This window comes from Pseudomonas sp. A-RE-19 (assembly GCF_019956555.1).
Classification (GTDB): Bacteria; Pseudomonadota; Gammaproteobacteria; order Pseudomonadales; family Pseudomonadaceae; genus Aquipseudomonas.
Window position 1 is genome coordinate 1 of the sequence record NZ_JAHBDQ010000013.1, and the last position, 57,671, is coordinate 57,671.

The 57,671-nt window shown below is 60.7% G+C and carries 49 protein-coding genes, 1 tRNA gene and 1 pseudogene (1 of these 51 running past the window's edge); 41 read left to right on the forward strand and 10 right to left on the reverse strand.

Features of this window, described 5'->3' with window-relative positions; genetic code table 11:
* From KGB14_RS10510 to KGB14_RS10530, 5 genes are all read left to right on the forward strand, one after another.
* Positions 1-7,019 (forward strand): Ig-like domain-containing protein (locus KGB14_RS10510; RefSeq protein WP_411740781.1); only part of this gene is annotated, 7,019 nt, incomplete at its 5' end.
* 42 nt (positions 7,020-7,061) lie between these two features.
* Positions 7,062-8,576, forward strand: a complete 1,515-nt coding sequence (locus KGB14_RS10515; protein WP_223486319.1) for a TolC family protein — start codon at positions 7,062-7,064, stop codon at positions 8,574-8,576.
* Positions 8,560-9,165 carry an adenylyl-sulfate kinase gene (gene cysC / locus KGB14_RS10520; protein WP_223486321.1) on the forward strand — a complete coding sequence of 202 codons (606 nt, stop codon included), beginning with the start codon at positions 8,560-8,562 and terminating at the stop codon, positions 9,163-9,165. The genes KGB14_RS10515 and cysC overlap by 17 nt, the downstream gene beginning before the upstream one ends.
* On the forward strand, positions 9,162-9,947 hold the full coding sequence (locus KGB14_RS10525; protein ID WP_223486478.1) for an aspartyl/asparaginyl beta-hydroxylase domain-containing protein: 786 nt from the start codon (positions 9,162-9,164) through the stop codon (positions 9,945-9,947). The genes cysC and KGB14_RS10525 overlap by 4 nt, the downstream gene beginning before the upstream one ends.
* Complete coding sequence (locus tag KGB14_RS10530; protein WP_223486323.1) at positions 9,935-10,912, forward strand: sulfotransferase; 978 nt, start codon at positions 9,935-9,937, stop codon at positions 10,910-10,912. The genes KGB14_RS10525 and KGB14_RS10530 overlap by 13 nt, the downstream gene beginning before the upstream one ends.
* A 44-nt stretch (positions 10,913-10,956) precedes the next feature.
* Here KGB14_RS10530 and KGB14_RS10535 read toward each other — a convergent pair whose 3' ends face one another.
* Complete coding sequence (locus KGB14_RS10535) at positions 10,957-11,715, reverse strand: slipin family protein (protein ID WP_223486325.1); 759 nt, start codon at positions 11,713-11,715, stop codon at positions 10,957-10,959.
* Between the two features lie 2 nt (positions 11,716-11,717).
* On the reverse strand, positions 11,718-12,251 hold the full coding sequence (locus KGB14_RS10540; protein WP_223486327.1) for an NfeD family protein: 534 nt from the start codon (positions 12,249-12,251) through the stop codon (positions 11,718-11,720).
* Between the two features lie 213 nt (positions 12,252-12,464).
* Between KGB14_RS10540 and KGB14_RS10545 the strand changes: the two genes are divergently transcribed.
* The 14 genes from KGB14_RS10545 to pgaD all read left to right on the forward strand — a co-directional run bounded on the left by KGB14_RS10545 (position 12,465) and on the right by pgaD (position 28,088).
* Positions 12,465-12,932: an aminoacyl-tRNA deacylase gene (locus tag KGB14_RS10545; RefSeq protein WP_223486329.1), complete on the forward strand. Its 468-nt coding sequence runs from the start codon at positions 12,465-12,467 to the stop codon at positions 12,930-12,932.
* A gap of 106 nt (positions 12,933-13,038) precedes the next feature.
* The gene (locus KGB14_RS10550) at positions 13,039-13,284 is read left to right on the forward strand and encodes a DUF2789 domain-containing protein (protein WP_223486331.1); all 246 of its coding nucleotides are present in this window, start codon (positions 13,039-13,041) and stop codon (positions 13,282-13,284) included.
* 90 nt (positions 13,285-13,374) lie between these two features.
* Entirely contained in the window at positions 13,375-13,620 is a 246-nt protein-coding gene (locus KGB14_RS10555) for a type II toxin-antitoxin system Phd/YefM family antitoxin (protein ID WP_223486333.1), read from the forward strand.
* Between the two features lie 127 nt (positions 13,621-13,747).
* Positions 13,748-14,176: a MarR family winged helix-turn-helix transcriptional regulator gene (locus tag KGB14_RS10560; RefSeq protein WP_223486480.1), complete on the forward strand. Its 429-nt coding sequence runs from the start codon at positions 13,748-13,750 to the stop codon at positions 14,174-14,176.
* A complete protein-coding gene (locus KGB14_RS10565) occupies positions 14,173-16,245 on the forward strand; it encodes an FUSC family protein (RefSeq protein ID WP_223486335.1) in 2,073 nt (690 codons plus the stop codon). The genes KGB14_RS10560 and KGB14_RS10565 overlap by 4 nt, the downstream gene beginning before the upstream one ends.
* Positions 16,242-16,451 carry a DUF1656 domain-containing protein gene (locus tag KGB14_RS10570; protein ID WP_030128598.1) on the forward strand — a complete coding sequence of 70 codons (210 nt, stop codon included), beginning with the start codon at positions 16,242-16,244 and terminating at the stop codon, positions 16,449-16,451. The genes KGB14_RS10565 and KGB14_RS10570 overlap by 4 nt, the downstream gene beginning before the upstream one ends.
* Positions 16,448-17,335 (forward strand): HlyD family secretion protein, encoded by an 888-nt coding sequence (locus tag KGB14_RS10575; RefSeq protein ID WP_223486337.1) that lies wholly within the window; start codon positions 16,448-16,450, stop codon positions 17,333-17,335. Before KGB14_RS10570 ends, KGB14_RS10575 begins: the two co-directional genes overlap by 4 nt.
* On the forward strand, positions 17,332-18,780 hold the full coding sequence (locus KGB14_RS10580; RefSeq protein ID WP_223486339.1) for an efflux transporter outer membrane subunit: 1,449 nt from the start codon (positions 17,332-17,334) through the stop codon (positions 18,778-18,780). Before KGB14_RS10575 ends, KGB14_RS10580 begins: the two co-directional genes overlap by 4 nt.
* 81 nt (positions 18,781-18,861) lie before the next feature.
* Positions 18,862-19,497 carry an NADH:ubiquinone oxidoreductase subunit N gene (locus KGB14_RS10585; protein ID WP_223486341.1) on the forward strand — a complete coding sequence of 212 codons (636 nt, stop codon included), beginning with the start codon at positions 18,862-18,864 and terminating at the stop codon, positions 19,495-19,497.
* Between the two features lie 286 nt (positions 19,498-19,783).
* A complete protein-coding gene (locus KGB14_RS10590) occupies positions 19,784-21,295 on the forward strand; it encodes a YdgA family protein (RefSeq protein WP_223486343.1) in 1,512 nt (503 codons plus the stop codon).
* 418 nt (positions 21,296-21,713) lie between these two features.
* Complete coding sequence (gene pgaA / locus KGB14_RS10595) at positions 21,714-24,194, forward strand: poly-beta-1,6 N-acetyl-D-glucosamine export porin PgaA (RefSeq protein ID WP_223486345.1); 2,481 nt, start codon at positions 21,714-21,716, stop codon at positions 24,192-24,194.
* A 12-nt stretch (positions 24,195-24,206) separates the two neighbouring features.
* Positions 24,207-26,204 (forward strand): poly-beta-1,6-N-acetyl-D-glucosamine N-deacetylase PgaB, encoded by a 1,998-nt coding sequence (pgaB, locus tag KGB14_RS10600; protein ID WP_223486347.1) that lies wholly within the window; start codon positions 24,207-24,209, stop codon positions 26,202-26,204.
* A gap of 1 nt (position 26,205) precedes the next feature.
* Complete coding sequence (pgaC, locus tag KGB14_RS10605) at positions 26,206-27,564, forward strand: poly-beta-1,6-N-acetyl-D-glucosamine synthase (RefSeq protein ID WP_223486349.1); 1,359 nt, start codon at positions 26,206-26,208, stop codon at positions 27,562-27,564.
* A complete protein-coding gene (gene pgaD, locus KGB14_RS10610; protein WP_223486351.1) occupies positions 27,561-28,088 on the forward strand; it encodes a poly-beta-1,6-N-acetyl-D-glucosamine biosynthesis protein PgaD in 528 nt (175 codons plus the stop codon). The genes pgaC and pgaD overlap by 4 nt, the downstream gene beginning before the upstream one ends.
* Before the next feature lie 207 nt (positions 28,089-28,295).
* Here the strand turns inward: pgaD and KGB14_RS10615 are convergent, their stop codons facing one another.
* Entirely contained in the window at positions 28,296-29,825 is a 1,530-nt protein-coding gene (locus tag KGB14_RS10615; protein WP_223486352.1) for an apoptosis inducing factor family protein, read from the reverse strand.
* Between the two features lie 140 nt (positions 29,826-29,965).
* Here KGB14_RS10615 and KGB14_RS10620 point away from each other — a divergent pair, with 140 nt between their 5' ends.
* The 3 genes and pseudogenes from KGB14_RS10620 to KGB14_RS10630 form a co-directional block, all read left to right on the forward strand.
* Positions 29,966-30,556 (forward strand): YbhB/YbcL family Raf kinase inhibitor-like protein, encoded by a 591-nt coding sequence (locus KGB14_RS10620; RefSeq protein WP_223486354.1) that lies wholly within the window; start codon positions 29,966-29,968, stop codon positions 30,554-30,556.
* A 147-nt stretch (positions 30,557-30,703) separates the two neighbouring features.
* Positions 30,704-30,973 carry a hypothetical protein gene (locus tag KGB14_RS10625; protein WP_223486482.1) on the forward strand — a complete coding sequence of 90 codons (270 nt, stop codon included), beginning with the start codon at positions 30,704-30,706 and terminating at the stop codon, positions 30,971-30,973.
* Between the two features lie 257 nt (positions 30,974-31,230).
* Positions 31,231-31,350 (forward strand): annotated as a pseudogene (locus KGB14_RS10630) (IS5/IS1182 family transposase); the annotation flags it as partial.
* Between the two features lie 15 nt (positions 31,351-31,365).
* On the opposite strand, the gene KGB14_RS10635 reads toward KGB14_RS10630, so the two are convergent.
* Together KGB14_RS10635 and KGB14_RS10640 are read right to left on the reverse strand one after the other, a co-directional pair.
* The gene (locus KGB14_RS10635; RefSeq protein WP_223486356.1) at positions 31,366-31,983 is read right to left on the reverse strand and encodes a nitroreductase family protein; all 618 of its coding nucleotides are present in this window, start codon (positions 31,981-31,983) and stop codon (positions 31,366-31,368) included.
* On the reverse strand, positions 31,980-32,915 hold the full coding sequence (locus tag KGB14_RS10640) for an EamA family transporter (protein ID WP_223486358.1): 936 nt from the start codon (positions 32,913-32,915) through the stop codon (positions 31,980-31,982). Before KGB14_RS10640 ends, KGB14_RS10635 begins: the two co-directional genes overlap by 4 nt.
* Before the next feature lie 80 nt (positions 32,916-32,995).
* Here KGB14_RS10640 and KGB14_RS10645 point away from each other — a divergent pair, with 80 nt between their 5' ends.
* Both KGB14_RS10645 and KGB14_RS10650 read left to right on the forward strand, forming a co-directional pair.
* Entirely contained in the window at positions 32,996-33,508 is a 513-nt protein-coding gene (locus tag KGB14_RS10645) for a MarR family winged helix-turn-helix transcriptional regulator (protein WP_223486360.1), read from the forward strand.
* A gap of 222 nt (positions 33,509-33,730) precedes the next feature.
* The gene (locus tag KGB14_RS10650; RefSeq protein WP_223486362.1) at positions 33,731-33,952 is read left to right on the forward strand and encodes a hypothetical protein; all 222 of its coding nucleotides are present in this window, start codon (positions 33,731-33,733) and stop codon (positions 33,950-33,952) included.
* A 79-nt stretch (positions 33,953-34,031) separates the two neighbouring features.
* Here KGB14_RS10650 and KGB14_RS10655 read toward each other — a convergent pair.
* Positions 34,032-34,108, reverse strand: a tRNA-Arg gene (locus tag KGB14_RS10655).
* 349 nt (positions 34,109-34,457) lie between these two features.
* Between KGB14_RS10655 and gabD the strand changes: the two genes are divergently transcribed.
* From gabD to KGB14_RS10670, 3 genes are all read left to right on the forward strand, one after another.
* Positions 34,458-35,900, forward strand: a complete 1,443-nt coding sequence (gene gabD / locus KGB14_RS10660) for an NADP-dependent succinate-semialdehyde dehydrogenase (protein WP_223486364.1) — start codon at positions 34,458-34,460, stop codon at positions 35,898-35,900.
* Between the two features lie 193 nt (positions 35,901-36,093).
* Positions 36,094-37,371: a 4-aminobutyrate--2-oxoglutarate transaminase gene (gene gabT, locus KGB14_RS10665; protein ID WP_223486366.1), complete on the forward strand. Its 1,278-nt coding sequence runs from the start codon at positions 36,094-36,096 to the stop codon at positions 37,369-37,371.
* Between the two features lie 135 nt (positions 37,372-37,506).
* On the forward strand, positions 37,507-38,721 hold the full coding sequence (locus tag KGB14_RS10670) for a response regulator (protein ID WP_223486368.1): 1,215 nt from the start codon (positions 37,507-37,509) through the stop codon (positions 38,719-38,721).
* Between the two features lie 135 nt (positions 38,722-38,856).
* On the opposite strand, the gene KGB14_RS10675 is transcribed toward KGB14_RS10670, so the two are convergent.
* Positions 38,857-39,846: a GGDEF domain-containing protein gene (locus tag KGB14_RS10675; protein ID WP_223486369.1), complete on the reverse strand. Its 990-nt coding sequence runs from the start codon at positions 39,844-39,846 to the stop codon at positions 38,857-38,859.
* Positions 39,847-40,131: 285 nt separating this feature from the next.
* A complete protein-coding gene (gene desA / locus KGB14_RS10680; RefSeq protein ID WP_223486370.1) occupies positions 40,132-41,316 on the reverse strand; it encodes a delta-9 fatty acid desaturase DesA in 1,185 nt (394 codons plus the stop codon).
* 147 nt (positions 41,317-41,463) lie between these two features.
* Between desA and dibA the strand changes: the two genes are divergently transcribed.
* The 9 genes from dibA (at position 41,464) to KGB14_RS10725 (ending at position 52,287) form a co-directional block, all read left to right on the forward strand.
* Entirely contained in the window at positions 41,464-43,383 is a 1,920-nt protein-coding gene (dibA, locus tag KGB14_RS10685) for a phosphodiesterase DibA (protein WP_223486371.1), read from the forward strand.
* 280 nt (positions 43,384-43,663) lie between these two features.
* Positions 43,664-43,846: a sulfur starvation response protein OscA gene (gene oscA, locus KGB14_RS10690; protein WP_052962923.1), complete on the forward strand. Its 183-nt coding sequence runs from the start codon at positions 43,664-43,666 to the stop codon at positions 43,844-43,846.
* A gap of 146 nt (positions 43,847-43,992) precedes the next feature.
* On the forward strand, positions 43,993-45,006 hold the full coding sequence (locus KGB14_RS10695; RefSeq protein WP_223486372.1) for a sulfate ABC transporter substrate-binding protein: 1,014 nt from the start codon (positions 43,993-43,995) through the stop codon (positions 45,004-45,006).
* Positions 45,007-45,244: 238 nt separating this feature from the next.
* Positions 45,245-46,063, forward strand: coding sequence for a sulfate ABC transporter permease subunit CysT (gene cysT / locus KGB14_RS10700; RefSeq protein ID WP_033058556.1), 819 nt, complete (start codon positions 45,245-45,247; stop codon positions 46,061-46,063).
* Positions 46,064-46,076: 13 nt separating this feature from the next.
* Complete coding sequence (cysW, locus tag KGB14_RS10705; protein WP_052962920.1) at positions 46,077-46,946, forward strand: sulfate ABC transporter permease subunit CysW; 870 nt, start codon at positions 46,077-46,079, stop codon at positions 46,944-46,946.
* 3 nt (positions 46,947-46,949) lie between these two features.
* Complete coding sequence (locus KGB14_RS10710; RefSeq protein WP_123357244.1) at positions 46,950-47,939, forward strand: sulfate/molybdate ABC transporter ATP-binding protein; 990 nt, start codon at positions 46,950-46,952, stop codon at positions 47,937-47,939.
* A gap of 268 nt (positions 47,940-48,207) precedes the next feature.
* On the forward strand, positions 48,208-49,578 hold the full coding sequence (locus tag KGB14_RS10715; protein ID WP_223486373.1) for a cytochrome C: 1,371 nt from the start codon (positions 48,208-48,210) through the stop codon (positions 49,576-49,578).
* A complete protein-coding gene (locus KGB14_RS10720; protein WP_223486374.1) occupies positions 49,568-50,080 on the forward strand; it encodes a sorbitol dehydrogenase in 513 nt (170 codons plus the stop codon). Before KGB14_RS10715 ends, KGB14_RS10720 begins: the two co-directional genes overlap by 11 nt.
* Complete coding sequence (locus KGB14_RS10725) at positions 50,077-52,287, forward strand: GMC family oxidoreductase (RefSeq protein WP_223486375.1); 2,211 nt, start codon at positions 50,077-50,079, stop codon at positions 52,285-52,287. The genes KGB14_RS10720 and KGB14_RS10725 overlap by 4 nt, the downstream gene beginning before the upstream one ends.
* Positions 52,288-52,329: 42 nt before the next feature.
* Here the strand turns inward: KGB14_RS10725 and KGB14_RS10730 are convergent, their stop codons facing one another.
* Complete coding sequence (locus tag KGB14_RS10730) at positions 52,330-52,854, reverse strand: DUF962 domain-containing protein (protein WP_223486376.1); 525 nt, start codon at positions 52,852-52,854, stop codon at positions 52,330-52,332.
* Between the two features lie 84 nt (positions 52,855-52,938).
* Here KGB14_RS10730 and KGB14_RS10735 point away from each other — a divergent pair, with 84 nt between their 5' ends.
* Both KGB14_RS10735 and KGB14_RS10740 read left to right on the forward strand, forming a co-directional pair.
* On the forward strand, positions 52,939-53,625 hold the full coding sequence (locus KGB14_RS10735) for a Crp/Fnr family transcriptional regulator (protein WP_223486377.1): 687 nt from the start codon (positions 52,939-52,941) through the stop codon (positions 53,623-53,625).
* A gap of 118 nt (positions 53,626-53,743) precedes the next feature.
* Positions 53,744-54,109 carry a response regulator gene (locus KGB14_RS10740; protein WP_007899645.1) on the forward strand — a complete coding sequence of 122 codons (366 nt, stop codon included), beginning with the start codon at positions 53,744-53,746 and terminating at the stop codon, positions 54,107-54,109.
* Positions 54,110-54,260: 151 nt separating this feature from the next.
* Here the strand turns inward: KGB14_RS10740 and KGB14_RS10745 are convergent, their stop codons facing one another.
* Positions 54,261-55,265, reverse strand: a complete 1,005-nt coding sequence (locus KGB14_RS10745) for an AraC family transcriptional regulator (protein ID WP_223486378.1) — start codon at positions 55,263-55,265, stop codon at positions 54,261-54,263.
* Between the two features lie 100 nt (positions 55,266-55,365).
* Here KGB14_RS10745 and KGB14_RS10750 point away from each other — a divergent pair, with 100 nt between their 5' ends.
* The 3 genes from KGB14_RS10750 to KGB14_RS10760 form a co-directional block, all read left to right on the forward strand.
* Positions 55,366-56,439, forward strand: coding sequence for a fatty acid desaturase (locus KGB14_RS10750; protein ID WP_223486379.1), 1,074 nt, complete (start codon positions 55,366-55,368; stop codon positions 56,437-56,439).
* A 479-nt stretch (positions 56,440-56,918) separates the two neighbouring features.
* Complete coding sequence (locus KGB14_RS10755; RefSeq protein ID WP_030131588.1) at positions 56,919-57,500, forward strand: alpha/beta hydrolase; 582 nt, start codon at positions 56,919-56,921, stop codon at positions 57,498-57,500.
* 74 nt (positions 57,501-57,574) lie between these two features.
* Positions 57,575-57,671, forward strand: the 5' portion of a protein-coding gene (locus KGB14_RS10760) for a sigma 54-interacting transcriptional regulator (protein WP_223486380.1). It continues 836 nt past the right edge of the window; 97 of the gene's 933 nt are visible here — the first part of the coding sequence; it begins with the start codon at positions 57,575-57,577; its stop codon lies off the right edge, out of view.

The window sequence follows — 57,671 nt, forward strand, 5'->3', positions numbered from 1 at the left end:
GCGGTGGTGGTGGCGGCGGCTTGGGCGGCCAGGGCGGCGGGCATGGCGGTTCGGCAGGGCCGGGTACCGGCACCTTGGGCGGCCAGGCGGGCGGCGGCGGTGTCGGTGGTTACGGTGGCGGTTATGACGCCGTCCACATGGGCGGTCGCGGCGGTACCACCACTGGCGGTGCTGGCGGCATAGGCGTTGCCTATTACAGCAATGGCGGTAACGGTGCGACGGCCACCAATGGCACGATTTCCATTGGCGGTGGTGGCGGCGGGGCCGGTTGGGACAAGGTGGGTGGCGCTGGCGGCAACGCGGTGGGCGGGATCTACAACGCCAGCAGCGGCACCATAACCATCGTCGGCACGTCGACCATCAGCAACAACATTGGCGCCGGCGGTGGCGGCGGCGGTGGTGGTGGCTATGGCAGCAATGCCAGCAATGGCGGCGTGGGCGGCCGGGGCGTCGGTGCGATCTGGAACAAAGGCACGCTGTTGATCACGGCAGCCAACTTCGCGGCCCTGGCCGGTAATGCCGCGGGCAGTGGTGCCGGTGGTCCTGCGCTGGGCGGGGGTACGACCGGCACTTCGCCGACCTCCGTCGCGACAATCTATAACGATGGCGGTGTGCTCAATACCGCGTATTCGCCGCCGCCGACCGCGACCATTGTGGTCGCCGACACCACACTGAGCATCGGCGAAACGTCCTTGGTGACCATCACCTTCTCCGAGGTCGTGACCGGTTTCACCAATGCGGACCTGACCATCGCCAACGGCACCTTGACGGCGGTAACCAGCGGCGATGGCGGCATCACCTGGACGGCAACGTTCACGCCAACTGCCAGTATTTCCGATACGAGCAACGTCATCACTCTGGACAACACCGGGGTGATAAACCTTCTGGGCACCGCCGGCGTCGGTACCACCAACTCCAATAACTACACCGTCGATACGGCACGACCAACCGCCAGCATTGTGTTTACCGACACGGCCCTCAAGGTCGGCGAAACGTCGCTGGTGACCATCACCTTCAACGAAGCGGTCAGCGGACTCACCAATGCCGACCTGACCATTGCCAACGGCACCTTGACCTCGGTGAGCAGCAGCGATGGCGGCATCACCTGGACGGGGACCTTCACCCCGACCGCCAGCATCACCGATGCGACCAACCTGATCACCCTGGACAACACCGGGGTCAGCGATCTGGCGGGCAATGCCGGCAGCGGCACCACCGATTCCAACAACTACGCCATTGACACAGTCCGCCCCACCGCGACCATTGTCCTGGCAGATGCTGCCCTGACAGCGGGCGAAACCTCACTGGTGACCATCACCTTCTCCGAGGCGGTGAGCGGTTTCACCAACGCCGACCTGACCATCGCCAACGGCACGTTGACCTCGGTGAGCAGCAGCGATGGCGGCATCACCTGGACCGCGACGTTCACGCCCTCCGCGAGCGTCAACGACTCGACCAACCTGATCACTCTGAATAACACCGGGGTCAGCGACCTGGCGGGTAACCTCGGCAGCGGCATTACTGATTCCAACAACTATGTCATCGATACACTCCGTCCGACCGCGACCATCGTGGTGGCGGACAATGCGCTGAAAATCGGTGAAACCTCACTGGTGACCATCACTTTCTCCGAAGCGGTAAGCGGTTTCACCAATGCCGACCTGACGATTGCCAACGGTACGTTGACTTCAGTGAGCAGCAGTGACGGTGGCATCACCTGGACGGCGACCTTTACTCCGACCGCCAGCATTTCCGACACGACCAACCTGATCACCCTGGACAATACCGGGGTCAGCGATCTGGTGGGCAACGCCGGCAGCGGCACCACCGATTCCAACAACTACGCCATCGACACCGTGCGCCCGACGGCCACCATTGTGGTGGCGGACACGGCGCTGAGAATCGGCGAAACCTCTCTGGTCACGATCACCTTCTCCGAAGCAGTGAGCGGTTTCACCAACGCCGACCTGACCATCACCAACGGCACATTGACCTCGGTCAGCAGCAGCGACGGCGGCGTCACCTGGACCGCCACCTTCACCCCTTCCGCGAGTATCAACGACACCACCAACCTGATCACCCTGGACAACACGGGCGTGGCCGACCTGGCGGGCAACGCCGGCAGCGGCACCACCGATTCCAACAACTACGCCATCGACACGCTACGCCCAACGGCCACCATCGTACTGGCCGATACGGCATTGACGGCGGGCGAAACCTCGCTGGTGACCATCACCTTCTCCGAGGCGGTGACCGGTTTCACCAACGCTGACCTGAGCGTCGCCAACGGCACCTTGACCTCGGTGAGCAGCAGTGACGGCGGCATCACCTGGACCGCAACGTTCACGCCGACAGCAGGCATCGTCAGCGCGACCAACGTCATCAGCCTGGCCAACACCGGCGTGGCCGATCTGGCGGGCAATACCGGCAGCGGGATCAGTTCTTCGGGCAACTACGCCATCGACACCGCCCCGCCGACCGCGACGATTGTCGTGGCCGACAACGCTTTGAAAATCGGTGAAACGTCACTGGTGACCATCACCTTCAACCAGGCCGTGAGCGGTTTCACCAACGCCGACCTGACCATTGCCAACGGCACGTTGACGTCGGTCAGCAGCAGTGACGGCGGCATCACCTGGACCGCCACCTTCACCCCGACGGCGAGCATCACCGACACGACCAACCTGATCACCCTGGACAACACCGGCGTGCAGGCTTCCGCCACTGGTAACGTGGGCAGCGGCACCACCGATTCCAACAACTATGCCATCGACACCGTGCGCCCGACGGCCACCATTGTGGTGGCGGACACGGCGCTGAGAATCGGCGAAACCTCTCTGGTCACGATCACCTTCTCCGAAGCAGTGAGCGGTTTCACCAACGCCGACCTGACCATCAACAACGGCACCTTGACCTCGGTGAGCAGCAGCGACGGCGGGATCACCTGGACCGCGACGTTCACACCTTCCGCGAGCATTTCCGACACCACCAACCTGATCACCCTGGACAACACGGGCGTGGCCGACCTGGCGGGCAACGCCGGCAGCGGCACCACCGATTCCAACAACTACGCCATTGATACGCTACGCCCAACGGCCACCATCGTACTGGCCGATACGGCATTGACGGCGGGCGAAACCTCGCTGGTGACCATCACCTTCTCCGAGGCGGTGACCGGTTTCACCAACGCCGACCTGAGCGTCGCCAACGGCACCTTGACCTCGGTGAGCAGCAGTGACGGCGGCATCACCTGGACCGCAACGTTCACGCCGACAGCAGGCATCGTCAGCGCGACCAACGTCATCAGCCTGGCCAACACCGGCGTGGCCGATGTGGCGGGCAATACCGGCAGCGGGATCAGTTCTTCGGGCAACTACGCCATCGACACCGCCCCGCCGACCGCGACGATTGTCGTGGCCGACAACGCTTTGAAAATCGGTGAAACGTCACTGGTGACCATCACCTTCAACCAGGCCGTGAGCGGTTTCACCAACGCCGACCTGACCATTGCCAACGGCACGTTGACCTCGGTGAGCAGCAGTGACGGCGGCATCACCTGGACCGCCACCTTCACCCCGACGGCCAGCATCACCGACACGACCAACCTGATCACCCTGGACAACACCGGCGTGCAGGCTTCCGCCACTGGTAACGTGGGCAGCGGCACCACCGATTCCAACAACTATGCCATCGACACCGTGCGCCCGACGGCCACCATTGTGGTGGCGGACACGGCGCTGAGAATCGGCGAAACCTCTCTGGTGACCATCACCTTCAGTGAAGCGGTGAGCGGTTTCACCAACGCGGATCTGACCATTACCAATGGCACCTTGACCTCTGTCAGCAGCAGCGACGGCGGCATCACCTGGACCGCGACCTTCACGCCCTCCGCGAGCATCACCGACGCGACCAACCTGATCACCCTGGATAACACGGGCGTGGCCGACCTGGCGGGCAATGCCGGCAGTGGCACCACCGATTCCAACAACTATGCCATTGACACAGTCCGGCCCACCGCGACCATTGTCCTGGCAGACGCGACCCTGAGTGCGGGCGAAACCTCGCTGGTGACCATCACCTTCTCCGAGGCGGTGAGCGGTTTCACCAACGCCGACCTGAGCGTCGCCAACGGCACCTTGACCTCGGTGAGCAGCAGCGACGGCGGCATCACCTGGACCGCGACCTTCACGCCAACCGTCGGCGTGAATGACTCGAGCAACATCATTACCCTGGCCAATACCGGTGTGACCGATGTGGCCGGCAACGCCGGCAGCGGCACCACCAACTCCGGCAACTACACCATCGATACGGTGTTGCCGACGGCCACTATCGTCGTCGCCGATAACGCATTGAGCGTCGGTGAAACGTCGCTGGTGACCATCACCTTCAGCGAAGCCGTCAGCGGTTTCTCCAATGCCGACCTGACCATTGCCAACGGCACGTTGACCTCGGTCAGCAGCAGTGACGGCGGCATCACCTGGACCGCCACCTTCACTCCGACTGCCAGCATCACTGACACGACCAATCTGATCACCCTGGACAACAGCGGTGTGCAAAACGGCTCGGGCAACGCCGGTAGCGGCACCACCGATTCCAACAACTACGCCATCGACACCCAGCGCCCGACAGCCACTATCGTGGTCGCTGATGCGGCGCTGGCGGTGGGCCAAACATCGGTGGTGACCATCACGTTCTCCGAGGCGGTGACCGGTTTTACTACAGCCGACCTGACGGTGGGCAACGGTACCCTGAGCAATCTGAGCACCAGCGATAACATCACCTATACCGCAACCCTGACACCGACGGCGAGCGTCACCGATTCGACCAACCTGATTACCCTGGACAACACCGGAGTGATCGATGGAGCCGGCAACACGGGCGCCGGTACCACCGATTCCAATAACTACGCCATCGACAGCCAACGTCCGACCGCCACCATCGTGTTGAACGACACGACCCTGAAACCGGGGGAAACCGCGCTGGTGACCATCACCTTCAGCGAGGCGGTAACGGGTTTCGACAACAGTGACTTGAGTATCGCCAACGGCACGTTAAGCGCGGTGAGCAGCAGCGACGGCGGCATCACCTGGACCGCGACCTTCACCCCGACTATCGGGATTACCGACGCCACTAACATCATCACCCTGGCCAATACCGGTGTGACTGATGTGGCCGGCAATGCCGGGGCGGGCACCACCAACTCGGCCAACTATGTGGTGGAAACCGAGGTGCCGACGGCCACCATCGTGGTGGCCGACAACGCCCTCAAGGTCGGTGAAACCTCGTTGGTCACCATCACGTTCAGTTCGGCGGTCAGCGGTTTTGACAACGCCGACCTGACGGTAGCCAACGGCACTCTCAGCAGCGTTTCATCCAGCGATGGCGGCGTGACCTGGACCGCGACCTTCACCCCTGCGGTCAGCGTGACGGACACCACCAACCTGATCAGCCTGGACAACAGCGGTGTGACCAACGCGTCGGGCAACAGCGGTGTCGGTGTGACCGACTCCAACAACTACGCGATCGACACCGTTCGCCCGACCGCGACCATTGTGGTGGCGGACAATAAGCTGGGCATTGGCGAAACCACCACGGTGACCATTACCTTCAGCGAAGCGGTGACCGGTTTCGACCTGTCGGACCTCAGCGTCGCCAATGGTGTGCTGTCCGCCCTGGCCAGCAGCGACGGTGGTGTGACCTGGACCGCCACGCTCACGCCGACCGCGAGCCTTAACGATGCGACCAACCTGATCCTGCTCGACACCGGCAATGTGCTCGACGTTGCGGGCAATGCCGGCAGCAGCATCGCCATTTCCAATAACTACGCACTTGATGCGACCCGCCCGACCGCCACCATCGTGGTTGCCAACCCGAACCTGGGCATCGGCCAGACGACGCTGGTGACGTTCACCTTCAACGAGGCGGTCAGCGACTTCGATTTGTCGGACCTGAGCGTCACCAATGGCGAGCTGACCAACCTGGCCAGCAGCGATGGTGGCAAAACCTGGACCGCGACCTTCACGCCAACGACGGGCATCACCGACCCGAGCAACTTCATTGCGCTGGACACCAGTAATGTGACGGACCTGGCGGGCAACACAGGCGCCAGCGTCGCCGTATCCAACAACTACGTCATCGATGGCGAACGACCAACCGCCACGGTGGTGGTTGCCAACCCGAACCTGGGCGTGGGTCAGACCTCATTGGTGACCTTCACGTTCAACGAAGCGGTGAGTGGTTTCGACCTGTCCGACATCAGCGTGGCGAACGGCACGCTGTCCAGTCTGAGCAGCAGCGACGGCGGTAAAACCTGGACCGCGACCCTGACGCCGAACGCCAATGTCAGCAGTGGCAACAATGCGATCAGCCTGAGCGTCACCGGTGTCAGCGATTCGGCGGGCAACGCGGGCAGTGGTGTCAGCCTATCGAACAGCTATGCGATCAATACGGTCGTCGCACCGTCATCGCCGATTGTCGTGGTGCCGCCGGATCCGGAATTCCGGACCACGGACCCTGTCACCGTGCCCGATCTGCCCAACGTGCCATTGCAACCGATCATCTTCACTCCGCCCACTGGCGATCTCGGCTCGCCACTGACCTTTACCCCGCTGTTTGAACAACGGGTGATCGGCAACGGGATTCGGCCTCTGGGCGACATTTTCATGAACCATGGGGCGCTGACGCCCAGCTTTATTGCGCAGGTATTTGGCAGCAGTGAAAACGGTGGCGATGGCTCAGGCCACGGCTTCCTCGGTTTTGGCGGGGGCGATGGCGGGGTCTTCAGCACCAGCACGCTGACGAATCTGTTCAATCAAGACACCAGCAGCGAGGGGAATTCGCTGAGCACCTTCGGCAGTCATTCGATCAAGACCGGGGATGCGTCCCAAGGGCTGCGCGGTGTGTTTGGCGCACCGAGTCTTGGCCAGCAATTACAACAATTCAAAGACACCGAGCAGCGGCAGGTGGAAAGCCTGGCCGCGGCTTTGCGCCAGGTCGGCATCAACGAAATGCAGGCCTGAAAAAACCTTTAAAGCAGTGCGGCACCCGGGGGCAATCCAAGGATGAAAAGAAGACAGAAGTTGTTCGGCGCCAGCCTGCTGGCGCTGGCGATCAGCGGATGTGCAGTCACCAGTGAACCGATCGAACGCAGCGTCAGCCAACAGCGCGCCAGAAGCGATCTGCAAAACATGTACAAGGGGCAGGAGCCCCTCAGTGGCCCGTTGACGCTGCACCAGGCGATGGCCCGCGCGGTGAAATACAACCTTGAAGGCCGGCTCAAGATCATGGAAGAGGCCCTGGCCAAGCGCCAACTCGACCTCGCCAGTTTCGACATGCTGCCGCGCATGGCGCTCGATGCCGGATACGTGGGGCGTAACAACGTCAACGCCTCCAGTAGCCAGAGTGTGCGCACCGGCACCCAGTCTCTGGAACCGTCGACCTCCCAGGACCGCGACCGTGACGTGGCGGACCTGACCATGGTCTGGAACGTGCTCGATTTTGGTGTCAGTTACATCAGCGCCAAGCAGCAGGGCGATCAGCGGCTGATCGTTCAGGAGCGTCGGCGCAAGGTGATCAACACCATCGTTCAGGACGTACGCTCGGCCTATTGGCGAGCCATGGCCGCCGAACGTTTGCTCAAACAGATCGACAGCCTCATGGCCCGGGTCGAAGCCGCGCGGGGCAATAGCCAGAGCATGAGCGAGCAGCGTATTGGCGATCCGATTCAGTCGTTGGGTTATCAACGCTCACTGATCGAAGCGACCCGTCAACTGGAAGAACAGCGCCGGGCGTTGTCGCTGGCGAAAACCGAACTGGCCACCCTGATCAATCTGCCGATGGGCACCGACCTGAAACTGGCGACCCAGGACGATTACGTCATCCCTGAGCTCAAAATCGACCTCGCCAGCCTGGAACAGGAAGCCCTGACCAGCCGGCCAGAGTTGCGTGAGCAGGATTACCAGACCCGCATCAGCGCCGCCGAAACCCGAAAAGCCATGCTGCGCCTGCTGCCGGGGCTGGAGTTTTCCGCTGGCGGGCATTACGACAGCAACTCGTTTTTGGTGGAGCAGGGTTGGGCTGACTATGGTGTGAAGGTCACCTGGAACCTGTTCAACGTGATTTCCGCACCGGCCGCGATCGACGTGGCCAAGGCCGGCGAAGAAGTCGCCACGGCGCGCCGACAGGCGATGTCGATTGCGGTACTGGCGCAGCTCTACGTGGCCAACGCTAACTATCGCGAGGCGATGCGGCAGTTCAAGACCAATCAGCAATTGTCGAACATCGACGGGCAAATCGTCGGCCAACTGCGCAACCGCTATCAGGCGGCTGGATTGGGCGAACTGGACCTGATCCAGGGCGAACTGAACACGTTGCAGGCTGATCTGCGTCGCGACCTGTCCTACGCCGATCTGCGCAATGCTTACGGGCAAATCTTCGCCAGCGCCGGTCTCGATCCGCTGCCGGACGAAGTGCAATCGACCGAAGTCCAGTCCATCGCCACGGCCCTGGCCAATCGCGAAGAGGCGTGGGCGGCGGGCGACATCTCAGTGCCGGTGACCCATGCCCCGGCCCGATAACCTGCTGGCGCCGACGGCCAGCATCAGCCGCGCCCAACGCGAGGCCCGCAACGGCCATCGCGGCACGGCGATTCTGCTGACCGGTCTACCGGCCGCGGGCAAGTCGACCTTGGCCCAGGCACTGCACGCCGAGTTGTTCGAGCACGGTGTGCAGAGTGTGGTGCTCGATGGTGATGGACTGCGGGTGGGGCTCAATCGCGATCTGGGGTTTACCGACAGCGATCGCCTGGAAAACATCCGCCGCGCCAGCGAACTCGCGGCGCTGTTGGTCGAGAACGGGCAGATTGTCATCCTCGCGATGATCGCGCCCTTGGTGGAGTTGCGCGAATTGTTCGCCCGGCGGTTGGGCGAGGATTACCGCGAAGTCTGGTGCAGCGCCTCGTTGGCGGTATGTGAACAGCGTGATCCCAAAGGTCATTACGCCCGGGCGCGACGGGGTGAGTTGGCGGGGTTTACCGGTGTCTCCGCGCCTTACGAACCACCGCCGTGTGCCTCGCTGGTGCTCGACACGGGCGCGCAGTCGGTCGAGGCCTGTCTCGACCGTTTGCTGACCTGGCTCGGCGAATGCGCGGTACTGCCGAAACGATGAGTCGGCCGGCCTTCTCCCGGTTGCCGGCGGCGGTGGATTTACCGTTGCTGCTGCAGGCGCTGGCGGCCATTGGCGAGGACGACTGGCACGGTCACTTCAATAGCGCTTACTACGCGGGCGACTGGAGTGGCGTGGCGCTGATTTCCGCGGCCGATGCCTTGACTGAACTGGCGCCCGGTCGCGGTGAGCCTCTTTTGCGTGCGCCCTGGCTGCGAGATGTTCGATGGCAGCAAGGGCTGCGGGATCTGTCGCTGGAAATCGTCTGCGCGCGTCTGCTGCGGCTCGGTCCGGGCGGACGCATCCACGAACATCGCGACTATGACCTGGGTGAACCGGACGCTGATTTGCGCCTGCATATCCCGCTGCTCAGCCCACCCCAAGTGGACTTTCTGCTGGACGGCCAGCGCATGCCGCTGGCTGCTGGCGAATGCTGGTTTCTCGACCTGTCGCGGCCCCATCGCGTGGACAACCGCGATACCCGGGCACGGATTCATCTGGTGCTCGACTGCCGGCCCGGTGCCTGGCTCGAGCAGGCGATTATCGACGGACTGGCAACCACACCGTTGCCGAAACCCGGTCAGGACACTTTTGCGCAGTTCCAGGCGTTGGTGGCCAGCGATCCGCAGCTGTGCAAGTCCTTGCAGGGTGTGCAGGACAACGAAGCCTTTATCGCCCGTACCCTGGAGCTGGCCGCCGAGCGCGGACTTGCGTTCACCCGCGAAGACCTGCGCGCAGCGATGCGCGACGGTCGTCGCCAATGGAATGAGCAATGGAGCGCCTGAACCTCGAAGGCTGGTTGCCGATCCGCGTGTGGCAAGAGGCCGGGCAGTGGCAAGTCGACTGGTGCTGGTTTGGTGACACGCGACTGCATCAGCCGTTTTTTCGTGATGCGGTGGACGATGCGCTACGGCTGCCGTTCAATCAGGCGTTTCGCCGGAAAACCTCATTGTCGGTCCTCACCGACTGGCAGATTTGCAGCCCCGGGCTGATGCCGAGCGCCTTTATCTTTCACGCCTCCCGCTGCGGCTCGACCCTGATCAGCCAGATGCTGGCACAACTCGACAACCACATCGTCATCAGCGAGCCACCGCCGCTGGATGCGTTGCTGCGCAGTGATTTACCCGCCGTCGAGCGCCATGACGCCATCAAAGGGTTGCTGTCTGCCTACGGGCAACGTCGGCTCGGCGTGGAGCAACGACTGGTGATCAAACTCGATGCCTGGAACATCGGTGAACTGCCGTTATTGCACGAGTGTTTTCCTGAAACGCCGTGGTTGTTTCTTTATCGCGATCCGCTGGAAATCGCTGTCTCGCATCTGCGTCGTCCGGGCATGCACATGGTGCCGGGGATGATTGGGGCGAGCGTGTTGGATGACGAGTTTGCGTTCAGTAGCCGTGAGGATTTCATCGCGCGACGATTGGGGCGGTTGCTGGCGTCAGGATTGGCGCAATGCCAGGCACTTGGCGGCCTGGCGGTGAATTACAGCGAACTGCCGCAGGCCATGGCAGGGCGGTTGGCCGCGTTCTTTGCGTTGGATATCGAGCAGCGCAGGCAGGTGTTTGCAGCGGTGGGGCAACATGCCAAGCAGCCGTCGCAGGTGTTTATCGACGATAGCGATGACAAACGTCGTGAAGCCACGATGCTGCTTCGTGATCGGGTGGAACACTGGGCGCGGGAGCCTTATGAGGCATTGGAAAAAGATCGCAGCCTTCGGCAGCGCCTACAGGTATACCCCGAGCTTTTGTAGGCGCTGCCGAAGGCTGCGATCTTTTGGGCCGGCAGATTAATGCCTCAGGGTTTTGACGACAAATCCGCCATCCCCTTGAGCAATTCGATCGGCAGCGGAAAGACGATGGTCGAACTCTTGTCCCCGGCAATCGAACTCAGCGTCTGCATGTAACGTAACTGCATGGCCCCTGGCTGGCGGCCGAGCATTTCGGCCGCCTGCATGAGTTTCTCCGAGGCCTGCAATTCGCCTTCGGCGTGGATCACCTTGGCCCGACGTTCCCGTTCGGCCTCGGCCTGTTTGGCGATGGCGCGAATCATCGATTCGTTGAGGTCCACGTGCTTGATCTCGACGGTGGCCACCTTGATGCCCCAGGCATCGGTTTGAGCATCGAGCACTTGCTGGACGTCGACGTTCAGCCGCTCCCGTTCGGCCAGCAATTCATCGAGTTCATGTTTACCGAGCACCGCCCGCAACGTGGTCTGGGCCAGTTGGCTGGTGGCCATGAGAAAGTCTTCGACCTGAATGATCGCCTTTTGCGGATCGAGCACGCGGAAATACAGCACCGCATTGACCTTGACCGAGACGTTGTCGCGGGTGATCACGTCTTGCGGCGGTATGTCGAGCACCACGGTCCGCAGGTCGACACGAACCATTTGTTGAACCGCCGGAATCAGCAGGATCAGGCCTGGCCCCTTGACCTGCCAGAAGCGTCCGAGCTGGAACACCACGCCGCGTTCGTATTCGCGCAGGATGCGGAAGGTCGACCCCGCCAGTGCAATCATCAATAACAGCAGCGCGGCAAAACCCAGTTGCAGGCCCATGACTATTCTCCACCCGGCGCCGCGTCAGCCGCGGCCACTTTCAGCAGTAGACCCTTGCGTGCCACCACCCGGACCTGCTGTCCCGGTTGCAGCGGCGTCGCGCTCATTACTTGCCATTGTTCGCCTTGCAGGTGCACCCAGCCGATATAAGCATTACCAGCCTGCAACGACGTTATCGGTGTCACGCTGCCCAGCAATTCGGCATCGCCGCTGAAGTTGCGGCGCGGTCGGGTTTTCAAGGCGCGGATCAGCAGGAAAATCAGCAGCAGTGCGCTGAGCAGCCCCAAGCCGATGATCAAGGGAACAGGCACTTGGGTATTGGTCAGAATTACCGCGCCGATTACGAACATCACAATCCCGCCCAAACCGACCACGCCGAAATTGGGCAAGGCCGCCTCGGCGATCATAAATGCGATGCCAAAGGTGATCAGCCAGATCCCGATGGGGTCGGGAACCAGCACTACAACGGTGTCCGCTGCGAAAACCGGCCCGCTCAGGGCCAACAGCAAGGCAATTGCACAGCAACGAATGTTCACTTGACCCTCCGGGAGAGTCGTCCGTCCGCGAGCCGTTCATGGCCCTGTATACAAGTCTAGTTGAGGCTGCAGCTGTATGAATTTTGACCCGTTGTCGACAGCGTCCGACGGGCGGATTTCCAGCCGCTCCCCGCCAGTGGGCCTAGACTTTTAAGGGAGACAAAAAAGCTAACCATCGTCCGCGATTCATTGCTGCGGATACCGAGGTGCATCATGCGTATGGCAAAAACCGTGCAGAACAGCCTGGAAAAGGCGCACTGCGAATATGACATCGTTTCCCACCCGCACTCGGCCAGTAGCCTTGAAACGGCTCGGCTGGCGGGCATCCCTGCCGAACGGGTCGCCAAATCGGTCATCCTTGACGACCATCACGGTCACTATTTAATGGCCGTGCTGCCTGCCAGCCGTCACCTGGACCTGAGCAAAGTTCGTGGCAGCAATGAATGGCAAGTCACCCGGGAGAGCAACCTGCCGCACCTGTTCGACGACTGCGAACGCGGCGCCGTGCCTGCACTGGGCGAATCCTACGGGCTGGACATGGTCATCGACCCACTGCTGACCCGGCAGCAAGACATCTACCTCGAAGCCGGCAACCACAACAACCTGGTACACATGAGCGTGCCGGAATTCTTGAAAATGGTGCCGCATGCCGAGGTGTGTGAGTTGAGTCTGTCGGCATAGCATCGACATAACCGCCGTCATCGCGGGCAAACCTCGCCCCTGTAGGAGCGAGGCTTGCCCGCGAATGGCCGCGACACTGTCGCCCAATCAAACAAAGGAACCCGACATGGAATCCCCTACCCACAGTCTCTCGTCCTTGTTCAAACAACTCGGCCTGCCCGATGACGCCGAAAGCATTGATAAATTCATCGCGACCCATTCACCGCTCAAACCCGAACTGCACCTGGCGGACGCGTTCTTCTGGAGCGAGAGCCAGGCAGAGCTGCTGCGTGAGGAGATTCTGGATGATGCGGATTGGGCGGAGGTGGTGGATCAGCTGGATGTAATGCTGAGGAAGGGGCGGGGGGTGTAAACGAAAAACCTCGTCACAGGTTTCTTCTGGGTCTTATTAACTTGGTTGAAGTAGCTTCCATGGCGACAAATCCAAAGATGAGACTGACCCATGCAGTATGTTTTGGCCGAAAGAATCATCAGCATCTCCGAGGTTGCTAAAAACGTCGGTGCTGTCTTGCGGGATACACAAGCCGCGCCAGTCGCGGTAGTGGATAACAATCGAATCAGGGCGTATCTGGTTTCGGCGGATCTCTATGAAGCGATGCTGGACCGCCTGGATGATGTCGATCTTGCAACTCTCATACGCGCTCGCAATCAGGAAACTGGCGAACCAATCAGTCTTGAGGACCTGTGAAAACACATTTGCCAGCCTGCGAATTGTTTCAAAACTTGACCAACTTTCCCCTCCAATGCCATATTGATAGTTAGCAAACTAACAGTATGTGCATTCCCCCATGCCAAAAAACCTCGCCGCTCTCCAGATGAACATCAGCAGCTCCATGGTGGTGGCCGCCAGGCATTGGCGCAAGATCTGCCAGACCACGCTGGTCAACTATGGAATCTCCGAAGCCTGCGCCGTTCCGTTGTTGATGATCGGGCGTTTGGGCGAGGGTGTGCGGCAGGTGACGGTCGCGCAAGCGGCGGGGATGGAGAGTCCGTCTCTGGTGCGTTTGCTGGATCAGCTGTGCCATGCCGGTTACGTCTGCCGCACCGAAGACGTCCATGACCGCCGCGCCAAGTGTCTGAGCCTGACCGAGACCGGTCGCGAGCTGGTGCAGGCGGTCGAAGTCGAATTGGTGCGTTTGCGCCATGAAGTGCTCGAAGGGATCGCCCCGAGTGATCTGGAAGCGGCACTGCGGGTACTGAGAGCTTTCGAAGCGGCCAATCATCCAGCGGTGGCGCACCCTTGAGCGGATTTTTCACCGGCGTCCCCCCGGCGCGGGACTGGTTCTATGGTGTGCGCACGTTCGCGGCATCGATGATCGCGTTGTACATCGCCATGCTAATGCAAATGCCCCGTCCGTATTGGGCGATGGCGACGGTGTACATCGTTTCCAGCCCGTTCGTAGGCCCCACCAGCGCCAAGGCGTTGTACCGCGCCGTTGGCACTTTGCTCGGCGCGGCGGCAGCGGTTTTTTTCGTGCCGATGTTTGTGCAGAGCCCTTATGTGCTGGTGGTGGTCATCGCACTGTGGACCGGGATTCTGCTGTTCCTGTCCTTGCACTTGCGCACCGCCAACAGCTACGCCTTGATGCTCGCCGGTTACACCTTGCCGCTGATCGCCCTGCCGGTGGTGGATAATCCGCTGGCGGTGTGGGATGTGGCCGAGGCGCGCACCGAAGAGATCTTTCTCGGTATCGCCTGTGCGGCAGTGGTCGGCGCGATGTTCTGGCCACGGCGGCTGGCGCCGGTGTTCAACGATTCGGTGAACAAATGGTTTGCCGATGCCTCGACCTACAGCCTGCGCTTCCTCAGCCGTAACGTGCTGCCGGAGGAAGTCAGCGCCCTGCGTTCATCGATGGTGGCGAACTTCAACAGCCTGGAATTGATGATCGGCCAGTTGCCCCACGAGGGCGCGCGACCGCAGACGGTGCGTAATACCAAGGAACTGCGCGGGCGAATGATCCATCTGTTGCCGGTGATCGACGCCCTCGACGACGCGCTTTACGCCCTCGAGCGACGCACGCCCGAGCTTGTGGATAAGTTCGCGCCACTGCTGACCGCGACCACCGAATGGCTCGACCACAAAGATGCTGATCTCGACCGCTGGCAGGCCCTGAAAAACCAGCTCGAAGCGCTGCAACCGAGTGCCGAGGCGCTGGATGATCGCAAGCAGTTGTTGTTCTCCAACGCCCTGTATCGGCTCGGCGAATGGATCGATCTGTGGCAAGACTGCCGCAGCCTGCAATACGCCATTCAGTGCGAGAGCCAGGAGAGTTGGCGTGCGGTGTATCGGCACTGGCGCCTCGGTCGGTTGTCGCCGTTTCTCGACCGTGGGTTGATGCTCTACTCGGCCGCGTCCACGGTCTCCGCCATTATTGTCGCCTCGGTGCTGTGGATTCTGCTCGGCTGGACCGACGGCGGCAGCGCGGTGATTTTGGCGGCGGTGGCGTGCAGTTTTTTCGCTTCGATGGACGACCCGGCGCCGCAAATCTACCGGTTCTTTTTCTGGACCGCGATGTCGGTGCTGTTCGCCAGCCTTTATCTGTTTCTGATCCTGCCGAACCTGCATGACTTTCCGATGCTGGTGCTGGCATTCGCCATCCCGTTCATCTGCGTCGGCACCCTGACGGTGCAGCCGCGTTTCTACCTGGGCATGTTGCTGACCATCGTCAACACGTCGTCCTTCATCAGCATTCAGGGGGCCTACGACGCGGATTTCCTCAGCTTCGCCAACTCCAATCTGGCCGGGCCCATGGGCTTGCTGTTCGCGTTCATCTGGACCCTGATCGCCCGGCCATTCGGCGCGGAACTGGCGGCCAAGCGCCTGACCCGTTTCAGCTGGCGTGACATCGTCAGCCTGACCGAGCCAGCCACGCTGGCCGAACACCGGCAGTTGGGCGTGCAGATCCTCGATCGCCTGATGCAGCACTTGCCGCGGCTGGCCATGACCGGCCAGGACACCGGGATCGCCCTGCGGGAAGTACGCGTGGCGTTGAATCTGCTCGACCTTCTGGCCTATACGCCGCGTGTGGCGGGCGTGCCGCAAGTGCTGCTGCAGCAAGTGGTGGACGAAGTCGGCGAGTACTTCAAGGCGTGCCTCAAGGCGGGCGAACGCTTGCCAGCCCCGAGCCCGTTGCTGATGACCCTCGACCGCACCCGTCGCGCCCTCGACCCCGAGTGTGATGAGGGCGCCCGTCTGCATTTGCTGCACGCCCTGAGCGGCTTGCGCCTGGCCTTGCTGCCGGGTGTGGAATTCGTCGGCGCGGGCGAGCTTGAAGAACCGCTTCCCCATGGCATCGATGGAGCGCCTTTATGATCGGTGATCTGGATATCAGCGGGGTGTTCCTGCCCACGCTGCTGGTGCTGATGGGCATTACCTACGTGTTGTACCTGTTGGTGCACGGGTTGCTGACGCGCCTGCACTTTTACCGTCTGGTCTGGCACCGGGCATTGTTCAACGTGGGTCTCTACGCCTTGCTCCTCGGCGCCGTGGACTCACTCAGTCGATACCTGATGACATGAAAAAACCTTTTTTGACTCTCGGCCGCGTGGTCCTGACGCTGTTGATCGTGACCTTCGCCGTTGTCGTGGTCTGGCGCATGGTCATGTATTACATGTTCGCGCCCTGGACCCGGGACGGCCACATCCGCGCCGACATTGTGCAGATCGCCCCGGACGTATCGGGGCTGATTCAGCAAGTGGAAGTGCGCGACAACCAATGGGTGAAACGCGGCCAGGTGCTGTTCAGCATCGATCAGGACCGTTTCAAACTGGCCCTGCGTCAGGCCAAAGCCGCTGTCGCCGATCGCCAGGAAACCCTCGCCCAGGCTCAACGCGAGGCCAAGCGTAACCGTGGCCTCGGCAATCTGGTCCCGGCCGAACAACTGGAGGAAAGCCAGTCCCGTGTGGCCCGCGCCGAAGTGGCGTTGATGGAAGCGCAGGTGACGGTGGACAGCGCCCAGCTCAACCTCGACCGCTCGCTGATCCGCAGCCCGGTGGATGGTTACGTCAACGACCGTGCGCCGCGTTCCCAGGAGTTCGTTACTGCCGGGCGGCCGGTGTTGTCGGTGGTGGACAGTAATTCCTTCCACATCGATGGTTATTTCGAAGAGACCAAGCTGGATGGCATTCATGTCGGCCAAGGCGTCGATATTCGGGTTGTCGGCGACCGCGCTCGGCTGCGCGGGCACGTGGAAAGTATTGTCGCCGGCATCGAAGACCGCGATCGCAGCAGCGGCAGCAACCTGTTGCCCAACGTCAATCCGGCGTTCAGCTGGGTGCGGCTGGCCCAGCGGATCCCGGTACGAATCGCCTTCGACGACGTGCCGGCGGACTTCCGCATGATTGCCGGCCGTACGGCCACGGTGTCGATCATCGACGATCAAACCCGGGAGCCGGCGCAATGAGCAGGGCCTCGGGTTTGGCGGTGGCCGGGTTAGGGCTGCTGCTGTCGGCCTGTCAGGTGGTCGGGCCGGATTATCATTTGCCGGACGAGGCCGCCGTGCACCGTGACGACTTTCAGGGCGACCTGGCGGTGAACGGCAAGAATGTCGTCTCGGCACCGGTGCCCAGCGATTGGTGGCGGCTGTATCAGGACCCGCGACTGGACCAATTGGTGCAGCAGGCCATGGCTTCCAACACCGATTTGCGGGTGGCGGCGGCGAATCTTTCGCGGGCTCGCGCTCAAGTCGACGAAGCGCAGGCGGCGGGTGGTTGGAGCGGCGGCGTGAAAGCTGGCGCCCAGCGTTTGCAGGAGTCCGGCGAAGCGTTCTTGCTGGCGGATAAAGTGCCGGTGGCCAACGTCGGTGATATCGGCATCACCACGTCCTATCAGTTCGACCTGTTCGGCACCTTGCAGCGGGGCATCGAAGCGGCCAAAGCCAATGCCGATGCGACTCAGGCGGCAGCGGACACCGCGCGCATCACCTTGGTGGCCGATGTGGTGCGGGCTTATACCCAGGTCTGTGCGGCCAACGAAGAGCGGGAGATTGCTCAGCATTCCCTCGACCTGCAAGCCCAGAGCACCACGCTGACCCAGCGCCTGCGCGATGCCGGGCGCGGCGATGAGACCCAGGTCACCCGTTCACAAACCCAATTCAAATCCTTGCGCGCCGAATTGCCACGCTATGAAGCGGCGCGTCAGGCCGGGTTGTTCCGCTTGTCGATGCTGCTGGCCAAACCGGTCGAGCAATTGCCGGCGGGCACCTCTGACTGCGCCGAGCTGCCGAAGATTGCGCAATTGTTGCCGGTGGGTGACGGCGCCACGCTGCTCAAGCGTCGACCCGACGTGCGGCAGGCCGAGCGCAGATTGGCGGCCGCAACCGCCGGCATCGGCATTGCAACCGGCGAGTTGTACCCGGACATCAGCATCGGCGCGACCGTTGGCACGGTCGGAATTCTGGAAAACCTCGGCAAACCGGCGACCAATCGTTGGGGCTTCGGCCCGCTGCTGAGCTGGACTGTGCCGTCCAACGGCTCCCGCGCGCGAATCCGTGAGGCCGAAGCCGCGACCCAGGGCGCGCTGGCGCATTTCGATGGGGTGGTGCTCAACGCCATCCGCGAGACTCAGACTGGCCTGGCGCAGTATTCCGCGCAGCTTCAGCGTCGCGATGCGTTGGCTGACGCCGAGCAATCGGCGCAACTGGCGGCAGACCAGACCCACCGCTTCTTCCAGGCCGGCCGGGCGTCGTTTCTGGCCGACCTGCAAGCCACCCGCACCTACACCGACGTCCGGGCGCAACTGGCCTCGGCCAACACCCAAGTCGCCATGAACCAGATCGATTTGTTCCTTGCTTTGGGTGGCGGCTGGGAAAGCGGACGAACGCAAGGGTCACAACCCGGCAAACCCTGAGGCCGTTGCTATGCTTTGATTTAATGGGTACGCGCGGCGAACCCATCGATCAAGGCTTGCGTTGGTCATGGGGATCTAATAATGAAAAACCCTTATGCTCCCGGCTTCTGGTGCGCCATTGCAGCATTGGTTTTGCTGTCGGCCACCTATTTCTACGGCGTCATGCTGGCCCACCAGCTCGACAAGGCGCTGATATTCCTCGACAGCGCGGCGGCATTGATCGCCGTGATGGCCATCGTGGTGGTCGCCTGGGCCTCGCTGCAGGGCCAGCGCATCAAGAAAAGACAACTCGAACAAGGCAAAACGTTGGTGCTGATCTGGGACACCAAGGTGGCGTTGCGTCGCGTCGAAACGGTGTTCGACCGATATTTCTGGGGCAGTTACTGGCAACCGGGGCGCACGTTCCAGGAAGTCATGGGCGAACTCACTGGCACGCCGCTGGAAAAAAGCCTCGAAACCTTGAAAAAACAATGCCTGGCGCTGGACAAGCAAATCGCCGACGAGGGGTGGCACTGGCTCAACAATGCCCGAGAGCTGTCCGATGTCGCCACCGCCATGGCCCGTGAGCGCTATCAACTGGACTTCTGCGACCCGCGTTCGGAAGTGACCGGCGGGGCGGTGATCAATCGGGATTTTGAAGTGCTGGTGTATACGTGGACTGCGCGGCTGAAAAGCTTTGATCATCAGCTTGATGAGATCGAGGTCCAGTATTCCTGATCCGGTGTTGGCGGGACTGACGCCATCGCGAGCAGGCTCGCTCCCACATTTGAAATGCATTCCCCTGTGGGAGCGAGCCTGCTCGCGATGGCGATCGGATGATCACCGAAACTCTCGACCCTTGCTGGCAGCCTCCCATAGACACTCTTTCACCTTTAATCCATGGGCCGCCCTGTGGCGCAAATGCTAATCTCCCTCCCACTTTCAGCGCAGTCGTGACCGCAACCCGTCATGGGTTCAGGGAAGACGACCACACTTTCAACAACGGACATTGATCGGGTTCTTCATGAATAAATCAGCAGGCGTGCTTCTAGGAATTGTTGTGGCCATCGGTGCAATCAGTGCCGGCGGTGCGTGGTACACCGGCAGCAAACTCGGTGGAGTGCTGGATAGCTCGATCGCCGATGCCAACAAAGAGCTGCAAGCCGCGCTGGCAGGTTCCAATGGCACAGCGTCGCTGGAGCTGGTCTCGCTGGAGCGCCATGTGTTCAGCAGTACCGCGCACTACCGCCTCAAGGGCGAGGGCGAGATGTTTGGTGAAGCGCCGATGGAGATGCTGTTCGTCGACCACATCGAACACGGCCCGTTGCCATTCTCGCGTCTGGTGTCGCTGAAGTGGTTGCCGGTCCTGGCCACCAGTCACTACGAGCTGGAGAAGACCCCGCTGACCGAGAAGTGGTTCGCTGCGGCCAAGGACAATTCCCCGGTCAAAGGCGTGGTCAACATCGGCTACGACAACTCCACCAAGGGCACCCTCGAATTTCTGCCGCTGCAAGCTGCACTGGACGACAAATCCAGCCTGACGTTTTCCGGGTTGAAACTCGACGTGGCCGCCAGCGCCCAGGCGCAAAAGGTCAAGGCCGACGGCTACATGGACAGCCTGAAGCTGACCACCGTAGCCGAAGATCAGACCCCGGTTCAGGTCGAGCTCAACGGCTTGACCCTGGCCAGTAATCTGACCAAAAGCACGTACGGCTATTACGTCGGCGACAACACCCTCGAGCTGACTGACAGCAAAACCACCTTTGGCCCCAAGCAATCGGTACTCGGTTTCAAGAATTTTGAAATGAAGAACCAGACCGAGGAATCAGGCACCAACGCTTCGGGGCGTGCCGATTACAAGGTCGGTGAAGTGTCGTTGAACGGCAAGGTTGTCGGTTCTGCGCGGATGGCCATGAGCCTGAAAAACCTCGACATCCCGTCAACGATGTCGCTGATGCAGATCTACCAGACCAAACTGCAACCGTACGAGAGGGCCGCCACTGAAGCCGCTGCCGCCGGTCTACCGGCGCCAGAGCTGAACCTGACCCCGGCCGAAGAGGCACAGATCAAGACTGGCCTTGAGAAGCTGCTGGCCGCCGGCCCGCAGGTGGCCCTGGAAAACCTCTCGTTCAACACCAGCAACGGTGAAAGCCGCGCCAACCTGGTGCTGGACCTGACCAAGCCGTCATCCATGGACCTGCCGCCGGACCAGTTGGTCAAGCAGTTGATCGCGCTGTTGGACCTCAATGTATCGGTGTCCAAGCCAATGCTGGTTGACGTACTTACCGTACAGTCGCAAATCGACGGTCAGACCGACGCCAAGCTCATCGCCGATCAGGCGAGTGCAACCGCCGACATGTTCGGCAGCATGGCGGTCGGTACGCAACTGGCGAAACTGGACGGTAACAACGTCGTCACCAAACTGCACTACGCCAACAATCAGGTGGAATTCAACGGCCAGAAAATGACCGTCGAGGAATTTGTCGGCTTCGTGATGAGCAAGCTCGGCGGCACTGGCAACATCACCGTCCAGTAAATCGCAGGTTTCAGCGCAACGCCCGGCCTCTGCAACACGCAGACGCCGGGCGTTTTGCTGTCTGGGGTTTCGAAAGGCGGTGAGGGGGAGAAGACCCTGATGCCTGGTTAAGACACGAGCACCGCAGCCCTTGTGGGAGCGAGCCTGCTCGCGATAGCAGTGGGTCAGCCAACATTGATGCTGAATGTACCGTCGCTATCGCGAGCAGGCTCGCTCCCACAAGGACTGCGCTTGACTGACTGGCATCGGAGAAGACCCGAGCATCACGAATCTGAATAATTATTGTGTTCTGAATAGTCGACTACGCTTGCATGCAAGACTGTATCGATAAAGCTTGGCTGGGTCTCTCGACCTGGCTTTACGTTACGAATGGGCAAGGGACATTGCGACCCGGCTGACCATGTAAGGATGCTGACGAATGCCGCGTATTGCTGGTCCTTTTATTCATCGTGGTTTGCGCCCCTTGTTTCGCGTAGCACTGTGCGGCCAGTTGCTGTGGCCGATGTTCGCGTTCGCCGACACCCCCTACGACCAGATGGTTCGCGATGCACGAGCCGGCAACTACACGCCTGCGCTGACCGTGTTGCGCCAGGTGCCGGTCAACCAGGCCACCACCGGGCAGATCAGTGATCATTTACAGATCGCCAGCTGGGCCGGCCTGGACGCCGAAGTGGTTCAGGTCTATGAAACCCAGGGACACAATCGGGCGTTGCCGGTTCAGGCCCTGACCGCCACCGCGCGCGCCTATCGCAACCTCAAGCGCTGGGACTCGGCGACTCAGGTGTACAACAAGGCCCTGGCCCTTGAGCCGCAAAATCCCGACCTTCAGTTAGGCCTGGCAATGACCCAGGCCGACGCCGGTAAACCTGACGAGGCGGTTGCCCGCGCCAGGGCGCTGGTGGCGGCGAAACCGGATGATCCTTCCCGCCGTCTGGCGCTGGCCTACGCTTTGACCCGTGCCGGTGCCACCTACGACGCACTGTTTGAATACGACCAGGCGTTCATTCGCGCTGGCAGTAAACCCGAAGTCGCTCGCGAATACGTGATTGCCCTGCAACGCGCCCGTTTGCCGGAGCCGGCCTTGCGCCTGGCTCGCCAGCGGCCGGGGTTGCTGGATCCGGTCACGCTGCGACGCCTCGAAGGTGACCTGGCCGCAGAACGCGTGCGTCTGGCTGAACTGGCTACCCGCAGCGAAAAAGAACGGTATGTGATCGCCGATCGGGCGTTGGCCGATTACGACCAGTTGCTGGCGACCTGGACGCCGGATCCTGCGGCCCACGATGACGTCATCCGCTGGCGAATCGACCGCATGGGCGCCCTCAAGGCCCGTGCGCGCACGGCCGATGTGATCACTGAATACCAGAAGCTGATCGCCGAAGGTGTGAAGGTTCCGACTTACGCCCTGCGTTGGGTAGCGTCGTCCTATCTGGACCAACGTCAGCCGGAAATCGCCACCGATTTGTATCGCCAGGTACTGGTGGCGCCGGATGCCGATGTTGGCGACCGTCTGGAGGACAGCACCGCGCTCTATTACGCCTTGCTCGAAAGCGACAAAGCTGATGAAGCACGTCAGGTCGCCGAAGACGCGGCCAAGACCCAGAAACCGCGAATCGAGCTCAAGGGCTTGCCGACGGGCAATCCCAACGATGAATGGATGGACGCGCAGCAACTCGCCGCCCAGGCCGGCACCTATGGCGCCGATTTGCCGTCGGGTGAGCAGGGTTTGCAGACGCTGGTGGATCAGGCCCCGGGCAATCTCGGCCTGCGTCTGGCCCAGGCCGATCTGTACCTGGCCCGGGACTGGCCACGGCGCGCCGAGAATCAGCTCAAGGAAGTCGAGAGCATGGCCCCACGAGACATCGGGCTGGAAATTGCTCAAGGCCACACCGCCATGGATCTGCAGGAATGGCGGCAGATGGATGCGCTGACCGACGATGTGGTCGCGCGTTTTCCCGACAGCCGTCAGGTGCAACGTTTACAGCGTCAGCGTGAAGTCCATGACATGGCCGAGTTGCGGGTGCAAGCCTACGGCGGCAAGACTTATGGCGGTGGCAACGACAACGTCGGGGCGGTCAACGGCAGTCGCGATTTCGGCATCGAAACCACGTTGTACAGCCCGCCCATCGATGAAGACTGGCGCGTGTTCGCCGGTGCCGGCTACGCCACTGGCGACTTCCAGGAAGGCACTGGCCACCATCGTTTCCAGCGCGTCGGCCTCGAACGCCGGACTCGCGACATGAGCCTGGAAGCGGAAATCTCCAACCATTCCTACGGCTTCGGTGACAAACAGGGCGCGCGCCTGGCGATTGCCCGAGACATCGACGATCACTGGCAGTACGGCGGCAGCCTCGAATACCTGTCGGCGCAAACGCCGTTGCGGGCCTTGAACAGCGACATCACCGCCAACGGCGGCAGTGGTTTCATCCGTTGGCGCGCCAATGAGAGCCGTGAGTGGAAACTGTCGGTCAGCCCCTCGCACTTCAGCGACGGCAACAACCGTGTCGAAGCCTTGCTCACCGGTCGCGAGGGTGTTTATCGCGCGCCGGGGCTGCAGGTCGACCTCGGCCTGGAGGTCGGCACCAGCCATAACTCCAACTCCAGCGACGTACCGTACTTCAACCCCAAATCCGACTTCAGCGTGCTGCCAACGGTGAACGTCAACCACGTGCTCTATCACCGCTACGAAACCTCCTGGAGCCAGCAGTTCCTGGCCGGTGCGGGCACCTATAGCCAGCGTGATCACGGCACCGGCGGCGTCGGCCTGCTGGGTTACGGCCAGCGCTACAGCTGGAACGACGTATTCGAGGTGGGCGGCCTGCTGAGCGTGATCAACCGGCCTTATGACGGCGACCGCGAAACCGATCTGCGCCTGCTCGTCGACCTCACTTACCGCTTCTAGAAGAGTTTGAAGATGCCTTTTATTTCGCGATTCATCCTTCTGCTCGGAGTGCTGCTGATCAGCGCCTGCGCCCAGCAAGCCCCAGCCTTCGCGCCGCCGTCCGAACGCCCGGTGCCGGCCAATGAAAAGCCGTGGCCAAAAAATCATGTACTCGGGATCGCTTACCACGATGTCGAAGATCGTGACCCCGATCAGGCGGTGGTGGCTGTGCGCACCGAGCGCATGATCGAGCAACTGGCGTGGCTACGGGAGAACAACTACAAGCCGGTCACGGTCGACCAGATCATGGCGGCTCGCAAGGGTGGCCCGGAGCTGCCGCCCCGGGCGATTCTGCTGAGTTTCGACGACGGTTATTCGAGCTTCTACACCCGTGTGTTGCCAGTGCTGCGTGCCTATAACTGGCACGCCTTGCTGGCGCCGGTCGGGGTGTGGATCGATACACCGCTGAACCAGCCTGTGGACTTCGCCGGTACACCGCGCAAGCGTTCGGACTTCCTGACCTGGGAGCAGATCCGCGAGATTTCACGATCCGGCCTGGTGGAAATCGCTGCCCACACCGATGCCAGCCACAAAGGCGTGCTGGCCAACCCGCAAGGCAACCTGCAACCGGCGGCTGCAACGCGGCGCTATGACGCCGCTACCGGCCGCTATGAAACCGAAGCCCAATTTCAGGCCCGGATGCGTGCCGACGTGACGGCCATTTCGGAGAAGATCCGCAAGGTCACCGGTTACAAGCCGCGGGTCTGGGTCTGGCCGTACGGCACTGCGGATGGCACCTCGCTGCACGTGATCAACGAACAGGGTTATCAGATGGCCCTGACCCTGGACGACGGCCTCGATGCCCTCGACAATCTGATGAGCAGCCCGCGCTTTTTGGTGGCCTCGGACCCGGATGGCGAACACTTCGCCAACAGCATCGTCTCGGTGCAGTCCGAGTCGCCGATGCGCGTGGTGCATGTGGATCTGGACAACGTTTACGACCCGGACCCGGCCCAACAGGAAATCAACCTCGGCAGACTGGTCCAGCGCATGGCCGACATGGGCGCCAACACGGTGTTCCTGCAAGCCTTCGCCGACCCTGCGGGCGATGGCCTGGTGCATTCGCTGTACTTCCCCAACCGTCACCTGCCGATGCGTGCCGATATTTTCGACCGCGTGGCCTGGCAGTTGCGCACTCGGGCTCATGTCAAAGTCTATGCCTGGATGCCGGTGCTGAGTTTTGCCCTGGATTCGAAGCTGCCACGCGTCACTCGCTGGGACCCGAAAACCGGCACCACGTCGATCGATCCGGACCAGTACAAGCGTTTGTCGCCATTCGATCCGGAGGTGCGGCGCATCATCGGTGAAATCTACGAAGACGTGGCACGCCTGACCTCGGTCGACGGCATCCTCTATCACGATGACGCGGTGTTGTCGGACTTCGAAGACGCCGGCCCCGAAGCCCTGAAGGTCTATGCCGCCAACGGTCTGTCCGGTTCGATTGCCGCCCTGCGCGACGATCCGGCCACCCTGCAACGCTGGACACGGTTCAAGAGCCGCTACCTGATCGATTTCACACACGAGCTGACCGCCAAGGTCCGCGCCATTCGCGGCCCGCAAGTGCAGACGGCGCGCAATATTTTCGCCGAGCCGATGCTCAACCCCGAGAGCGAAGCCTGGTTCGCGCAGAACCTCGACGACTTCCTGGGCGCCTACGACTGGACGGCGCCGATGGCCATGCCGTTGATGGAAAAACAGAGCCACAAACAATCCGGCCCCTGGCTCGAATCGTTGGTGGCGACGGTCAAATCGCGCCCCGGCGCACTCAATCGCACGGTGTTCGAATTGCAGGCACGCGACTGGACGAAAAATAAAGACGCCGACATCGACGGCGGGCAGTTGGCCGACTGGATGGGCCGCCTCAAGCGTCAGGGCGCCACCAGTTTCGGCTACTACCCGGACGACTTTCTCGAAAACCAGCCGGACCTGAAAACCGTGCGGCCCGCGCTCTCCAACAAGTGGAATCCATAACATGCTGGACAGACTTTTGGCCCTGCTGGTTCTGGCGATCGTCCTTGGGGTTCCCCTCGGGCTGATCTTTTTGCTCACCGGGCAATTCCTGATGGACTTCGTGTTCTTCTATCCGTTGTTCATGTCAGGACTGTGGATTGCCGGCGGCCTGTATTTCTGGCTGCACTGGGAGCGGCACTGGCCGTGGAAGGACGACACCTTGCCGCCGCCGCTGGCCGGCGAGCCGCTGATCTCGATCCTGATCCCTTGCTACAACGAAGGCGACAACGCGGCCGATACCATCCACGCGGCGCTGGCCCAGCATTACCCGAACATCGAAGTCATCGCGATCAACGACGGCTCCAAGGACAACACCGCCGCGGTGCTCGACGCACTGGCGGCGCAAGACCCGCGTCTGCGGGTGCTGCACCTGGCGGAAAACCAGGGCAAGGCTGTGGCCCTGCGCATGGGCGCCATCGCGGCGCGTAGCGAGTATCTGGTGTGCATCGACGGTGACGCGCTGCTGGCGCCGAACACGGCGGCGTATCTGGTGGCGCCGATGCTCGACAATGCGCGACTGGGCGCGGTGACCGGTAACCCGCGAATCCGCACCCGTTCGACTCTGATCGGCCGCGTGCAGGTCGGTGAGTTCTCGTCGATCATCGGCCTGATCAAGCGCACCCAACGGGTATTCGGGCGGATCTTTACCGTTTCCGGAGTGATCGTCGCGTTCCGTCGCACAGCGCTGAACAGGGTCGGCTACTGGAGCCCGGACATGATCACCGAAGACATCGACATCAGTTGGAAGCTGCAACTGGATCACTGGAGCATTTTCTACGAGCCCCGCGCGTTGTGCTGGATTCTGATGCCGGAAACCCTCGGCGGCCTGTGGAAGCAACGTCTGCGCTGGGCCCAGGGCGGTGCGGAGGTGCTGTTCAAGAACATCCGTGGTATCTGGCAATACCGCCATCGTTACCTCTGGCCGCTGCTGTTCGAATACTGCCTGTCCACCGGTTGGGCCTTCACGTTCCTGCTGTCGGTGATCTTCTGGGGCGTTGGCAAATTCGTCGACATGCCGCCAGCCATTGCTGTTGATCACCTCATGCCACCGGCGTTTACCGGGCTGTTGCTGGCGGTGGTCTGCCTGATGCAATTCGCGGTCAGCATCATGATCGACCGCCGTTACGAAAAGGGACTCGGGAGGACCATGTTCTGGGTGGTCTGGTATCCGCTGGTGTTCTGGTTCGTCAGCCTGCTCACCACCCTGGTCAGCTTCCCTAAAGTGCTGTTCGGCCAACATCAGAAGCGCGCGCGCTGGGTCAGTCCGGACCGGGGCATCAAGCCGCTGAATGATGATGAAGAGGAGGAGGTCATCAAATGAAAATCATCAGAACCCGGCAGCGGCCCTTTCTGGTCGTGATCGATGTTTTCTTCACTGTGCTCGCCTGGGTCGGGCTGCTGTATTTGCTGGCGCAGGGTTTGTGGCCGTTGTTCGATACCCATGACGGCCCACGCATCAATACGTCATTTTTCGACGCCCTCGGCACGTTGCAGATTTACCTGTGGGTGGCGTTGTTGAACGCGGTGATCCTGATCACGTGGGCGCGTTATCAACAGCGCAAGAGCAAGAGTTTCGCACAGCGCCGTTTGCCGGCGCCGGTGGTGGATGATCAGGGGCTCAGCAAAAGCTTCAAGCTGAGCGGCGACCGGCTGGCGAAACTGCGCACGCCGGGCTCGATGACCATTCATAACGATCAGGATGGCGATGTCAGTCATGTCGTTACGCACTTCACTCCGGTCGACCCGGCCCAACTGCCGCCGCCTCTGGCACCGCTGGAGCATCCGCTGGTGATCCGCCTGCCGGCCGAAGATGACGACAACCGAGAGCCGCTGAGCCACGTCTGAGACTGCTGCGTTCCTGTTGTTTCATCCGTTCGGTGGGCATTGCATTACCCGCTCTTTGTCCGTTCGGCGAACACCGTATGGCCTGCTCTTCGTAGGAGCTGCCGCAGGCTGCGATCTTTTGATTTTCAGCGGTTTTGAAAATGCCCAAGATCAAAAGATCGCAGCCTGCGGCAGCTCCTACGGGGAATGCGGGGCATTGGAGATCGGTCAGCCCACATCCCGAATCAGGCGCCATGCCTCGTCCACCGACAGCGGTTGTTTCATCCGTTCGGCGAGCATTGCCATCGCCCGTTCCTGATCGCAGGCAACGGCCGCCGCGACCACACCGTTTTTGCCGAACAGGCCGATAAACGGTGGATGATTGGGGTCGCCCTTGAACTCGACCTCGTCCCAGGCCTCAGCGTGTCCGAGGTAGTCATAGTTTTTGCCGAAGTGCCAGGTCCAGAAATACGGTACATCGAGGTAGTGCTCGTCGCCGCCGAGCATATTGGTCGCCGCAATTCGCGCCTGCTGCTGGGCCAGGCGCCAGTGTTCGATCCGTTGGGGCTGGCCGTTGAGCGGGAAGGTCGCGATGTCGCCGACGGCCCAGAGCCCGTCGGTTACGCACATTCCGCCGTCGACCTTCAGCGACTGATCTTTTTCCTTTGGCAAATCGGCAAACGGGGCCGTTGCCGGGGTGACGCCAATGCCGACCAACACCAGATCCGCCGCAAAGCGCTGACCATTATCCAGCAGCACCGCTTCTACCTTGCCTGCGCCTTCGATCTGCGCGGCCTCGCCATCGGTGTGAAACCGCACACCGTTGGCCTCGTGCCGGGCACGAATCGCCTTGCCGACGGCATCACCGAATTGCGCTTCGAAAGGGATGGCATGGTGGGCCAGGACGGTGACCTCCAGGCCGTACTGACGCAGGGATGAAGCGGACTCCAGGGCAATGAAACTGTCGCCGATGATCACTGCGCGTTGACCGGGTTTCGACGCTGAAAGAATCTGCTGCGCCTGCGCTTTCGAACGCAATACAAAGACCTGCGGCAGGTCAGCGCCGGGCAGCGACAGACGCTTGGGTGTGCCGCCCGTGGCGATCACTGCACCGTCATAGCTCAGCGATTGACCATCAGCCAGGCGCACGGTCCGGTTCGATGCATCCAGGCTCGTCACTTCGCCGTTTATTCGTTCAATGCGTTGTTCACGATAAAAACTTTCATCACGCAGCGGTGGGACTTCGTCCAGCGGCATCTCCCCGGCAATCACGAATTTGCTCAATACCGTACGGTCGTAACCGGACTCGGCTTCACGATCGATCAGCAGCACCCGGCCGCCGAAGCCTTTCTCCCGCAGCGCCGCAGCGCAGGCGGTACCTGCGGCGCCGGCACCGATGATCACAAAGGTTCGCTTATCGTCCGCCGGTGGCGTGCTGGCGGTGGGCATCGGCTGGTTGTCGACCCAGACCTCATCGTCGCGAATTTCAAGGGGATAGCGTCGCAGGCTGTCCAGGGACGGCGGCTCGCACAACGCGCCGTCTTCGAGTCGATACGCTGCCTTGTGCCACGGGCAGATCAGCCGTCCGTGACACAACGCCCCTTTGGCCAGCGGTGCCCCGGCGTGAGGACATCTGCCCTGATAGGCGCGCAATTGATCGCCGACCCGCAGCAAGACGATTTTTGTGCCTTCGATCCGAACTTCAAGGCCACGGTCTTGGGGCACATCGGCAAAACGGGCGACGCGATGCAGTGCCATGATCGATCTCCAGGCAAGTGTTTCACTTAGGAGTTTGGCGCTTATTCCGAGGTTCAGCCAATTCCTGCTGCCACCGCACGAACGGTCCGGCTATAGTTTGCGAGCCGACGACGGCCCCACCCCGCACAAGGTGCTCCGGTATGACCCGATTGACCTCATTGAACCCTTGGCTGGCGGCCGTTGCAGTCGCCTTTTGCGTGCAGTTTCCGGCACAGGCCCAGGCACAGGCCCAAACCCAAGCCCAAGCCCAGGAACATTTCACCCTCAACATTCCCGGTGTTTCGGACAATCGTCTGTTCACGTCCATCGCGGCCAGCGATGCCGCCGGTTGCGGCGGCAAAAACCAGTCCCCGGCCCTGAGCTGGAACGCCGGCCCTCCCGGCACCCTCAGCTACGCCATCGTCATGTACGACCCGGATGGCCAGAAAGGCCTGGGCGTCGATCACTGGATTCACTACGGCATCAAAGCCGCGACGCGTCAGATCCCGGCCGGTGTCGGCGCCAAATCCGCCTTCGAAGGCGTAGGCGGCACTAACGTCAAAGGCACCACCACCTACATTGGCCCTTGCCCGCCCATCGGTGACAGCCCCCATCACTACATCATCCAGATCTACGCCCTGGACCTGGCGCCCGATGCCTTGCCTGCCGGCCTGACCCGCGCGCAGCTGATGGAACAGATCAAAGGCCATGTGCTGAAAAACAGCAGCGTGGTGCGGCGTTATCACCGCTGAAGATTTTTTCTGGTGCTTTAACCCGAACCTGCCGGGCTGTCCGTCTCAGAGGATGAATGAGTCAAATTCCTCCTGAGGTCAGCCCCCATGTCCCTCTGCAGGCCCGACTCAAGACAGAAGAAATGAGGTGAATGGCCGTTGGCAAATTTGGCATCGACACCCGAAAGCGCGCACTATCGGCCTATAGCCGATGCGTTGGAGGATGCCGTGGCCCAAAAAATCGACCGCATCGCCCAAATGCTCAACTGCCCGGTGAAGGGGGAGGAATTGCGGCGAGCAGTGACTGAGAGTCGTAAGGAGTTTCTGCTGGCGAAGCAGGCAGAAGAAGCGCTTGAAGAAGACGTTCTTGATGATGAGCTGATCGAGGACGAAGAAGACGATGATGAGTACGACGAGTTTGATTGGACTACCGAATGAAAAAACCGCTTCGGCGGTTTTTTTGTACTCACAAAAAAGCCCCAGACCCTAAGATCTGAGGCGTTTCTACATAGGGCGCACCAGGCAGGATTCGAACCCACGACCCCTGCCTTCAGGAGTCCTGAAAGTCGACGTTTAGAATCAATACGTTAGCGCGGACCAGCTGTGAGGGAAATAGGGGACAGACCACGTTTTCTAAAGCAGAGATTCAACGTCGAGATCGCTGTGTCAATAACAACGGTGAAGCACCGCAGGGGGTGGTGAAGCGCTCCTTTGCTTGGCTGGAGAAGTGCAGGCGATTGTGGAAAAACTGCGAGCGTAGACTCAACACCAGTTTGCAGTTCATCCATTTGGCCTTTCTCGTTCTACTGCTCAAGATCGCAAACAGGCTCTTAGGCGAATGCCAGCACCTCATGCAAAGGCCGACGCACTTTTTGCGGCCAGTTGCCGGCGGCCGGGTAGCCAGCGGTGACCAGCATGACCGGCAGTTCATTGGCCCCTAGGTCGAACTCTCGCGTCACGCCCTCGGCATCGAAGCCGCTCATGGCCCCGCTGGCCAGGCCCATGCCTTGAGCCGCCAACATCAGCGTCATGGCGGTGAGGGAGGCCGAACGCAGCGCCTCGTCGCGTTGCAGCTGCGGATTGCCCGCGTGGGATTCGCTGGCCATGGCCGCCCAGCCCTGGAGGGTGGCGGGCGGCAGAATGCCGGCGTCGACCGAGGGCTGCAGCATCTGCGGCAGCGTCTCGTGGGCCGCCAGGGTGCCACAGATGATAAAGGTCACGGGGGCGTCCAGCACTTGGCGCTGCTGGTAGGCCACGGCATGCAAGCGGGCCTTGGCTGCGTCCGAGCGCACCGCGACAAATTTCCAGTTCTGCAGGTTGTAGGCCGAGGGCGCGCGGGTGGCCAGCTGCACCAACTCGCGGATGACCGACTCGGGCAGATCGCGACCGGCCTGATAACGGGTGGTGGAAACTCGCGACTCGATAAGGTCCTTGATGGCAGTGTTCATAGCATTCTCCGTTGCACAGGGTTTTCTAGAGTGGATAAATCAGTGGGCGTTTGGCTGGCCGGCGAGCCTGAGGTCGATGCCCATTGCACCACCAGGATGCTGCCCAGCACTGTGATCAGCCCCAGCAGCGCCAGGCCGGTGATGCTCTGTTCCAGCAGCGCCCAACCCAGTAGTACGGCCACCAGCGGGCTGAGCAAGCCCAGTGATGACACCGCCACCGGCGCCAACCGGGCAATCCCGCGAAACCACAGCACATAGGCCAGCAGCGCGCCGAACAGCGACAGGTAGGCGTAACCCAACCACTGGCTGAGGCTTAGGCTCGGCAGCGGTGGATCGACCAGCCAGGCCAGCGGCAGCAGCAACAGGCCGCCCACCAGCAGCTGCCAGCCGGTAAAGGCCAGCAGCGGTATCGCCAGCTGCCAGCGCCGTGTCAGGTAGGTGCCGACCGCCATGCAGGCGGTGCCGATAAAGGCCGCGGTTATGCCGATCGGGTCCCAAGAGGCGCCCGGCGCCAGCAGCAGCGCGGCCATCCCGACTATCCCCAGCACGCTGGCGCCGGCCGCCAGATAAGACGGGCATTGGCGGTCCAGTGTCCATACCAGGCCCATCACCAGCAGCGGTTGGATGGCCCCGACCACGGCAGCCAGGCCGCCGGGCAAGCGGTAGGCGGCGACAAACAGCAGGGCTTGGAAGAAGCCGATATTCAGCGCCGCCAGTATCATCAGGCGCAGCCATTCGGCGCGTTTGGGCAGATGCCGGCTGTACAGCACCAGCAACAGACCGGCCGGCAACGCGCGCAGCAAGGCGGCGGTAAAGGGGCGATTCACTGGCAAGAGTTCGGTGGTGACTATATAGGTCGAGCCCCAGATGGCCGGGGCCAGCGCCGTGCTTAGGATGTCCAGCCAGGAACTGCGGGTGCTTAACTTGTTCATGTATTTATCTCGCATTCAAGATAAAATGAAGGCTAATAGTATTTTATCTTTGATTCAAGATAAATCTTGAGGGGTAGAACATGACAACCGAACGACAGGCCGATGCGGTCGACATAATTCTTCGACAGTGGCGCCGCGAGCGTCCGGATCTGGACGTTAGCCCCATGGGCACCATTGGCCGGGTCAAGCGCTGCTCGGTGCTGCTGCAGCGTGAACTGGCTAAGCTCTTCAGCACTTTCGGCCTGAACGCCTGGGAGTTCGATGTGCTGGCCACCCTGCGTCGAGCCGGCGCGCCTCACTGCCTGGCGCCGACCGCGCTGTTCTCGTCCTTGATGATCACCTCCGGCACCATGACCCGGCAGATGCAGCAGCTGGAGGCCGCCGGCTGGGTCAGCCGCACGCCCAACCCCAGTGACGCGCGCAGCCTGCTAGTGCAATTGACCCCGGCCGGGCTGGCGCTGATCGACCGCGCGGTGACCGCCCATGTCGCCAACGAGGCGCGGATTCTGGCGCCTATAGCGGCGGCACAGCTGGCGCAGTTGGATGAGCGGCTATCGGAACTGTTGGCGGTCTTGGAACCGGCGGCCGAGTGATTTCTAAAAACCTGTTTATGACCTGCTGCGCGTCGGCGATACCGTGTTAAAAACAGCCTTAGAATGCTCATTTACAGCCCGTAAAATGCGCTTCTTCGGCTGCTTTTGCCTTGTCTCCTCTAGCTCGCGAGATCAGATTCTTAGCGCGGTGACGCGGCCGACGGCATGTGGTCGGCTGGTAGAAATAGGGACAGAAATAGGGGACAGACCACAATTATTTTTATGGGTAAAAACGTGGGCTGTCCCCTGTTTTCTCTGTTTTCTCCAAATGCTCAATTGCCGGTGAAGGGGGAGGAATTGCGGCGAGCAGTGACTGAGAGTCGTAAGGAGTTTCTTCTGGCGAAGCAGGCAGAAGAAGCGCTTGAGGAAGACGTTCTTGATGATGAAGTGTTTGAGGACGAAGAGGATGATGATTACGACGAGTTTGACTGGACGACAGAATGAAAAAACCGCTTTGGCGGTTTTTTTGTATCCACAAAAAAGCCCCAGACCCAACGGCCTGAGGCTTTCTCGTTTCTACATATGGTGCACCAGGCGGGATTCGAACCCACGACCCCTGCCTTCGGAGGGCAGTACTCTATCCAGCTGAGCTACTGGTGCGATGCGGGCGCCATGATACTCATATGCGTTGCGGGCGTCCATGCTGCTGAATCGTCTGCGTTTTTCAAAAGCGTAACCTGCGTTTGCTACGCTGATCAGAAAAAATAGGCTAATGCGCCGTTTTCGTTCTTTTTTTCGAACAGCCTATTGTCCTTTACCCCCTTTGATCCTAGGATTCGTTTGAGATTTCAAACGCTCTTGTCTGGGTGCTGAACCGCACGAGTTCGTTCCGTGCGCTATTTATGTGCTTCAGCCCGGTGAATGATTTCCCTGACGGCAGCCTATAAGGCGCCTTTCTACAATCATAATTCGCTCCGCGCGTGCCGCGGTGCTGTTAAGGAAAGCCGACATGCAGCTTAAAGACACCCAGTTGTTCCGCCAGCAAGCCTTTATCGATGGCGCTTGGGTCGATGCGGACAACGGTCAGACGATCAAGGTCAATAACCCGGCCACGGGCGAAATTCTGGGCACTGTGCCGAAAATGGGCGCTGCCGAAACCCGCCGTGCGATCGAAGCCGCTAATAAAGCGCTGCCGGCCTGGCGTGCACTGACCGCCAAGGATCGTGCGAACAAGCTGCGTCGCTGGTTCGAGCTGATCATCGAGAACCAGGACGACCTGGCTCGCCTGATGACTCTGGAGCAGGGCAAGCCATTGGCTGAAGCCAAGGGCGAGATCGTTTACGCCGCTTCCTTTATCGAGTGGTTCGCCGAAGAAGCCAAGCGCGTTTACGGTGACGTGATTCCGGGCCACCAGCCAGACAAGCGCCTGATCGTGATCAAGCAGCCTATCGGCGTGACCGCAGCGATCACCCCGTGGAACTTCCCGGCCGCGATGATCACCCGTAAAGCCGGCCCGGCCCTGGCCGCTGGTTGCACCATGGTGCTCAAGCCTGCTTCGCAGACTCCGTTCTCGGCTTTCGCCCTGGCTGAACTGGCCCAGCGTGCCGGTATTCCGAACGGTGTGTTCAGTGTTGTGTCCGGCAGCGCCGGGGACATCGGCAGCGAGCTGACCAGCAACCCGATCGTGCGCAAACTGTCCTTCACCGGCTCGACTGAAATCGGTCGTCAGCTGATGGCCGAATGCGCCAAGGACATCAAGAAAGTCTCGCTGGAACTGGGCGGCAACGCGCCGTTCATCGTGTTCGACGACGCGGACCTGGATAAGGCCGTCGAAGGCGCGATCATTTCCAAGTACCGCAACAACGGCCAGACCTGCGTCTGTGCCAACCGCCTGTACATTCAGGATTCGGTCTACGACGCGTTCGCCGAGAAACTGAAAGTGGCCGTGGCCAAGCTCAAGATCGGTAACGGTCTGGAAGACGGCACCACTACTGGCCCGCTGATCGACGAAAAAGCCGTGGCCAAGGTTCAAGAGCACATTGCTGACGCCGTGAGCAAAGGCGCAACCGTGCTGTCCGGTGGCAAGGTGATGGAAGGTAACTTCTTCGAGCCGACCATCCTGACCAACGTGCCGAATAACGCTGCCGTGGCCAAGGAAGAAACCTTCGGCCCATTGGCGCCGCTGTTCCGCTTCAAAGATGAAGCCGATGTGATCGCGATGTCCAACGACACCGAGTTCGGTCTGGCCTCGTACTTCTATGCTCGCGATCTGGGCCGTGTGTTCCGTGTGGCTGAAGCCCTGGAATACGGCATGGTTGGCGTCAACACCGGGTTGATCTCCAATGAAGTCGCGCCGTTCGGCGGCATCAAGGCATCGGGCCTGGGCCGTGAAGGCTCCAAGTACGGCATCGAGGATTACCTGGAAATCAAATACCTCTGTCTGGGTATCTAAGCTCGGAAAACATAAGCAGGCATTGCTTCAAGCGTAAAGGGCACGAGAGCGCTGTCCCTTTGCGCCGCTTCAAACGGAATTTTCTCTGTGGCCGGGAAAGCTGTGGCAGTCGATCATCGCATGCTGCCGTAGTTGCCTCCCCGCCGCATTTTCCTTGAACCACGCCGCCCGATGAGCGGTGAATGAGGACACCATGAGCAAGACTAACGCATCCCTGATGAAACGCCGCGAAGCCGCTGTACCGCGCGGTGTTGGCCAGATTCACCCGATCTTCGCCGACCACGCGAAGAACGCCACCGTGACCGACGTTGAAGGTCGCGAGTTCATCGACTTCGCCGGTGGTATCGCCGTGCTGAACACCGGTCACCTGCACCCGAAAGTCATCGCGGCCGTGACTGCGCAGCTGAACAAACTGACCCACACCTGCTTCCAGGTCCTGGCCTACGAGCCGTACGTGGAACTGTGCGAAAAAATCAACGCCAAGGTGCCAGGTGATTTCGCCAAGAAAACCCTGCTGGTGACCACGGGTTCCGAAGCCGTGGAAAACGCCGTGAAAATCGCCCGCGCCGCCACTGGCCGTGCCGGCGTGATCGCGTTCACCGGCGCTTACCACGGTCGCACCATGATGACCCTGGGCCTGACCGGTAAAGTCGTGCCTTACTCGGCCGGCATGGGCCTGATGCCAGGTGGCATCTTCCGCGCGCTGTACCCGAACGAGTTGCACGGTGTGAGCATCGACGATTCGATCGCCAGCATCGAGCGCATTTTCAAGAACGACGCCGAGCCGCGCGACATCGCCGCCATCATCATCGAGCCGGTTCAGGGCGAAGGTGGTTTCTACGTCGCGCCTAAAGAGTTCATGAAGCGTCTGCGCGCCCTGTGCGACCAGCACGGCATTCTGTTGATCGCGGACGAAGTGCAGACTGGCGCTGGCCGTACCGGCACTTTCTTCGCGATGGAACAGATGGGCGTTGCCGCCGACCTGACCACCTTCGCCAAATCCATCGCTGGCGGCTTCCCGCTGGCCGGTGTGTGCGGCAAGGCCGAATACATGGACGCCATCGCTCCGGGCGGCCTGGGCGGCACCTACGCGGGTAGCCCGATTGCGTGCGCCGCGGCCTTGGCCGTGATGGAAGTGTTCGAAGAAGAACACCTGCTGGATCGCTGCAAGGCAGTCGGCGAACGTCTGGTGACTGGCCTGAAAGCCATCCAGGCCAAGTACCCGGTCATCGGCGAAGTGCGTGCCCTGGGCGCGATGATCGCGGTGGAACTGTTCGTCGACGGCGACAGCCACAAGCCGAACGCTGCTGCCGTGGCATCGGTTGTGGCCAAGGCGCGCGACAAGGGCCTGATCCTGCTGTCGTGCGGCACCTATGGCAACGTTCTGCGTGTGCTGGTACCGCTGACCGCGCCGGACGAGCAACTGGATAAAGGCCTGGCGATCATGGAAGAGTGCTTCGCCGAGCTCTGATCGATTTGTGATCTGATCGACAAAAAACCCGCTTCGGCGGGTTTTTTTATACCGCTTGAAAACATCAGAGGGCAATTGAGTTGTATCGAATGGCCAGCATTGACTAAGGTGCAAGCATTGCCGTTGGAGTGTGCGATGACTGCTGTGGTGTTACCCGCTGTACCGCGTGTGCTGATTGCCGAGGCCGACCCTTGGTCCCGCGACCTGCTCAAGCACGTGTTGTTGAATGTGCGCTGCGACGCACGGCTGGACCTGTGTGCCGATGGCCAGGAAGCATTGCAGCTGTTGGCGGAAAATCCTTACGATCTGGTGATCGTCGACTGGGAGTTGCCTGGCGTCGATGGCCTGAACGTCTTGCGCAGTGTTCGTCAGCGCAAACGTAACCCACCGCTGCCGTTCATTCTGATGAGTAGCCGCAACGACAGCGCCAGCGTGCGCGAAGCCTTGCCCTTGGCGCCGACGGCGTACCTGACCAAACCCTTGAACATGGAAAGCCTGACCCAGCGCCTGCAGGATTTACTGCTGAACGCCGGTGAAGAGGTGTCCTGTGAGGCGCCGTCACTGGTGCCGGGCATGACCTTGTCGGTGTACCTGGAGCGGCGGCGCGAACTGGCGGACGGTGCGCCGCTGATGACCGACGTGCAGGTGGCGATCAAACGTAGCCTCAATCCCGATGGCCTCGATCTGACGCTGCTGGAAGACGAGATCCGCACCGACCCGCAAATCACCGCCGTCCTGATCGCCGCCGCCAATAGCGCGGCCCAGCATCATGGCGTCGCTGTGCAAACCCTGGCCCAGGCGCTGCATCGCTTGGGCACCGGGCAAAGCATGAACCTGATTCTGGGCCTTGCCCTCAAGCGCAGTGCCCGGCTCAGCGATCCACAGCTGGCGGACTATGCCGAGCGTTATTGGGAGTTGTCGCTGCACACCGCCGAATACGCCCGGACGCTGGCGCGTTTGCTGGATCTGGATCAGGCGCGTTGTTATTGCGCGGGCATGCTGCATTGCCTCGGCGACCTGGCCTTGCTGCGCTGTTTGCAGGAATGGAAGCAGGCCGGCGGTGAGCTGGATGAATGGGAGGAAGTCGGCGATGCCCTGGCCGAATTCGGCGCGGCCTACGGTTCGGCGCTACGGACTCGCTGGCGTCTGCCGCTGGAGCTGCGAGAGCTGATTGCGGCCGTCTACCAGCTCGGTGGCGGGGTTTATTCCCGTGAGGCGCTGGTGATGAACATGGCCGCACAACTGGCGCGCCTGACCGAGCATGAGGGGATCGAAGCGTTGTCCAAAAGCCGCACGGCGCGGTTACTCAAGATCGGGTTGCCGGAGTTGATGCGTTTGCGCAAGAAGTGAATCTGACACCAAACCCTGTGGGAGCGAGCCTGCTCGCGATAGCGGATGATCAGCCAACATCAATGTTGAATGTCAGAACCTCATCGCGAGCAGGCTCGCTCCCACATTGGTTTAGTGTTGAGCCGGAATTTGGGCTCAGCCAGAGATAATCCGGTTCTTGCCCTGGCGCTTGGCCTGGTACATCGCCGCATCGGCGCGGGCGAACAGACTGTCGAGGCTTTCATCCGCGGGAGTGAGGCTGCTCAGGCCCTGGCTGACGGTGATGCCGAACGTCTGGCCGTCATGGCTGAAGCTCAACCGCTGAATTTCCCGTTGGAGGCGCTCGGCCACCTGCATGGCCATGTCTGGTGCACAACCGGGGAACACGGCGGCGAATTCCTCACCGCCAATCCGTCCAAACAGATCACCTCGCCGCAGGGCCGCGCGCCCGCTCTCGGCGATACGTTGCAGCACCTTATCGCCTTCCTGATGACCGTAGGTGTCGTTGACCACTTTGAAGTCATCGATGTCCAGCAGAAGGAACGCCATCGGCGCGCCCTGCAACCGCGCCTCCTCGAATTCGCGGTGGGCGCATTCGAAGAAGTGTCGGCGGTTGCTGCTTTGGGTCAACACGTCTGTACTGGCCAGACGTTGCAGCTCGGCTTCCATCTGCTTCTTTTCGGTGATGTCTTCGGCAATGCCGACGATGATCACCGGTTGGCCCGGTTCGGCCTGACGGTTGATGAAACACTTGTCGCTGAGCCAGCGCACCTGGCCGTCGGCGGCGATGATGCGGTATTCGCGATCTTCAACGGCACCTTTGACCAGCACTTGCGCCAGGCTGCGCTCGGCATAGTCCAGATCCTCGGGATAGACGCTGTCGCGCCAGTGGTTGTAGTCGGACAGCAACAGGCCGGCGGGGCGGCCGAAAATCCGGTCATAGGCCGGGCTGACGTAGAGCACCTGACGGGTTTCCCAGTTGAATGCCCAAAGCACGGCGTTGACGCTGACCAGCAGCGAACTGAACAGCTGTTCGCGTTCGCTCAGGCGCGCCACTTCGCCCTGGGCATGCATCAGCGCCATCAGGGTCTGCGCGGCCTCGGGCCACTGTGGAAGGGATGTGTCTTGTAGGTTTTTATTGACCATCGGCACAAATCTCAAAGGGCGTGCCGCTATTTCGACAGCGGCCAGAGCAAAGCCCGCCTGAATGGCGAAGTGTCTTTGAGATAGGGGATTTGGAGCGAAGTTCCCGCTTTTTGTGGTGAGGGGGGCAAGGGGCCGCTGGGCGGTACTGGCGACGTGTTTTTTTTCGTTAAAACGCGTCGTCAGGTTTTACGTCTGCTGCGCAGCCCAGCGGGAGCAAGCTCCCTCGCCACAGGCAGGCTCTTACCACGGGCAAGCCCCTCAGAAGGGCAAGCCGTCACCAGAGGATCAGGCGTTGGCAGGGCGCAGGGAATAGGTTTTCAACTGGTCGGCGAAATCACGCAGGGATTGAATCCCGCTGGCCTCGGCCTCGTGTACCCAGTCCTTGATGGCGGCCAGCATGTCGTGACCATTCGAGCTGGTCTTGACCCAGATCTGTTGCAAGGCCAGACGTTTCTCGTAAATTACCTTCAGCGCCTGGCTGTGCTCGAGCATGGTCTGGATGCGTACATGGTGCTTGTCGTCCAGCAGGCTGGTTTCCCGCGAGAGCAAACGCTTGGCCCGGTGGAACTGGTGACGGACCGAGTGATCGACCTTTTCCAGCTCTTGCTTGACCAGCGGCGCGATCACCAGCTTGCGGTACTGGGCCATGATCTGGAAGCGGTTGTTGAGGATCGCCATGGCGGTGTCCATGTCCAGGTTGCCTTTACCTTCGACACGGTGGGCGATCGGCGCAACCCGCTGGACCTTGGCCAGACGCAGGAAACTGAAGACCTGGATCCACGCCCAGCCGAGGTCGAATTCCCACTTCTTCACCGACAATTTGGCCGAGTTAGGGTAGGTGTGATGGTTGTTATGCAGTTCTTCGCCGCCGATCAGGATGCCCCAGGGCACCAGATTGGTCGCCGCATCGCGGCATTCGAAGTTGCGGTAGCCGATGGCATGGCCCAGGCCATTGACCACACCGGCGGCCCACACCGGAATCCACATCATCTGGATGGCCCAGATGGTGATGCCGATGGTGCCGAACAGCAACAGGTCGATGACGCCCATGATCGCCACGCCCAGCAGCGGGAAGCGGCTGTAGAGGTTGCGCTCGATCCAGTCTTCGGGGCAGTTCTTGCCGTAGATGCGCAGGGTCTCGGGGTTTTCCGCTTCGGCGCGGTACAACTCGGCACCTTTGCGCAAAACGGTGGACAACCCCTTGATGACCGGGCTGTGCGGGTCATCGACGGTTTCGCATTTGGCGTGATGCTTGCGGTGGATGGCCGTCCACTCGCGGGTGTTCTGCGCCGTGGTCAGCCACAGCCAGAAGCGGAAAAAGTGTTTCAGGCCGGCGTTGAGCTCAAGCGAGCGATGGGCTGAATAGCGATGCAGATAAACCGTGACGCCGACGATCGTCACGTGGGTCATCAGCAGGGTGACTGCCACCAGTGACCAGGGCGATAAGCCAAGAAAACCTTCGTACCACATAGCCTATAGGACCCTCGATAAAGAAAAAAACAGCCATCGCATTATCACTAAGCCCACAGATAAAACCAGTCGCCCTTTCAGATAAGAGTGGCTGGATGTTTCCTTAATCTATAATTCCAGCCTATTTGTAGGGACATGGACGCTCGAATGTCAGCCACATATCGCGATGCTTTGCGTGCAACGCTGCTCTACTTGGTGCTTTCCGTCGCCTGGCTCCAGTTCAGTGGTTATTTATTGAACAAGTTCTTCGATAATTTCGCCGACCTGCTGCGCTGGCAACTGATCAACGGTTATGCCTGGGTGGCCTTCAGCGCCGGGCTGATTTTCATGGCGCGGGCGCGATTGTTTCGCTGCCTGGGCATCGGCGCCAAATTGCGCGAGCGCACTGCAGACCGGGAGCGTCTGCGTCAGGCGGCAGCGGTGTTCGATTGCACCCGTGAAGGGGTATTGGTTACGAATAGAGAAGGGGTGATCGTCCATGTGAACCGGGCGTTCATGGACATCACCGGCTATCAGCGCGAGGAGGTATTGGGTCAGCGCCCGAACATGTTCAAGTCGGGCTATCACCCGGCGGGTTTCTACCAGGCGATGTTCACGACACTCGAAAGCCTCGGCGAGTGGAGCGGGGAAATCTGGAACCGTCGCAAAAGCGGCGAGATCTATCCGCAATGGCAGACGATCCGCCTCATTCACGACGATCAAGGGCTGCTCAGCCAGTACGTTGCGGTGTTTTCCGACATCAGCGCGATCAAGAACTCCGAGCATGAGCTGACGCACCTGGCCCATCACGATCCGCTGACCGATCTGCCCAATCGTTTGCTGCTTACCGACCGTGTCGGGCAGGCGGTGGCTTCGGCGCAGGTCCATAAGCGCGGTTGCGCGTTGTTGATGATCGATCTGGACCACTTCAAATTGATCAACGACAGCCTCGGCCACAGTGTCGGTGATCAATTGCTCAAGGCCGTGGCTGAGCGCCTGAGCGCGTTGTTCGGTCAAGGCATTACGCTGGCGCGGTTCAGCGGCGACGAGTTTGCGGTGCTGGCTGAAAATTGCCCGCAACCGGGACATGCCGCAGCGCTGGCTCAGCGGATTTCCGATGGCCTTAAAGAACCATTCCAGATCGACGGACATCCACTGTTTATCAACGCCAGCATTGGCATCAGCCTGTTCCCCAGCGATGCCTTGAGCGCCGAGCAACTGTTGCGCAACGCCGACTCCGCGCTGTTCAAGGCCAAGAGCGCGGGCCGCGACGGCTATGCCCTCTACACCGAAGAATTGACCGCGCATGCCCAGCAACGTGTCGAGATCGCGTTCCAATTACGCCAAGCGCTGGAACAGCAGGAGTTGCGGGTTTATTACCAGCCCGTGCATGACCTCAAAACCAGTCGCCTGATCGGCGTCGAGGCTCTGGTGCGCTGGGAGCATCCGCAGCGCGGGCTGGTGTCGCCCGCTGAATTCATCCCCATTGCCGAACGCACCGGGCTGATCGCCGAGATCGACGCCTGGGTCATGCGCCAGGCTTGTCAGCAGATGTGCCAGTGGCAAGCGGCGGGCGTGGAGTTGTCGTTTGTCGCGGTGAACGTTTCTTCTCGCCTGTTCGCCCGCCGCGAGTTGTTTCAGCAGGTGGCTCAGGTGCTGCACGAGACGGGGCTGGATCCGGCGTATCTGGAGCTGGAAGTCACCGAAAGCGCGGTGATGGAGGACCCGGAAGTGGCGCTGGAGCAGATGCATCGCTTGCGCGAGTTGGGCGTGCGGTTGGCCATTGATGACTTCGGCACAGGCTATTCGTCGTTGCTGCGGCTCAAGCGTTTGCCGGTGCAAAAGCTCAAGATCGATCAGGGATTTGTCGCAGGCTTGCCGGGTGATGAGGACGACGCGGCAATCGCGCGGGTAATCATTGCGCTGGCGCAAAGCATGGAAATGCAAGTGCACGCCGAGGGGATCGAACAGGTCGAGCAAGCGGCTTTCCTGCTCGAACACGACTGCGATCTGGGGCAGGGTTATTGGTTTGGAAGGCCAGTGCCGGCGATGGCATTGGATTGGGCTAGGGCCCCCGTTATTCGTTAAGCCCTAAAAGATCGCAGCCTTCGGCAGCTCCTACGGGGCTTGGGTGCGCCCGGAAATCCGATGTGTACGCTGTCCCCCGTAGGAGCTGCCGAAGGCTGCGATCTTTTGATCGTCTGGCCATTAATTCCCCGCAAACCCTTGCCCCATCAAATAATGCCTTTTGGTTATATAAAAATTCTTAAATAGTCTTTTTAAGAATATCTGCGCCTATCTACTATTGCTCCTGCGCCGTAAGCAGTGCCCGCCACTGCCAGGCATATCTCATTAAAGGAGCAACACCATGAGCGCATCCCTACGCAGTGTTGACGGGCAGGACGAAGCCACCATTTTGCGTGAGATCCAGAGCGCCTTGCGCGATCTGCGCTTTGGCGCAGTGGAAATCACCGTGCACAACGCCCAGGTGGTTCAGATCGAACGCAAAGAGAAATTCCGTTTGCAGAACCCGAATAACAAACCGAGCTGAAGCGAAAGATCACAAGGTCGCAGCCTTCGGCAGCTCCTGCGGGGGACCGATGCAGGGGGCCGGCTAAAGCTGCGATCTTTGAACAGGCAACCCGTTCCAGACCATAAGAAAAAGCCAACACACCAAGAACTCCGGGAGCTTTCACCATGTCGTCGATTCGCTATTTTGCCTTGGCCGCCCTGGCCAGTGCCTTTTTTGCTGGTTCTGCGGTTGCCAAGGATTACGAATTGCTCAACGTGTCGTACGACCCGACCCGTGAGCTGTACCAGGAGTACAACGCCGAGTTCATTAACTTCTGGAAAAAGGATCACGCCGGCGACAACGTGAAGATCCAGCAATCCCATGGCGGTTCGGGCAAGCAAGGCCGGGCGGTGATCGATGGTCTGCGGGCCGACGTGGTGACCCTGGCCCTGGCCGGGGACATCGACGAAATCGCCAAGCTCGGCAAGAGCCTGCCGGCTGACTGGCAGAAGCGTCTTCCAGAGGCGAGCACGCCTTACACCTCGACCATCGTGTTTCTGGTGCGCAAGGGCAACCCGAAAGGCATCAAGGACTGGGGCGACCTGACCAAAAACGGCATGGAAGTCATCACCCCGAACCCGAAAACCTCCGGCGGCGCACGCTGGAACTTCCTCGCGGCCTGGGCCTATGGCCTGAAAGCCAGCGGCGGTAACGAAGCCAAAGCCAAAGAGTACGTGCAGACCTTGTTCAAGCACGTGCCAGTGCTGGACACCGGCGCTCGCGGTTCGACCATCACCTTCGTCAACAACGGTCAGGGCGACGTGTTGCTGGCCTGGGAAAACGAAGCCTTCCTGGCGTTGAAAGAAGACGGTGGTGCCGACAAGTTCGACATCGTTGTGCCTTCGCTGTCGATCCTTGCCGAGCCACCGGTGGCCGTGGTCGACAAGAATGCCGAGAAAAAGGGCAACGCCGAGATTGCTGACGCGTATCTCAAGCACCTGTATAGCCCGGTCGGCCAGGAAATCGCGGCGAAAAACTTCTATCGTCCACGTGACAAGGACGTAGCCGCCAAATACGCCAGGCAGTTTCCGACACTGGAGCTGGTGACCATCGACAAGGACTTCGGCGGCTGGAAAACCGCGCAACCGAAATTCTTCAATGACGGTGGCGTGTTCGACCAGATTTATCAGGCGCAGTAGCCTGAAATGGAGCAGTCAATGGACCTGATTCCAGTCAGTTAAGGTGCTGAACCTGTGGGAGCGAGCCTGCTCGCGATGACGGCGGTACATTCAGCATAAATGTTGGCTGACCCGCCGCTATCGCGAGCAGGCTCGCTCCCACAGGGGCTGCAGTGTCCAAATCCTTAACTGGCTGGCATTGGCAAACAGGCCCCGATTTCACCGTCGGGGCTTAGCGCGTTCTCAACCAAGGACTTTTATGTCGCGTCGTATCTCCCCCGTCATACCCGGCTTCGGGCTGACGCTGGGCTACACCTTGGTGTACCTCAGCCTGATTGTGCTCATTCCACTGGCGGCGATGTTTGTGCATGCCGCTCAACTGACCTGGGATCAGTTCTGGGCAATTATCTCGGCGCCACGGGTGCTGGCGGCGTTGAAGCTGAGCTTCGGCACCGCGCTCTATGCCGCGATCATCAACGGCATCATCGGCACGCTGCTGGCCTGGGTGCTGGTGCGCTACACGTTCCCGGGGCGCAAAGTCATCGACGCGATGATCGACTTACCGTTCGCATTGCCCACCGCCGTGGCCGGCATCGCGCTGACCGCGCTGTACACCCCCACCGGTCTGGTGGGGCAGTTCGCTGCGGACCTGGGGTTCAAGATCGCGTATACCCCCCTCGGCATCACCCTTGCCCTCACTTTTGTGACGCTTCCATTCGTGGTACGTACCGTACAGCCAGTATTGGCCGATATCCCGCGTGAAGTGGAGGAGGCGGCGGCTTGTCTCGGGGCAAAACCGTTGCAGGTTTTTCGCCATATTCTGGTGCCGGCGCTGCTGCCCGCCTGGCTGACCGGTTTCGCTTTGGCCTTTGCCCGCGGGGTTGGCGAGTATGGTTCGGTGATTTTCATCGCCGGCAACATGCCGATGAAAACCGAGATTTTGCCGCTGCTGATCATGGTCAAGCTCGACCAGTACGATTACACCGGCGCCACCTCCATTGGTGTACTGATGCTGGTGGTTTCCTTTGTCCTGTTGCTGCTGATCAACTTGCTGCAGCGGCGCATCGAAACCCCATAAGGAGGCGCAAAAAATGTCCCAATCGTCTATTGCAGCAGCCTCCTCGAACGCCGCCCGCCGTGGCAGTGCCACTTCGCGGCGAATCCTGATCGGCCTCGGCTGGTTGGTATTTGCGCTGTTTCTGTTGTTGCCGTTGTTCATCGTGGTGTCCCAGGGCCTGAAGCTGGGTCTGGGTGCGTTCTTCACCGCGATTTTCGAACCGGACGCCTTGTCGGCGTTGAAACTCACTGTGATTGCGGTGCTGATTTCGGTGCCGCTGAACCTGGTGTTCGGTGTCAGCGCGGCGTGGTGCGTGAGCAAATATTCATTCCGTGGCAAGAGCATGCTGGTGACCCTGATCGACCTGCCGTTTTCGGTATCGCCGGTGATCGCCGGTCTGGTCTACGTGCTGATGTTCGGTGCCCAGGGCCTGTTCGGCCCGTGGTTACAGGATCACGACATCCAGATCGTCTTCGCCTTGCCGGGCATTGTGCTGGCGACGATTTTCGTCACCGTGCCGTTCGTGGCCCGTGAACTGATCCCGCTGATGCAGGAACAAGGCACCCAGGAAGAAGAGGCCGCGCGCCTGCTCGGGGCCAATGGCTGGCAGATGTTCTGGCACGTCACCGTCCCCAATATCAAATGGGGCCTGATCTATGGCGTGGTGCTGTGTACGGCCCGGGCCATGGGTGAGTTCGGTGCGGTGTCGGTGGTTTCCGGGCACATTCGCGGGGTGACCAACACCCTGCCGCTGCACGTCGAGATCCTCTACAACGAATACAACCACGTGGCCGCGTTCGCCGTGGCGAGCCTGTTGCTGATCCTGGCGCTCTTCATCCTGCTGCTCAAGCAGTGGAGCGAAAACCGTATTAACCGCCTGCGCGCCAGCGCCGCGGAGGAATAAGTCATGTCGATCGAAGTGCGTAACGTCAGCAAAAACTTCCACGCGTTCAAGGCGCTGGACAACATCAGCCTGGACATTCAAAGCGGTGAGCTGGTGGCGCTGCTGGGGCCGTCCGGCTGTGGCAAGACCACGTTGCTGCGAATCATCGCCGGCCTGGAAACCCCGGATCAGGGCAACATCGTGTTCCATGGCGAAGACGTCTCCGGCCACGACGTGCGTGATCGCAATGTCGGTTTCGTGTTCCAGCACTATGCCTTGTTCCGCCACATGACGGTGTTCGACAACGTCGCATTCGGCCTGCGCATGAAGCCGAAAAACCAGCGTCCGAATGAAAGCCAGATCGCAGTGAAAGTCCATGAACTGCTGAACATGGTGCAGCTGGACTGGTTGGCCGATCGCTACCCGGAACAACTCTCCGGCGGCCAGCGTCAGCGCATCGCGTTGGCCCGCGCCCTGGCGGTGGAACCAAAAGTTCTGCTGCTCGACGAACCCTTCGGCGCCCTCGACGCCAAGGTCCGTAAAGAGCTGCGTCGCTGGCTCGCGCGGCTGCACGAAGACATCAACCTGACCTCGGTGTTCGTGACCCACGACCAGGAAGAAGCGATGGAAGTCGCCGACCGTATCGTGGTGATGAACAAGGGTGTGATCGAACAGATCGGCTCACCGGGCGACGTCTACGAAAACCCGGCCAGCGATTTCGTGTATCACTTCCTTGGCGACTCGAACCGTCTGCATTTGGGTGAAGACCGGCACGTGCTGTTCCGTCCCCACGAAGTGTCGCTGTCGCGGCATGAACTGGAAGACCACCACGCCGCTGAAGTACGGGATATTCGCCCTCTGGGCGCCACCACGCGGGTGACGCTGAAGGTCGAAGGCCAGAGCGAGCTGATCGAAGCGGAAGTGGTGAAGGATCACGACAGCCTGGTCGGCTTGGCGAAGGGCGAGACGTTGTTCTTCAAGCCGAAGGTCTGGCAGAAAGTCGCCAACCTTTAAAATCAAAAGCATCGCGAGCAGGCTCGCTCCCACAGGGGATTTGTGTCGTTCACAAATCCCCTGTGGGAGCGAGCCTGCTCGCGATGGCGTCTCCAAGAAACCCCCGCCAAAATCTGTAATAACACCAACCGGCCTTGCTTCGATCGGTTCTACCCCCGTGATTTTTTTTGCCTCAAACCCTACCTAGACTCTGACTTGCCAGGAGGCAGTGAGAGTCCATGACGGACCGGTGTTATCTCCTGACGCCCTGATGCCAAGGAGATAAAGCATGAGTAAGGAAGTCAGTCGGCATGGCCCGCTTGGCTGTGTCTTGTTGAGCGCATTGCTGGGCTCGTCCGCCAGTGCCGCCCCCTCGCTGTCGCCGCAGATACCCTTCGATGTCACGGTTACCCAACCGGTTTCTCTGCCCAGCCTGCAGGCCGATTTCGATGACCTGTCGTGGCAGGCCTTCATCGCTCTGAGCTGGCCGGCGCTGGACAACGGCGATCCAAATACCGGCACCCCCATCGGCAAGCAGGATGGGGCCACGGTGTGGGAAAGCTGGAAAGAGAGCTACCAGATATTCCGGCCCAAGGGTCAGACACCTCTGCCCTGGGATGCGCCGGCCACCCTCCCCGAAGTGTGCAAGTCACTCAAGCCTGGTCGCCTGCTGCAACAGATGGGCAAGGTGCCCGATGTGCTGAATGAGTTTATCCAGCCCTTCGAGAGTGGTCCGCTGGTGGATCAGAACGGCGTCTATACGCGCAACGAAATCGTGGTCAACCAATCGATGTTCGACGGGATCGTCAACAACGGGCTGTACAGCATCGAAGGCCAGCAGAAGTTTTTCGCCGCGAGCCCGAGCAATGCCGTGGCTTTCAGCTGTGGCTCGGCTGGCACGAAACAGGTGGGTGCGGTGATGGTAAAGGCGTCGTGGAAAGTGCTTGGGCCCAATGATCGCCGAGAGGATTTCCACACCGTCGATGCGCTGGTCTATACGCCGGGCAACCGCGATCCTAGTCATGGGCCGATTGTCGAGGAGTCGTGCGTATCCGAGCCGGTCGGGCTGGTGGGGTTGCACATCGTTCATAAGACCGCCAATGCCGCGCAGTGGGTCTGGTCAACCTTTGAGCATGTGAAAAACGTACCGGAGAAGTCCACGCCTCCTGCCCAGCGGGTGGGCCCGTACCTGTTCTACAACGCCAACAGCAAGAGCGAAGTCAACCAGCCTCCGCCACGGCCGTGGAACCCGGCAGTCAAGGCGACGCCCTCGCAGATCGAGCGTGAAGCGCCGCTGACCGATGCCACCAAAACCCTGAACACCACGTACCAGGCCCTGTTGCGGACGGTCAATCCGCAGAGCGTCTGGGCGAACTATCAATTGATCAGCACCCAGTGGCCGTCAGCCCCTCCACAGCCCAATTGCCAGATATCGGCGACCAACCCACTGGGCAGCCCCGCGCCCTTGTTCCTGGCCAACACCACGCTGGAAACCTATATCCAGGGCACCGTGCCCCAGGCGTCTTCCAGTTGCATGGCGTGCCACGGCAATGCGGCCACCCATGTCACCGAATCCCCGCGCACCAGCTTCGCGGATTTCACCTACCTGCTTGAACGCGCACAGTCCACGGGTGGACAAGGAGTCAGCCATGAGCAGTGATCTGCAGAACTTCATTGGCCTTTCATCGGCCCTCACCGGCATTCCCACCGATCGGCTGGCGCCGGCCATCGACCAGGTGGGCTTGCCGCCGATCTTTCTCGAATTCATCACGCCGCGCATCACGCCTGATGTGCTCAACACCTTGCTGACTCAGTACGCGACGCTGGCAGCGGACCTTATGCCCCCGGACCGGATCGCCCAGACGGTACTGATGAATGGGGCGCTACCGGCGACCACGCAAACGGCCCGAGCGGCACGTTCGATCATGAAGCTGTGGTTGTTGGGTGTCTGGTATCAGCCCTATGCCACCGGGAGCTACAAATCGACCGATTCGATGGTGGTGTCCGATCAGGCATACATCCACAGCTGGGCCTGGAAAATTGCCCAGGCCCATCCCATGGGCTACAGCGAGATGTTTTTCGGCTATTGGAACACCACGCCGCCGAGCCTTGAGGATTACACCGGGGTACCCGCCAGCGGACAGCAAGGAGCCTTGTCATGAGTACCGAACAAGCGGACGTAGTGATCGTCGGCGCGGGGCTGGCCGGCAGCATCATCGCTTATCAACTGGGCATGGCCGGGGTGGATGTGCTGGTGCTCGAATCAGGCCCGGAAATCCCGGCCAACCGTGCTCAATACCTGGAGCGCTTCTATACGGCGACTCTGAAAACCCCCGAAGCCCCTTACCCACCGGCGACGAACCTGGACACGCCCCGTGATCCGGCCAACGAGAACGCCCCGCGTGCGACCATCGCCGATCTGATCCTGGGCTGGGACAAGCCGGCAATCAGCTACCTGGTGCAGAAAGGCCCGCTGCCCTTCACCAGCACTTATGAACGGGTGGGTGGCGGCACCACTTGGCATTGGGTCGGGACGTGTCTGCGTATGGTGCCGAACGATTTTCGCTTGAGATCAAAATACGGCGTCGGGGTGGACTGGCCTATCGGCTACGACGATCTGCAAAGTGCCTACTGCCGGGCCGAGGCGGAAATCGGCGTGGCGGCCAATGTCGCCGACCAGGCCTATCTGGGCATGACTTTTCCCGAAGGTTATTCATTCCCGATGCATAGCATTCCGTTGTCGCTGGTCGATGGCAGTTTTGTCACGGCCGTGACGGGGCAGACATTCGACGGCTTGCCGCTGGTGGTCAGCCCGACGCCCGCCGGGCGTAATTCCCAACCTTACGCGGGGCGCCGGGTGTGTGCCGGCAACACCAACTGCACACCGATCTGCCCGATCCAGGCCAAGTACGATGCGACAGTGACAATGAACAAGGCCTTGGCCACCGGCAAGGTCCGGGTCTTGTACAGGACCGTGGCCAGCAAAGTGACCGTCGGGGCGGACAGCAATATCAACGGCGTCGAATTCATTCAGTACCAGCTTGGCGACGGCCCACCCACTGGAACCGGCGTCGCTGTCGGGCAGCGTTATGTGATCGCCGCCCATGCCATCGAGACACCCAAGCTATTGCTTAACTCCACGAGTCCGGCCTGGCCCAAAGGTGTGGCCAACAGCAGCGGGCAGGTGGGACGCAGCCTGGCCGATCACCCGATCTACCTGGCATGGGGGCTGATGCCTGAAGGCAAGGCGGTTTTTCCGTACCGTGGTCCTCTGTCCACGGCGGGCATCGAGAGTTTGCGTGATGGTGACTTTCGTAAATATCGAGCGGCGTGGCGCATTGAAATCGGTAACGAGGGCTGGAACTGGCCGGCCACCGATCCTTACGCCACCGTGGCCGATTTCATCGACGGAGAGAATAACGGTGGTGCCAACCCACTGCCGCCGGCCGTGAAACCACAGCAAGTGCTCTATGGGACAGCGCTGGTTCAAAAGCTCAACGACCTGTTCATCCGTCAGTTCCGGATCGCGTTTCTGGTGGAGCAGGTCGAGGACGATCCTGATCACCCCACTTGTTACATCGTGCCGTCGACCGAGTACAAGGACCGGCTCGGCATTCCCCGGCCGGAAATTCACTATGACCTGTCCAAATACACCAAGGAGGGCTTCAAGCAGGCGAAGAAGTTGGCGACTCACATCATCACGGAACTGCTCGGCGCGGTGGAGCTGACGAAGCTTCTCAAGCCCGGGACGTTCATCCACGACAATGAGCCTTACAGTTTTCAGGGCGCCGGGCACCTGATGGGGACCTATCGCATGGGCGATGATCCAACCAAATCGGTAGTCGACAAATACCAGCGCAGTTGGGACCACAAGAACCTGTTCCTGGTGGGCGACGGTGTCTTCCCCAGCACGGGCACCTCGAACCCGAGCCTGACGATTGCCGCGTTGTCGTTCCAGGCTGGGGATACGCTGGCCAACGACCTGAAGGCTGCGACGGTGGAGGTTCTGGCCAATCTGCCCTGGCAGGGCACTGGTGTACAGATCAACGGTCTGGTTCCACGTCTGGCTCGTTGTGTCTTTGGCTTATGGTGCGCCAGTCCGGTGGGAGGCTGGGTGGATGGAAAGGGCGATCCGAACATCATCGCCAAGTTCGGCTATACCCTGGCGGGGGCCGCCGAAGGTGCTTTGATCGGCCGTGTTGGCGACTTCGGGATCCCCTTCCTGATTGGCGATCTGGCGCAGATTCCGGCTGGCCAGCACGGCGAGCTGCAGTTGTGCATCAATGACGACCTGTTCGGGGCCTACGGGGCGGGTTTGACTGACAATCTCGGTGCGCTGACGGTTCGGGTCGAGTTCGGCACGCTGTGAAACCTGGAGCGGTAACGGCATCAATCCGTTACCGCTCTTTTTTCAGGCGGCGGAGCGTTGATTGCGCAAGGCCACAGGCCCGGCGCGTTCTTCGATGGCTCGTTTCAGTTCACCCCGAAGCCCCAGCAGGAAACCTGCTTCCACCACCACAAACAGCGGCCCGACAATCAACCCCGTCACATCATCGACAAACGCCGGTTTGCGCCCCTCGTAATGATGACCGACAAACTGAATCGCCCAGCCCACCATAAACATCCCGAGACCGCTGGCCAGCCAGACCAACGTGCTCTGCTGCGCAAGCACATGCCCGAGCCAGACTGACAGCCCCAGCAGTACAGTCATCAACACCCCCAGCCGCCGTTCCAGGCGCAAGTAAAACCACGCTGAAGCCAGCGCCAAAAGCACCGCCGGTGACAACCAAATCCCGGCCAGCGACCACTCCGGCCGTGACAGCAACACCGCGACCGCCACCACGATCAGTGGAATGCCCACGAAGTGGCTGGCGATATTGCGCGGGTCACGGTGGTAGGCGGCGTATTGACTGAGATGGTCAACGAGGCTTTTCATTGTTGTTCCTCCTGTAGGGTGATGGATGATGCTCCGGGTTCATCTCTCGCTCTGTCAGCCAGGCGACAATCTCCAGGAGTTTTCATGGGCATGCAGGTTTGGCGTTCGCGCCTGGATACGGGGCAATGGTTCAGTCATCTACCTGTTTCTTTACAGGATAGTCTGCTGGCCGCCGGCCGAGTCAGGCGCTTGTCTGCGGGGCAGCGGCTGTTCAAGCGCGGCGATCCCCCGTGCGGGCTGTACGCGGTGCTTGAGGGTTCGGTGCGCATTGGCGCGGTGAGTGAGCAGGGCAAGGAAGCATTGCTGAGCCTGGTGGAGCCGCCGCACTGGTTCGGTGAAATCTGCCTGTTCGATGGCCAGCCGCGAACCCATGATGCGTTCGCGGCAGGCCAATGCATCCTGTTGCATATCCCGCAAACGGCGCTGCTGGCCTTGCTCGACGAACACCCGGTGTACTGGCGGCAACTGGCGTTGTTGATGAGCCACAAACTGCGCCTGACCTTCATCAACCTCGAACAGCTCAGCCTGATGCCAGCCCCGGCACGCCTGGCCCATCGCTTGCTGATGATCGCCGAGGGCTACGGCGAAATCGACCCGCCACGCCGCGTTCTGCAACTGCCCCAGGAGCAACTGGCGTCAATGTTGTCGTTGTCGCGCCAGACCACCAATCAGCTCCTGAAGGATTTGCAGGGGCAAGGGATTGTGAATCTCAAGTATGGCGAGATCGAGATTCTGGATGCGCAGCGGTTGCGAGCGTTGACGGTGATTTAAAAAGATCGCTGCCCTATGTAGGAGCTGGCGAAGCCTGCGATCTTTTAACAACCGACGTTATAGGTAGGCTTTGTCCGTGAACGCGCCTAGCCTGTGACGACGATAATCGAGGTGTGCCATGCGTGTATTGCTAGTGGAAGACGAACCCGAGACCGCCAGTCTCCTGGCCAAAGGCCTGAGCGAAGCGAGTTACGCGGTGGATGTGGCGCTCAATGGCATGGACGGCCGGCGCTTTATCGAGTCCGGTGAATACGAGTTGATCATCCTCGACGTGATGCTTCCCGGCCTCAACGGCTGGCAGTTGCTGCAACAGATACGCAAGCTCGGCGACACGCCGGTGCTGCTCCTCACCACCACGGACGGCATCGAAGATCGCCTGCGCGGGCTGGAGTTGCATGAGGATGATTATCTGCTCAAGCCGTTTGCGGTCAGTGAGCTGGTGAAGCGGGTGCGCAAGCTGTTGCGGCGGGATCGGGGGCGCTGAAGGTTTGCGGCGTATGGACTACCGCCTTCGCGAGCAAGCCCGCTCCCACAGTGGACCTGTGTGAATCACAATGTTGTGAACAACCGAAAACCCTGTGGGAGCGGGCTTGCCCGCGAAGAGGCCGGAACATACAAAACACCGCTCGGATCTGCTACCGCAACCCATCCCGAAATTGCCCCGGCGTCATTCCGGTCCAGCGTTTGAACGCACGACTGAAGCTGCTCGTGTCGGCGAACCCCAGCAGGTAACTGACCTCGCTCAACGAACACTGTGGGTCGCGCAGGTGCAGCAGCGCCAGGTTCTCCCGGCTTTCATTGAGCAGCGTATCGAACCGACAACCTTCATCCGCCAGGTGCCGTTGCAGGCTGCGTAGACTCAAGTGCAGCGCCTGGGCGATGCAATCGGCCGACGGTTCGCCTTCGGGCAATTGCTCTTCAATGGCGTCGCGAACCTTGCGCTCCCAGGTCAGGGGCTTGAGTTGCGCCAGGGTGCGTTTGAGCACGGTTTCGTTGTGCTCGGCGAGTTCCGGGTTGGCGTCGTCCAGGTGACTGTCGAAATCCACCAGGGCGAATTCCAGTCGGTCTTCATCGGCGTTGAAATACACCGGCGAGCGGAACACTTTGTGCCATTGATGCGGGTCGGCTGGTTCCGGACGGCGCAGATAAACCGCCAGCGGGGCGTAGTCACGGCCCAGGCGATTGCGGCAGGTGCGCACGTAAATCGCCGCGAAGGCATCGATGGCTTCGAAGGCTGGCGCGGGGTTACCCAAGGGAATTTTCAAGCGGAAGCGGTAGCGATCCTCGGCGCGGGTCAGCTCCAGATCCAGCGCATCGCTGACCACGTGGTGATAACGCACAATGCGCTCGAACACCTCCCGCAGACTGCCGCTGGCCACCAACGCATAACCCAGCGCATGAAAGGTGGTGGGGCTGACGAAACGTGACACCCGCAAGCCAATCGCCGGATCACCGCTGACCTGCACCGCGATGTGCCACAGGCGCGTGGTGGCGGACAACGGGTAACGGGCGTTCGGGTCGTCCATCAACTGCGGGTCGAGCCCCGCCTGTTGGCACAGGGCGGTGCTGTCGAGCCCCAGCGCATCGAGTTGTTTGCGCAGGGCGCGGGTCCAGCTGGCGAGGGAGGTCGGTTCAGTCATGCTGATTGGCGCGTCCGGTCAACAGGTTGGCGTTCACGGCTACCACTCTGTAAAGCATTGCAGGGCAGGATGCGAACATCAATAACCAGAGGATGGAAGCATGGACGGTACTTCTGCAAGTCCCCAGCGACTGAATGCAGCACAGCGATCAGCGCATATTCGCGAGGTGGTATTGGCCAAAGGCGTCGAACTGCGTCGGCGCTACCCGATTCTCAACCATCAGGACGCCTTGGGCGCTGGCATTCTGGCCTTCGCATTGGCCGGGATGATCGGTTCAGCGGCGCTTTACATCACCGGGTACATGGCATGGTGGGTATGCCTGTTGCTCAACGCGTTTTTCGCCTCGCTGACCCACGAGCTGGAGCATGATCTGATCCACAGCATGTACTTTCGCAAGCAACGGGTGCCGCACAACTTGATGATGGGCCTGGTCTGGCTGGCGCGGCCGAGCACCATCAACCCCTGGATCCGCCGCCATCTGCACCTCAATCACCACAAGGTGTCCGGCACCGAAACCGACATGGAAGAGCGGGCGATCACCAACGGTGAGCCCTGGGGGATCGCGCGGCTGTTGATGGTTGGCGATAACGTGATGTCGGCGTTTATCCGCATGCTGCGGGCCAGGAGCTGGGCGCACAAGTTCAGCATCATCAAGCGTTCTCTGAAAGTCTACGCGCCACTGGCACTGGTGCATTGGGGCGCGTGGTATGTGTTCCTCGGTTTCCACGCGGCCAATGCCATCGGCCATCTGCTGGGTATATCCATCGAATGGTCGGCGACTACGTTGGCGGTGATGCAAGTGATCGACATCGCGGCCGTAGTGATCATCGGCCCGAACGTGTTGCGCACGTTCTGCCTGCACTTTGTCAGCTCGAACATGCATTACTACGGTGACGTGGAACCGGGCAATGTGATTCAGCAGACGCAGGTGTTGAACCCTTGGTGGATGTGGCCATTGCAGGCGTTCTGCTTCAACTTTGGCAGCAGCCACGGGATCCATCATTTTGTAGTGAAGGAACCGTTTTACATCCGCCAGATGACCGTGCCGGTGGCGCATGAAGTGATGCGTGAGATGGGGGTGCGGTTCAATGATTTCGGGACGTTCGGGCGGGCGAACCGGTTTGTTCGCAAGGAAGCCGTACGGTCGCAGGAGGTGCATGCCGCTCGGGTTTGATCGATGTGCCCGGAAACTCAACGCTGGTCATCAATTTGACCCAAAGGAACGTTACGGTGTGACGCAAGCAGCGATGGCTTGGGTACATCGTAACGATTGGTATATGTGTTTTTGATCTAATAAGGTAATTAAATATTCCTTTATCAGATAACCGTTTCAGCCAATCATTCACATCCCAGCGATGTGGTTCGCGCTAACAGATCTTGAGTTTCCGGGGCCGTCTCCTTGGCAGGGTGCGGCCCCTTTTTTATTTCTCGAGTAATCCACAAACCCTGTGGGAGCGAGCCTGCTCGCGATGGCGTCGTCAGATCCAACATTGATGGTGACTGATCTAATGCTATCGCGAGCAGGCTCGCTCCCACAGGTGATCAGCTTCATATTCCATATAGATCTTAATAAATAGCTTCTTATTCCTTAACGAACATAACTCTCCTCCCTATACTCGGTCAGGAACAGACACGCAGCAGGAGAGCTCCCCCATGCGCAACGAATCAATTCGCTACCTGATTGTGCCGGGCTGGCAAGGATCGCCAGAAGATCATTGGCAAACCCATTGGCAGAACAGCCTGCCCAACAGTGCGCGGGTGGAGCAGGCCGATTGGCTGACGCCTCGTCGCGAAGATTGGGTCGCGGCACTGGCCGAGGCGATTGCCGCCGACAGCACACCTGTGATTCTGATCGCCCATAGCCTGGGTTGCATCACCGTCGCCCATTGGGCGGCCACGGCACCGTTGCCATTCTTGCGTCAGGTGCGCGGCGCGTTGCTGGTCGCGCCAGCGGACGTCGAGCGCCCGGCCTGCGCGCCGGCCCTGCGTAACTTTGCACCGATCCCGACCCATTTGCTGCCGTTCCCGAGCCAGGTCGTCAGCTCCGACAACGACAGCGCCGTGAGCGCGCCACGGGCGCTTGAACTGGCGCGTCAGTGGGGCGCCGAAGCGGGGATTTTATCGGGGGCCGGGCACATCAACGTGAAGTCCGGTCACCAGCGCTGGGAGCAGGGTTTTGCGTACCTCTATCGTCTGCAAAACCGCATGGAACAGCACGCCTTGCGTCGGGCTTGAACCTTTTCTTTTTTGTTTTTTCTTTTTCTTGGAATCGGCCCCCGTCTCCCGGCGGTTTTGGGCGGGAGTCTGTCATGAGCTTGCATGAAACGTTCGGTCAGCCGCTGCTGACCTTTCCCGATGCGGAAAAAAGCCCGCTGAGCATTCGCGCCAAGGCGTTGGTGTTCGTCG

What these genes read in the sequence shown, in the direction of transcription:
- KGB14_RS10515 (WP_223486319.1), top strand. Translation starts at nt 7,062, where the DNA reads ATGAAAAGAAGACAGAAGTTGTTCGGCGCCAGCCTGCTGGCGCTGGCG.
- cysC (WP_223486321.1), top strand. Translation starts at nt 8,560, where the DNA reads ATGCCCCGGCCCGATAACCTGCTGGCGCCGACGGCCAGCATCAGCCGC.
- KGB14_RS10525 (WP_223486478.1), top strand. Translation starts at nt 9,162, where the DNA reads ATGAGTCGGCCGGCCTTCTCCCGGTTGCCGGCGGCGGTGGATTTACCG.
- KGB14_RS10530 (WP_223486323.1), top strand. Translation starts at nt 9,935, where the DNA reads ATGGAGCGCCTGAACCTCGAAGGCTGGTTGCCGATCCGCGTGTGGCAA.
- KGB14_RS10535 (WP_223486325.1), bottom strand. Translation starts at nt 11,715, where the DNA reads ATGGGCCTGCAACTGGGTTTTGCCGCGCTGCTGTTATTGATGATTGCA.
- KGB14_RS10545 (WP_223486329.1), top strand. Translation starts at nt 12,465, where the DNA reads ATGCGTATGGCAAAAACCGTGCAGAACAGCCTGGAAAAGGCGCACTGC.
- KGB14_RS10550 (WP_223486331.1), top strand. Translation starts at nt 13,039, where the DNA reads ATGGAATCCCCTACCCACAGTCTCTCGTCCTTGTTCAAACAACTCGGC.
- KGB14_RS10555 (WP_223486333.1), top strand. Translation starts at nt 13,375, where the DNA reads ATGCAGTATGTTTTGGCCGAAAGAATCATCAGCATCTCCGAGGTTGCT.
- KGB14_RS10560 (WP_223486480.1), top strand. Translation starts at nt 13,748, where the DNA reads ATGAACATCAGCAGCTCCATGGTGGTGGCCGCCAGGCATTGGCGCAAG.
- KGB14_RS10570 (WP_030128598.1), top strand. Translation starts at nt 16,242, where the DNA reads ATGATCGGTGATCTGGATATCAGCGGGGTGTTCCTGCCCACGCTGCTG.
- KGB14_RS10575 (WP_223486337.1), top strand. Translation starts at nt 16,448, where the DNA reads ATGAAAAAACCTTTTTTGACTCTCGGCCGCGTGGTCCTGACGCTGTTG.
- KGB14_RS10580 (WP_223486339.1), top strand. Translation starts at nt 17,332, where the DNA reads ATGAGCAGGGCCTCGGGTTTGGCGGTGGCCGGGTTAGGGCTGCTGCTG.
- KGB14_RS10585 (WP_223486341.1), top strand. Translation starts at nt 18,862, where the DNA reads ATGAAAAACCCTTATGCTCCCGGCTTCTGGTGCGCCATTGCAGCATTG.
- KGB14_RS10590 (WP_223486343.1), top strand. Translation starts at nt 19,784, where the DNA reads ATGAATAAATCAGCAGGCGTGCTTCTAGGAATTGTTGTGGCCATCGGT.
- pgaA (WP_223486345.1), top strand. Translation starts at nt 21,714, where the DNA reads ATGCCGCGTATTGCTGGTCCTTTTATTCATCGTGGTTTGCGCCCCTTG.
- pgaB (WP_223486347.1), top strand. Translation starts at nt 24,207, where the DNA reads ATGCCTTTTATTTCGCGATTCATCCTTCTGCTCGGAGTGCTGCTGATC.
- pgaC (WP_223486349.1), top strand. Translation starts at nt 26,206, where the DNA reads ATGCTGGACAGACTTTTGGCCCTGCTGGTTCTGGCGATCGTCCTTGGG.
- pgaD (WP_223486351.1), top strand. Translation starts at nt 27,561, where the DNA reads ATGAAAATCATCAGAACCCGGCAGCGGCCCTTTCTGGTCGTGATCGAT.
- KGB14_RS10615 (WP_223486352.1), bottom strand. Translation starts at nt 29,825, where the DNA reads ATGGCACTGCATCGCGTCGCCCGTTTTGCCGATGTGCCCCAAGACCGT.
- KGB14_RS10620 (WP_223486354.1), top strand. Translation starts at nt 29,966, where the DNA reads ATGACCCGATTGACCTCATTGAACCCTTGGCTGGCGGCCGTTGCAGTC.
- KGB14_RS10635 (WP_223486356.1), bottom strand. Translation starts at nt 31,983, where the DNA reads ATGAACACTGCCATCAAGGACCTTATCGAGTCGCGAGTTTCCACCACC.
- KGB14_RS10640 (WP_223486358.1), bottom strand. Translation starts at nt 32,915, where the DNA reads ATGAACAAGTTAAGCACCCGCAGTTCCTGGCTGGACATCCTAAGCACG.
- KGB14_RS10645 (WP_223486360.1), top strand. Translation starts at nt 32,996, where the DNA reads ATGACAACCGAACGACAGGCCGATGCGGTCGACATAATTCTTCGACAG.
- KGB14_RS10650 (WP_223486362.1), top strand. Translation starts at nt 33,731, where the DNA reads ATGGGTAAAAACGTGGGCTGTCCCCTGTTTTCTCTGTTTTCTCCAAAT.
- gabD (WP_223486364.1), top strand. Translation starts at nt 34,458, where the DNA reads ATGCAGCTTAAAGACACCCAGTTGTTCCGCCAGCAAGCCTTTATCGAT.
- gabT (WP_223486366.1), top strand. Translation starts at nt 36,094, where the DNA reads ATGAGCAAGACTAACGCATCCCTGATGAAACGCCGCGAAGCCGCTGTA.
- KGB14_RS10670 (WP_223486368.1), top strand. Translation starts at nt 37,507, where the DNA reads ATGACTGCTGTGGTGTTACCCGCTGTACCGCGTGTGCTGATTGCCGAG.
- KGB14_RS10675 (WP_223486369.1), bottom strand. Translation starts at nt 39,846, where the DNA reads ATGGTCAATAAAAACCTACAAGACACATCCCTTCCACAGTGGCCCGAG.
- desA (WP_223486370.1), bottom strand. Translation starts at nt 41,316, where the DNA reads ATGTGGTACGAAGGTTTTCTTGGCTTATCGCCCTGGTCACTGGTGGCA.
- dibA (WP_223486371.1), top strand. Translation starts at nt 41,464, where the DNA reads ATGTCAGCCACATATCGCGATGCTTTGCGTGCAACGCTGCTCTACTTG.
- oscA (WP_052962923.1), top strand. Translation starts at nt 43,664, where the DNA reads ATGAGCGCATCCCTACGCAGTGTTGACGGGCAGGACGAAGCCACCATT.
- KGB14_RS10695 (WP_223486372.1), top strand. Translation starts at nt 43,993, where the DNA reads ATGTCGTCGATTCGCTATTTTGCCTTGGCCGCCCTGGCCAGTGCCTTT.
- cysT (WP_033058556.1), top strand. Translation starts at nt 45,245, where the DNA reads ATGTCGCGTCGTATCTCCCCCGTCATACCCGGCTTCGGGCTGACGCTG.
- cysW (WP_052962920.1), top strand. Translation starts at nt 46,077, where the DNA reads ATGTCCCAATCGTCTATTGCAGCAGCCTCCTCGAACGCCGCCCGCCGT.
- KGB14_RS10710 (WP_123357244.1), top strand. Translation starts at nt 46,950, where the DNA reads ATGTCGATCGAAGTGCGTAACGTCAGCAAAAACTTCCACGCGTTCAAG.
- KGB14_RS10715 (WP_223486373.1), top strand. Translation starts at nt 48,208, where the DNA reads ATGAGTAAGGAAGTCAGTCGGCATGGCCCGCTTGGCTGTGTCTTGTTG.
- KGB14_RS10720 (WP_223486374.1), top strand. Translation starts at nt 49,568, where the DNA reads ATGAGCAGTGATCTGCAGAACTTCATTGGCCTTTCATCGGCCCTCACC.
- KGB14_RS10725 (WP_223486375.1), top strand. Translation starts at nt 50,077, where the DNA reads ATGAGTACCGAACAAGCGGACGTAGTGATCGTCGGCGCGGGGCTGGCC.
- KGB14_RS10730 (WP_223486376.1), bottom strand. Translation starts at nt 52,854, where the DNA reads ATGAAAAGCCTCGTTGACCATCTCAGTCAATACGCCGCCTACCACCGT.
- KGB14_RS10735 (WP_223486377.1), top strand. Translation starts at nt 52,939, where the DNA reads ATGGGCATGCAGGTTTGGCGTTCGCGCCTGGATACGGGGCAATGGTTC.
- KGB14_RS10740 (WP_007899645.1), top strand. Translation starts at nt 53,744, where the DNA reads ATGCGTGTATTGCTAGTGGAAGACGAACCCGAGACCGCCAGTCTCCTG.
- KGB14_RS10745 (WP_223486378.1), bottom strand. Translation starts at nt 55,265, where the DNA reads ATGACTGAACCGACCTCCCTCGCCAGCTGGACCCGCGCCCTGCGCAAA.
- KGB14_RS10750 (WP_223486379.1), top strand. Translation starts at nt 55,366, where the DNA reads ATGGACGGTACTTCTGCAAGTCCCCAGCGACTGAATGCAGCACAGCGA.
- KGB14_RS10755 (WP_030131588.1), top strand. Translation starts at nt 56,919, where the DNA reads ATGCGCAACGAATCAATTCGCTACCTGATTGTGCCGGGCTGGCAAGGA.